The 56,261-nt window shown below is 66.5% G+C and carries 57 protein-coding genes, 1 tRNA gene and 1 rRNA gene (1 of these 59 running past the window's edge); 13 read left to right on the top strand and 46 right to left on the bottom strand.

Annotated features, from left to right (window positions below; genetic code table 11):
• Both BR47_RS0100005 and murA read right to left on the bottom strand, forming a co-directional pair.
• Window positions 1-659 (bottom strand): 16S ribosomal RNA (locus BR47_RS0100005); the annotation flags it as partial.
• A 389-nt stretch (window positions 660-1,048) separates the two neighbouring features.
• A complete protein-coding gene (gene murA, locus BR47_RS0100010) occupies window positions 1,049-2,302 on the bottom strand; it encodes a UDP-N-acetylglucosamine 1-carboxyvinyltransferase (RefSeq protein WP_020104139.1) in 1,254 nt (417 codons plus the stop codon).
• Window positions 2,303-2,374: 72 nt separating this feature from the next.
• Between murA and BR47_RS0100015 the strand changes: the two genes are divergently transcribed.
• Complete coding sequence (locus BR47_RS0100015) at window positions 2,375-2,974, top strand: cob(I)yrinic acid a,c-diamide adenosyltransferase (RefSeq protein WP_020104138.1); 600 nt, start codon at window positions 2,375-2,377, stop codon at window positions 2,972-2,974.
• Between the two features lie 6 nt (window positions 2,975-2,980).
• Here the strand turns inward: BR47_RS0100015 and BR47_RS0100020 are convergent, their stop codons facing one another.
• From BR47_RS0100020 to fadD1, 18 genes are all read right to left on the bottom strand, one after another.
• The gene (locus BR47_RS0100020) at window positions 2,981-3,427 is read right to left on the bottom strand and encodes a DUF2550 domain-containing protein (protein WP_020104137.1); all 447 of its coding nucleotides are present in this window, start codon (window positions 3,425-3,427) and stop codon (window positions 2,981-2,983) included.
• A 7-nt stretch (window positions 3,428-3,434) separates the two neighbouring features.
• Window positions 3,435-3,800 (bottom strand): F0F1 ATP synthase subunit epsilon, encoded by a 366-nt coding sequence (locus BR47_RS0100025; RefSeq protein WP_020104136.1) that lies wholly within the window; start codon window positions 3,798-3,800, stop codon window positions 3,435-3,437.
• 36 nt (window positions 3,801-3,836) lie between these two features.
• Complete coding sequence (gene atpD, locus BR47_RS0100030) at window positions 3,837-5,267, bottom strand: F0F1 ATP synthase subunit beta (RefSeq protein WP_029105840.1); 1,431 nt, start codon at window positions 5,265-5,267, stop codon at window positions 3,837-3,839.
• Window positions 5,268-5,291: 24 nt separating this feature from the next.
• Window positions 5,292-6,212: a F0F1 ATP synthase subunit gamma gene (locus BR47_RS0100035; RefSeq protein ID WP_020104134.1), complete on the bottom strand. Its 921-nt coding sequence runs from the start codon at window positions 6,210-6,212 to the stop codon at window positions 5,292-5,294.
• Between the two features lie 7 nt (window positions 6,213-6,219).
• The gene (gene atpA / locus BR47_RS0100040; protein ID WP_029118210.1) at window positions 6,220-7,869 is read right to left on the bottom strand and encodes a F0F1 ATP synthase subunit alpha; all 1,650 of its coding nucleotides are present in this window, start codon (window positions 7,867-7,869) and stop codon (window positions 6,220-6,222) included.
• Between the two features lie 35 nt (window positions 7,870-7,904).
• The gene (locus BR47_RS0100045) at window positions 7,905-9,245 is read right to left on the bottom strand and encodes a F0F1 ATP synthase subunit B/delta (protein ID WP_029118211.1); all 1,341 of its coding nucleotides are present in this window, start codon (window positions 9,243-9,245) and stop codon (window positions 7,905-7,907) included.
• Window positions 9,246-9,770: a F0F1 ATP synthase subunit B gene (locus tag BR47_RS0100050; RefSeq protein ID WP_020104131.1), complete on the bottom strand. Its 525-nt coding sequence runs from the start codon at window positions 9,768-9,770 to the stop codon at window positions 9,246-9,248.
• A gap of 9 nt (window positions 9,771-9,779) precedes the next feature.
• Entirely contained in the window at window positions 9,780-10,043 is a 264-nt protein-coding gene (locus tag BR47_RS0100055) for a F0F1 ATP synthase subunit C (RefSeq protein WP_020104130.1), read from the bottom strand.
• A 76-nt stretch (window positions 10,044-10,119) separates the two neighbouring features.
• Entirely contained in the window at window positions 10,120-10,872 is a 753-nt protein-coding gene (gene atpB, locus BR47_RS0100060) for a F0F1 ATP synthase subunit A (RefSeq protein ID WP_029118212.1), read from the bottom strand.
• 8 nt (window positions 10,873-10,880) lie between these two features.
• A complete protein-coding gene (locus BR47_RS0100065; protein ID WP_029105839.1) occupies window positions 10,881-11,354 on the bottom strand; it encodes a hypothetical protein in 474 nt (157 codons plus the stop codon).
• A 259-nt stretch (window positions 11,355-11,613) separates the two neighbouring features.
• Window positions 11,614-12,810 (bottom strand): glycosyltransferase family 4 protein, encoded by a 1,197-nt coding sequence (locus BR47_RS0100075; protein ID WP_020104126.1) that lies wholly within the window; start codon window positions 12,808-12,810, stop codon window positions 11,614-11,616.
• On the bottom strand, window positions 12,807-13,466 hold the full coding sequence (locus tag BR47_RS0100080; protein ID WP_029118213.1) for an L-threonylcarbamoyladenylate synthase: 660 nt from the start codon (window positions 13,464-13,466) through the stop codon (window positions 12,807-12,809). Before BR47_RS0100080 ends, BR47_RS0100075 begins: the two co-directional genes overlap by 4 nt.
• Window positions 13,467-13,511: 45 nt before the next feature.
• Complete coding sequence (gene prmC, locus BR47_RS0100085) at window positions 13,512-14,345, bottom strand: peptide chain release factor N(5)-glutamine methyltransferase (protein WP_029118214.1); 834 nt, start codon at window positions 14,343-14,345, stop codon at window positions 13,512-13,514.
• A complete protein-coding gene (gene prfA / locus BR47_RS0100090; protein ID WP_020104123.1) occupies window positions 14,338-15,420 on the bottom strand; it encodes a peptide chain release factor 1 in 1,083 nt (360 codons plus the stop codon). Before prfA ends, prmC begins: the two co-directional genes overlap by 8 nt.
• A gap of 99 nt (window positions 15,421-15,519) precedes the next feature.
• Window positions 15,520-15,756 (bottom strand): 50S ribosomal protein L31, encoded by a 237-nt coding sequence (rpmE, locus tag BR47_RS0100095; protein WP_029118215.1) that lies wholly within the window; start codon window positions 15,754-15,756, stop codon window positions 15,520-15,522.
• Between the two features lie 143 nt (window positions 15,757-15,899).
• On the bottom strand, window positions 15,900-17,075 hold the full coding sequence (locus BR47_RS0100100; RefSeq protein ID WP_502685810.1) for an RNA polymerase sigma factor: 1,176 nt from the start codon (window positions 17,073-17,075) through the stop codon (window positions 15,900-15,902).
• Entirely contained in the window at window positions 17,075-17,422 is a 348-nt protein-coding gene (locus BR47_RS0100105) for a YciI family protein (protein ID WP_020104120.1), read from the bottom strand. Before BR47_RS0100105 ends, BR47_RS0100100 begins: the two co-directional genes overlap by 1 nt.
• Before the next feature lie 77 nt (window positions 17,423-17,499).
• Window positions 17,500-19,062: a fatty-acid--CoA ligase FadD1 gene (fadD1, locus tag BR47_RS0100110; RefSeq protein ID WP_029118217.1), complete on the bottom strand. Its 1,563-nt coding sequence runs from the start codon at window positions 19,060-19,062 to the stop codon at window positions 17,500-17,502.
• 175 nt (window positions 19,063-19,237) lie between these two features.
• Between fadD1 and BR47_RS0100115 the strand changes: the two genes are divergently transcribed.
• A complete protein-coding gene (locus BR47_RS0100115) occupies window positions 19,238-19,810 on the top strand; it encodes a TetR/AcrR family transcriptional regulator (RefSeq protein ID WP_263863805.1) in 573 nt (190 codons plus the stop codon).
• Between the two features lie 65 nt (window positions 19,811-19,875).
• Here BR47_RS0100115 and rho read toward each other — a convergent pair whose 3' ends face one another.
• The 6 genes from rho to argS form a co-directional block, all read right to left on the bottom strand.
• The gene (gene rho, locus BR47_RS0100120; protein ID WP_029118219.1) at window positions 19,876-21,861 is read right to left on the bottom strand and encodes a transcription termination factor Rho; all 1,986 of its coding nucleotides are present in this window, start codon (window positions 21,859-21,861) and stop codon (window positions 19,876-19,878) included.
• A gap of 291 nt (window positions 21,862-22,152) precedes the next feature.
• Window positions 22,153-23,082 (bottom strand): homoserine kinase, encoded by a 930-nt coding sequence (thrB, locus tag BR47_RS0100125; protein WP_029118220.1) that lies wholly within the window; start codon window positions 23,080-23,082, stop codon window positions 22,153-22,155.
• 4 nt (window positions 23,083-23,086) lie between these two features.
• Entirely contained in the window at window positions 23,087-24,154 is a 1,068-nt protein-coding gene (gene thrC / locus BR47_RS0100130) for a threonine synthase (RefSeq protein ID WP_020104115.1), read from the bottom strand.
• Window positions 24,154-25,473: a homoserine dehydrogenase gene (locus BR47_RS0100135; RefSeq protein ID WP_020104114.1), complete on the bottom strand. Its 1,320-nt coding sequence runs from the start codon at window positions 25,471-25,473 to the stop codon at window positions 24,154-24,156. The genes thrC and BR47_RS0100135 overlap by 1 nt, the downstream gene beginning before the upstream one ends.
• Entirely contained in the window at window positions 25,470-26,840 is a 1,371-nt protein-coding gene (lysA, locus tag BR47_RS0100140; protein WP_177127432.1) for a diaminopimelate decarboxylase, read from the bottom strand. Before lysA ends, BR47_RS0100135 begins: the two co-directional genes overlap by 4 nt.
• A 23-nt stretch (window positions 26,841-26,863) precedes the next feature.
• Window positions 26,864-28,516, bottom strand: coding sequence for an arginine--tRNA ligase (gene argS / locus BR47_RS0100145; RefSeq protein ID WP_029118221.1), 1,653 nt, complete (start codon window positions 28,514-28,516; stop codon window positions 26,864-26,866).
• Between the two features lie 168 nt (window positions 28,517-28,684).
• Here argS and BR47_RS0100150 point away from each other — a divergent pair.
• A tRNA-Arg gene (locus BR47_RS0100150) sits at window positions 28,685-28,760 on the top strand.
• 106 nt (window positions 28,761-28,866) lie between these two features.
• Here the strand turns inward: BR47_RS0100150 and BR47_RS0100155 are convergent.
• Window positions 28,867-29,685 (bottom strand): restriction endonuclease, encoded by an 819-nt coding sequence (locus BR47_RS0100155; RefSeq protein ID WP_051634534.1) that lies wholly within the window; start codon window positions 29,683-29,685, stop codon window positions 28,867-28,869.
• The gene (locus BR47_RS0100160; protein WP_029118223.1) at window positions 29,682-30,521 is read right to left on the bottom strand and encodes a hypothetical protein; all 840 of its coding nucleotides are present in this window, start codon (window positions 30,519-30,521) and stop codon (window positions 29,682-29,684) included. Before BR47_RS0100160 ends, BR47_RS0100155 begins: the two co-directional genes overlap by 4 nt.
• A gap of 120 nt (window positions 30,522-30,641) precedes the next feature.
• Between BR47_RS0100160 and BR47_RS32905 the strand changes: the two genes are divergently transcribed.
• Window positions 30,642-32,036, top strand: coding sequence for a PIN-like domain-containing protein (locus tag BR47_RS32905; RefSeq protein ID WP_141772310.1), 1,395 nt, complete (start codon window positions 30,642-30,644; stop codon window positions 32,034-32,036).
• A 310-nt stretch (window positions 32,037-32,346) separates the two neighbouring features.
• On the opposite strand, the gene BR47_RS0100180 is transcribed toward BR47_RS32905, so the two are convergent.
• From BR47_RS0100180 to BR47_RS0100190, 3 genes are all read right to left on the bottom strand, one after another.
• Window positions 32,347-32,583, bottom strand: a complete 237-nt coding sequence (locus BR47_RS0100180; protein WP_029118225.1) for a hypothetical protein — start codon at window positions 32,581-32,583, stop codon at window positions 32,347-32,349.
• Between the two features lie 4 nt (window positions 32,584-32,587).
• On the bottom strand, window positions 32,588-32,743 hold the full coding sequence (locus BR47_RS32910; RefSeq protein ID WP_155987054.1) for a hypothetical protein: 156 nt from the start codon (window positions 32,741-32,743) through the stop codon (window positions 32,588-32,590).
• A gap of 672 nt (window positions 32,744-33,415) precedes the next feature.
• A complete protein-coding gene (locus BR47_RS0100190) occupies window positions 33,416-34,057 on the bottom strand; it encodes a DUF1942 domain-containing protein (protein ID WP_020104111.1) in 642 nt (213 codons plus the stop codon).
• 179 nt (window positions 34,058-34,236) lie between these two features.
• Between BR47_RS0100190 and BR47_RS0100195 the strand changes: the two genes are divergently transcribed.
• Complete coding sequence (locus tag BR47_RS0100195; RefSeq protein ID WP_020104110.1) at window positions 34,237-34,728, top strand: hypothetical protein; 492 nt, start codon at window positions 34,237-34,239, stop codon at window positions 34,726-34,728.
• Here BR47_RS0100195 and BR47_RS0100200 read toward each other — a convergent pair.
• Window positions 34,668-35,915, bottom strand: coding sequence for an amidohydrolase (locus BR47_RS0100200; RefSeq protein WP_020104109.1), 1,248 nt, complete (start codon window positions 35,913-35,915; stop codon window positions 34,668-34,670). The genes BR47_RS0100195 and BR47_RS0100200 overlap by 61 nt on opposite strands.
• The gene (locus BR47_RS0100205) at window positions 35,912-36,808 is read right to left on the bottom strand and encodes an LLM class flavin-dependent oxidoreductase (protein WP_029105835.1); all 897 of its coding nucleotides are present in this window, start codon (window positions 36,806-36,808) and stop codon (window positions 35,912-35,914) included. Before BR47_RS0100205 ends, BR47_RS0100200 begins: the two co-directional genes overlap by 4 nt.
• 184 nt (window positions 36,809-36,992) lie before the next feature.
• On the opposite strand from BR47_RS0100205, the gene BR47_RS0100210 reads away from it, so the two are divergent.
• The 3 genes from BR47_RS0100210 to BR47_RS0100220 are packed head-to-tail and all read left to right on the top strand — an operon-like array spanning window position 36,993 to window position 39,840.
• Entirely contained in the window at window positions 36,993-38,306 is a 1,314-nt protein-coding gene (locus BR47_RS0100210; protein WP_029118227.1) for a sensor histidine kinase, read from the top strand.
• On the top strand, window positions 38,294-38,938 hold the full coding sequence (locus BR47_RS0100215; protein WP_029105833.1) for a response regulator transcription factor: 645 nt from the start codon (window positions 38,294-38,296) through the stop codon (window positions 38,936-38,938). Before BR47_RS0100210 ends, BR47_RS0100215 begins: the two co-directional genes overlap by 13 nt.
• A gap of 20 nt (window positions 38,939-38,958) precedes the next feature.
• Window positions 38,959-39,840 (top strand): DUF4097 family beta strand repeat-containing protein, encoded by an 882-nt coding sequence (locus BR47_RS0100220; RefSeq protein ID WP_029118228.1) that lies wholly within the window; start codon window positions 38,959-38,961, stop codon window positions 39,838-39,840.
• Here BR47_RS0100220 and BR47_RS31825 read toward each other — a convergent pair.
• Window positions 39,827-40,324, bottom strand: coding sequence for a DUF4232 domain-containing protein (locus BR47_RS31825; RefSeq protein WP_081831156.1), 498 nt, complete (start codon window positions 40,322-40,324; stop codon window positions 39,827-39,829). The two genes, BR47_RS0100220 and BR47_RS31825, sit on opposite strands and share 14 nt — an antisense overlap.
• 20 nt (window positions 40,325-40,344) lie before the next feature.
• The gene (locus tag BR47_RS0100230; protein ID WP_029118229.1) at window positions 40,345-41,358 is read right to left on the bottom strand and encodes a nitronate monooxygenase; all 1,014 of its coding nucleotides are present in this window, start codon (window positions 41,356-41,358) and stop codon (window positions 40,345-40,347) included.
• A gap of 75 nt (window positions 41,359-41,433) precedes the next feature.
• Here BR47_RS0100230 and BR47_RS0100235 point away from each other — a divergent pair, with 75 nt between their 5' ends.
• Window positions 41,434-41,823, top strand: coding sequence for a VOC family protein (locus BR47_RS0100235; protein WP_029118230.1), 390 nt, complete (start codon window positions 41,434-41,436; stop codon window positions 41,821-41,823).
• Window positions 41,824-41,928: 105 nt separating this feature from the next.
• Here BR47_RS0100235 and BR47_RS0100240 read toward each other — a convergent pair whose 3' ends face one another.
• Both BR47_RS0100240 and BR47_RS0100245 read right to left on the bottom strand, forming a co-directional pair.
• Window positions 41,929-42,396, bottom strand: coding sequence for an Rrf2 family transcriptional regulator (locus BR47_RS0100240; RefSeq protein ID WP_020104101.1), 468 nt, complete (start codon window positions 42,394-42,396; stop codon window positions 41,929-41,931).
• A gap of 27 nt (window positions 42,397-42,423) precedes the next feature.
• Window positions 42,424-43,020, bottom strand: coding sequence for a cysteine hydrolase family protein (locus BR47_RS0100245; protein ID WP_020104100.1), 597 nt, complete (start codon window positions 43,018-43,020; stop codon window positions 42,424-42,426).
• A 42-nt stretch (window positions 43,021-43,062) separates the two neighbouring features.
• Between BR47_RS0100245 and BR47_RS0100250 the strand changes: the two genes are divergently transcribed.
• Entirely contained in the window at window positions 43,063-43,563 is a 501-nt protein-coding gene (locus tag BR47_RS0100250) for a hypothetical protein (RefSeq protein WP_029118231.1), read from the top strand.
• 38 nt (window positions 43,564-43,601) lie between these two features.
• Here the strand turns inward: BR47_RS0100250 and BR47_RS0100255 are convergent, their stop codons facing one another.
• Together BR47_RS0100255 and BR47_RS0100260 are read right to left on the bottom strand one after the other, a co-directional pair.
• The gene (locus BR47_RS0100255) at window positions 43,602-43,880 is read right to left on the bottom strand and encodes a hypothetical protein (protein WP_029118232.1); all 279 of its coding nucleotides are present in this window, start codon (window positions 43,878-43,880) and stop codon (window positions 43,602-43,604) included.
• Window positions 43,881-43,925: 45 nt separating this feature from the next.
• Window positions 43,926-44,540 carry a TetR/AcrR family transcriptional regulator gene (locus BR47_RS0100260; RefSeq protein WP_029118233.1) on the bottom strand — a complete coding sequence of 205 codons (615 nt, stop codon included), beginning with the start codon at window positions 44,538-44,540 and terminating at the stop codon, window positions 43,926-43,928.
• Window positions 44,541-44,649: 109 nt separating this feature from the next.
• Here BR47_RS0100260 and BR47_RS0100265 point away from each other — a divergent pair, with 109 nt between their 5' ends.
• Window positions 44,650-45,576, top strand: coding sequence for a metal-dependent hydrolase (locus tag BR47_RS0100265; protein WP_029118234.1), 927 nt, complete (start codon window positions 44,650-44,652; stop codon window positions 45,574-45,576).
• Window positions 45,569-46,723, top strand: coding sequence for a DUF7802 domain-containing protein (locus BR47_RS0100270; RefSeq protein ID WP_029118235.1), 1,155 nt, complete (start codon window positions 45,569-45,571; stop codon window positions 46,721-46,723). Before BR47_RS0100265 ends, BR47_RS0100270 begins: the two co-directional genes overlap by 8 nt.
• Window positions 46,724-46,960: 237 nt before the next feature.
• Here the strand turns inward: BR47_RS0100270 and BR47_RS0100275 are convergent, their stop codons facing one another.
• From BR47_RS0100275 to BR47_RS29350, 4 genes are all read right to left on the bottom strand, one after another.
• A complete protein-coding gene (locus tag BR47_RS0100275) occupies window positions 46,961-47,707 on the bottom strand; it encodes a 3'(2'),5'-bisphosphate nucleotidase CysQ (protein WP_029118236.1) in 747 nt (248 codons plus the stop codon).
• The gene (gene cysN, locus BR47_RS0100280; RefSeq protein ID WP_020104093.1) at window positions 47,704-49,551 is read right to left on the bottom strand and encodes a sulfate adenylyltransferase subunit CysN; all 1,848 of its coding nucleotides are present in this window, start codon (window positions 49,549-49,551) and stop codon (window positions 47,704-47,706) included. Before cysN ends, BR47_RS0100275 begins: the two co-directional genes overlap by 4 nt.
• A gap of 1 nt (window position 49,552) precedes the next feature.
• The gene (gene cysD / locus BR47_RS0100285; protein WP_020104092.1) at window positions 49,553-50,503 is read right to left on the bottom strand and encodes a sulfate adenylyltransferase subunit CysD; all 951 of its coding nucleotides are present in this window, start codon (window positions 50,501-50,503) and stop codon (window positions 49,553-49,555) included.
• A gap of 94 nt (window positions 50,504-50,597) precedes the next feature.
• Complete coding sequence (locus BR47_RS29350) at window positions 50,598-51,962, bottom strand: MFS transporter (RefSeq protein WP_051634577.1); 1,365 nt, start codon at window positions 51,960-51,962, stop codon at window positions 50,598-50,600.
• A gap of 100 nt (window positions 51,963-52,062) precedes the next feature.
• On the opposite strand from BR47_RS29350, the gene BR47_RS0100295 reads away from it, so the two are divergent.
• On the top strand, window positions 52,063-52,482 hold the full coding sequence (locus tag BR47_RS0100295) for a PaaI family thioesterase (protein ID WP_020104090.1): 420 nt from the start codon (window positions 52,063-52,065) through the stop codon (window positions 52,480-52,482).
• Between the two features lie 63 nt (window positions 52,483-52,545).
• Here the strand turns inward: BR47_RS0100295 and BR47_RS0100300 are convergent, their stop codons facing one another.
• The 3 genes from BR47_RS0100300 to BR47_RS0100310 all read right to left on the bottom strand — a co-directional run.
• Window positions 52,546-54,435 (bottom strand): ArnT family glycosyltransferase, encoded by a 1,890-nt coding sequence (locus BR47_RS0100300; protein ID WP_029118237.1) that lies wholly within the window; start codon window positions 54,433-54,435, stop codon window positions 52,546-52,548.
• 60 nt (window positions 54,436-54,495) lie between these two features.
• Window positions 54,496-55,764: a bifunctional glycosyltransferase family 2/GtrA family protein gene (locus BR47_RS0100305; RefSeq protein WP_029118238.1), complete on the bottom strand. Its 1,269-nt coding sequence runs from the start codon at window positions 55,762-55,764 to the stop codon at window positions 54,496-54,498.
• A 131-nt stretch (window positions 55,765-55,895) separates the two neighbouring features.
• A protein-coding gene (locus tag BR47_RS0100310; protein ID WP_029118239.1) for a glycosyltransferase family 39 protein crosses the window boundary here: on the bottom strand, window positions 55,896-56,261 show its 3' end. Its footprint extends 1,533 nt past the window's final position; 366 of the gene's 1,899 nt are visible here — the last part of the coding sequence; its start codon lies off the right edge, out of view; its stop codon occupies window positions 55,896-55,898.

The following is a 56,261-nucleotide window of genomic DNA, read 5'->3' on the forward strand; positions in this document are numbered from 1 at the left end:
TACACCAGGAATTCCAGTCTCCCCTGCAGTACTCTAGTCTGCCCGTATCGCCCGCACGCCCACAGTTAAGCTGTGAGTTTTCACGAACAACGCGACAAACCACCTACGAGCTCTTTACGCCCAGTAATTCCGGACAACGCTCGCACCCTACGTATTACCGCGGCTGCTGGCACGTAGTTGGCCGGTGCTTCTTCTCCAGGTACCGTCACTTACGCTTCGTCCCTGGTGAAAGAGGTTTACAACCCGAAGGCCGTCATCCCTCACGCGGCGTCGCTGCATCAGGCTTGCGCCCATTGTGCAATATTCCCCACTGCTGCCTCCCGTAGGAGTCTGGGCCGTATCTCAGTCCCAGTGTGGCCGGTCACCCTCTCAGGCCGGCTACCCGTCGTCGCCTTGGTAGGCCATTACCCCACCAACAAGCTGATAGGCCGCGGGCCCATCCCACACCGCAAAAGCTTTCCACCACACACCATGAAGCGCGTGGTCCTATTCGGTATTAGACCCAGTTTCCCAGGCTTATCCCAAAGTGCAGGGCAGATCACCCACGTGTTACTCACCCGTTCGCCACTCGAGTACCCCGAAGGGCCTTTCCGTTCGACTTGCATGTGTTAAGCACGCCGCCAGCGTTCGTCCTGAGCCAGGATCAAACTCTCCAAACAAAAACTCCCCATCCAAAGACAGGGCAGAATCCAGTTCAGAACAATCTGACCTAAACAAAAGACACCAAAAACTGGCATCAAAAAAACAACCACACCCCACAAACGGGAAAACACGAGGTGCAGTCAAAAAACAACAAACAAAAACCACCAAACACACTATTGAGTTCTCAAACAACACGCCGTTTTCGGGCAACCCCACCAACCTACTACCTCTTGGTCGGGCTGTCAAGCTCTTGCTCTGGGCTTTTTCGGCCCCGCTCGCTGCTGACTTGGAATACATTAGCGGGCCGATCTTGATTTTACAAAACGCCTGCATATGGGCGGTTTTTCGGCGAATACGCGTTGCACAGCCGTCCGAACGAACCGTCAGCGCGACACGCCAATGCCCATCAACTGACCCGTTCGACCTCCGCGCCCAGACTCACGAGGTTCTCCACGAACAACGGGTACCCGCGATCGATGTGGAAAACGTCGTGAACCTCGGTGTCGCCATCGGCGACCAACCCCGCCAACACCAAGCCGGCGCCGGCACGAATATCCGATGCCCACACCGGAGCACTCGACAACTGCGGAATTCCGCGCACCACTGCGTGATGCCCGTCGGTCCGGGCGTCGGCGCCCAGGCGAATCATCTCTTCGACGAACCGGAACCGTGCTTCGAACACGTTCTCGGTGATCATCGACGTGCCCTCGGCGATGCACGCCAGGCCGATGGCCATCGGTTGCAGGTCGGTCGGGAATCCGGGATACGGCAGCGTCGCGACGTTGACGGCCTTGGGCCGCTCGTACTGCACGACGCGGAAACCGTTGTCGTGCTGCGTCACGGTCGCGCCGGCATCGTGAAGTTTGTGCAGCACCAGCTGCAGGTGTTGCGGGTCCACCCCCGTCACAGCGACATCGCCGCGCGTCATCGCTGCGGCAATTCCCCAGGTCGCGGCCACAATCCGGTCACCGATCACCCGGTGCTCGGTCGGATGCAGCTTGTCCACGCCGGTGATGGTCAGGGTCGAGGTCCCTCCCCCACTGACCTTGGCACCCATCTGGTTCAACATGTCGCAGATGTCGACGATGTCCGGCTCACGCGCCGCGTTGTGGATGACCGTCACACCCTCGGCGAGCACGGCCGCCATCAGGATGTTCTCGGTCGCACCCACCGACGGGAACTCGAGCTGGATCTCCGCGCCGCGCAGGTGATCCGCCTCGGCGACCACGCAGCCGTGCTCGATATTGCATCGCGCACCGAGCTGCCGCAGACCGGATTGGTGCATGTCGAGCGGCCGCGAACCGATCGCGTCACCACCGGGCAGTGCCACTTTCGCCTTCTTGCAGCGCCCCACCAACGGGCCGAGCACACACACCGACGCGCGGAACTGCCGGACCGCGGCGAAGTCGGCGTCGTACTTCGGCTCGTCGGGAGAGGTGATGCGGGCCACATCGCCGTCGAGCTCGACGGTCGCCCCGAGACCGCGGAGGACCTCCGCCATCAACGGCACATCCAGGATGTCCGGGCAGTTGGTGATCGTGGTCGTGCCCTCGGCCAACAACGCCGCGGCCATCAGCTTGAGCACGCTGTTCTTCGCGCCCCCCACGGCAACTTCGCCGGACAACCGGCTACCCCCGGTCACCACGAAACGCTCGCTCACGCGGCTAAGTGTAAACAGCGGCGAGGGCCGGCGTCAGACAACGAACAGGTCACCGCGAGTACGGTTTCACCCATGGCCGTGCACCTGACCCGCATCTATACCCGGACCGGTGACGATGGGTCGACCGGGCTCAGCGATTTCAGCCGGGTGTCGAAGAACGACGCGCGCCTGGCCGCATACGCGGACTGTGACGAAGCCAACGCCGCGATCGGCGTCGCGGTCGCCGCGGGCGCGCCCGACGAGCGAATCCGGTTGGTACTGCTGCAGATTCAGAACGATCTCTTCGACGCCGGCGCGGATCTGTCGACGCCGGTGGTCGAGAATCCCGAATACCCGCCGCTGCGGATCACCCAGCCGTACATCGACCGGCTGGAAGCCTGGTGTGACGAATTCAACGAGCCGCTGTCGAAGCTCACGTCGTTCATCCTGCCCGGCGGCACTCCCCTGTCGGCCTACCTGCACGTCGCGCGCACCGTGGTCCGGCGCGCGGAGCGGGCGGCCTGGCAGGCGATCGATGAACACGGCGATTCGGTCAGCGTCCTGCCGGCCAAATATCTGAATCGACTGTCGGATCTGCTGTTCATCCTGTCGCGGGTCGCGAACCCGGATGGCGATGTGCTGTGGCAGCCCGGCGGTGGGACGCCGCAATCCGACAACACCGGAACTCAGTAGGGGAATTCAGACTGCGCGGCGGCGCGAGCGCGGCGACGGCCGGGCCTCGAGCCACGACGTGAAAGCTGTCAAAGCTCCACGGTCCAAGGCGATTTCGTAACCGCTGCGCCGTTCGGGACTGTTGTCGCGCAGCTCGAGAATGACCGTTTCGATGGTCATGATGTCGAATTCGTCGCCCCGTGGGGCGCGGCGCCCGACCACTTCCAGGCCGCGACGGGACAGTCTCCGGTCCGGCCACCAGCGCAGGCTCGACAAACGATAAAAGCCGGCCTCACCACCGCGGTAGCGCATGACTCCATGCCGCCACCCGTGGCCGCCGGCAGCTGGGTAGTCGCGCAGGATGGCGGCAGTGCCGCCAACCTGTCGCAACTTCCACAGCCGATAACTCAGTGCGGCAACAGCCAGCACCAACACGCCGACGAGCGCGACCATCACCAACATGGACGCGCTCATCGGGGTATCAGTCGAGCTGGCCTACGGCGCGCAGACGCGCCCGGCCCCACGCAGCGGTCGCCTCGTCGTCCGACGCGGCATCGGCCTTGGCCGCATGCGCATCGATCTCCGACTCCAGCGCCGCATCTTCAACCAGAATCCGCACGGTGTCCTCGGTTACCGAGAGGAACCCACCGGACACGGCGATCCGCAGATCATCCTCGCCCTCGCGCTCGACCCGGACCATCGCGTCCTCGACCAGCTGGCCGACCAACGGGATGTGCCGGGGCAGGATGCCGATCTCGCCGGCGGTGGTGCGAGTGAAGACGAATGTGGCCTTACCTGTCCACAGCGCGCGCTCGACGGCGACGATCTCGACGTCCATTTCGGCCATGTCACACCACCTTTCGTGCTCGAGTAACTACAGCGATCACAGCTTGGCGCCGAGGCTTTCGGCCTTCTTCGCCAGGTCGTCGAGACCACCGATGAGGAAGAACGCCTGCTCCGGCAGGTGGTCGAAGTCGCCCTTGGCGAGACGGTCGAACGCCTCGATGGTCTCCTTCAGCGGCACCGTCGAACCCGGCTGGCCGGTGAACTGCTCGGCGGCCATCATGTTCTGGCTCAGGAAGCGCTCGATCTTACGGGCGCGGTACACCAGCACCTTGTCCTCTTCCGACAGTTCGTCGATACCGAGGATGGCGATGATGTCCTGAAGGTCCTTGTAGCGCTGCAGGATACGGATGACTTCCTGAGCAACCCGGTAGTGCTCGTCGCCGACGATGCTGGGGTGCAGGATCGTCGAGGACGACGCCAGCGGGTCCACGGCCGGGAAGATGCCCTTGGAGAACACCGCACGAGAAAGCTCGGTGGTGGCGTCCAGGTGGGCGAACGTCGTGGCCGGGGCCGGGTCGGTGTAGTCGTCGGCGGGCACGTACACGGCCTGCATCGAGGTGATGGAACGACCACGGGTCGAGGTGATGCGCTCCTGGAGCTCACCCATCTCGTCGGCCAGCGTCGGCTGGTAACCCACGGCCGAAGGCATACGACCCAGCAGGGTCGAGACCTCGGAACCGGCCTGGGTGAACCGGAAGATGTTGTCGATGAAGAGCAGCACGTCCTGGTTCTGCTCGTCGCGGAAGTACTCGGCCATGGTCAGGGCCGAGAGAGCAACGCGCATACGGGTGCCTGGCGGCTCGTCCATCTGGCCGAACACGAGGGCGGTGTCCTTGAGCACGTTCGCGTCCGCGAGCTCGACCCACAGGTCGTTGCCCTCACGGGTGCGCTCACCGACGCCGGCGAACACCGAGGTACCGCCGAAGTTGCGGGCAATACGGTTGATCATCTCCTGGATCAGAACCGTCTTACCGACACCGGCACCACCGAACAGGGCGATCTTGCCACCACGCACGTACGGCGTGAGCAGGTCGACGACCTTCAGACCGGTCTCCAGCATCTCGGTGCGGGGCTCCAGGTCGGCGAAGGCCGGCGGCTTGCGGTGGATGGACCAGTGCTCGAACTCCTTGCCGTAACCCGGCTCGTCGAGGCAGTCACCCAGGGCGTTGAACACGTGGCCCTTGACGCCGTCGCCGACGGGCACCGAGATGGAGGCGCCGGTGTCGCGGACGTCGGTGCCACGCACCAGACCGTCGGTCGGCTGCATCGAGATGCAGCGCACCAGGTTGTCACCGAGGTGCTGAGCAACCTCGAGGGTCAGGGTCTTGGCCAGCGCACCGAAGGTGATGTCGGCGTGCAGAGCGTTGAACAGCTCGGGCACAGAGCCACGCGGGAACTCGATGTCCACCACCGGGCCGGTGATGCGAACCACGCGACCAGTGGTCTTGGTCTCTACGGCAGAAGTCATATCTCTCTTCGCTTCCTACGGGGCCTATTTCGCGTCGGCCAGCGCGTTGGCGCCACCGACGATTTCGCTGATTTCCTGGGTGATCTGGGCCTGGCGCTCGCGGTTCGCGGCGAGGGTCAGGGCCTTGATCAGGTCGTCGGCGTTGTCCGTTGCCGACTTCATGGCGCGTCGACGCGAAGCCGACTCCGAGGCCGCGGCCTCAAGCAGTGCCGCGTAGACACGGGTCGCTATGTAGCGAGGGAGCAACGCGTCGAACAGAACGTCCGCACTCGGCTCGAACGAGTACAGGGTGTGGACCTCGGTCGGCTCCCCCGTGTACTCGACGGCCAGCGGGGCGATCCGCACGGCTTCGGCGGTCTGCGACAGCATCGACTTGAACTCGGTCGACACGATGTGCAGTTCGTCGACGCCCAAGATGCCGTCGGCACCCGGTTCGTCACCCTCGTCGTCCGCACCCGCCATGAACGCCGTCACCAGGGTGTCGGCGATCTCCTTGGCGTTGGCGTACTCCGGACGCTCCGAGAAGCCGGTCCAGGACTCGGCGACGGGGCGCTGACGGAAGCTGTAGTAGCCCAAGGCCTTTCGGCCGACGACATACAGCACCGGCTCCTTGCCCTCGTTGCGGAGCAACGTGAACAGTTCCTCGGCCCGACGCAGGACGTTGGCGTTGTAACCGCCGCACAGGCCGCGGTCGGACGACACCACCAGGACCCCGGCACGGCGCGGGTTCGCCCGCTCCACGAGCAGCGGGTGGTCCAGCGCGCTGGCCCCCGCAAGCTCGGTGAGCATGTTGGTGATCTCGGTGGCGTAAGGCCGGGCTGCATCAACCCGGGCCTGCGCCTTGGCGATTCGCGACGTGGCGATCAGCTCCTGCGCCTTCGTGATCTTCTTGATCGACGAGGCGGATTTGATACGTCCGCGTAGCTCGCGCAGTGTGGCTGCCATTGGTTACCTAGGCCTTCTTCGGTGCCGGCTTGTTGACCTTGACCGACTCCTGGCCGAGCTCAGCAGGATCCAGGGCCTCGGCCTCTGCTTCCTTGACGACGACCGAGCTACCGTCGGTGGCGGCGAAGCCCTTCTTGAACTCGTTGATCACCGAGACCAGCTTCTCCTCGTTCTCCTCGGAGAGCTTCTTGGTCTCCTTGATCCCGGTGAGGATGTCGGCGTGGCTGGCCTTCACGTGCTCGAGCAGCTCGGACGAGAAGCGCGAAACGTCTTCGGCCGGAACCGAATCCAGGTGGCCCTGGGTACCGAGGAAGATCTCGATGACCTGGTCCTCGACGGCCAGCGGGCTGTACTGCGGCTGCTTCAGCAGCTCGACCAGGCGCACACCGCGGTCCAGCTGAGCCTTCGAAGCGGCGTCCAGGTCCGAGGCGAAGGCCGCGAAGGCCTCCAGCTCGCGGTACTGCGACAGGTCCAGACGCAGCGAGCCGGCAACTTCCTTCATCGCCTTGATCTGCGCGGCACCACCGACGCGGGACACCGACACACCGACGTTGACGGCGGGGCGGACACCCTGGTTGAACAGGTCGGACTCCAGGAAGCACTGACCGTCGGTGATCGAGATGACGTTGGTCGGGATGAACGCCGAGATGTCGTTGGCCTTGGTCTCGATGACCGGCAGACCCGTCATCGAACCGCCACCGAGCTCGTCGGACAGCTTCGCGCAACGCTCCAGCAGACGCGAGTGCAGGTAGAAGACGTCACCCGGGAACGCCTCGCGGCCCGGCGGGCGACGCAGCAGCAGCGAGATGGCGCGGTAGGCGTCGGCCTGCTTCGACAGGTCGTCGAACACGATCAGGACGTGCTTGCCGTTGTACATCCAGTGCTGGCCGATGGCCGAGCCGGTGTACGGGGCCAGCCACTTGAAGCCGGCTGGGTCAGAGGCGGGAGCCGCGACGATGGTCGTGTACTCCATGGCGCCGCCCTCTTCCAGCGCGCGCTTCACGCTGGCGATGGTGGTGCCCTTCTGGCCGATCGCGACGTAGACGCAACGCACCTGCTGCTTCGGGTCGCCGGTCTCCCAGGCCTCGCGCTGGTTCAGGATGGTGTCGACGCAGACGGCGGTCTTGCCGGTCTTGCGGTCACCGATGATCAGCTGACGCTGGCCGCGGCCGATCGGGGTCATGGCGTCGATGGCCTTGATACCGGTCTGCAGCGGCTCGCTGACGCTCTGGCGCTGAACCACGGTCGGGGCCTGCAGCTCGAGGGCACGACGGGTCTCGGCCTTGATCTCGCCCTGGCCGTCGATCGGCTCACCCAGCGGGTTGATGACGCGGCCCAGGAACTCGTCGCCGACCGGCACCGAGAGCACCTCGCCGGTGCGCTTGACCTGCTGGCCCTCTTCGATTTTCTCGAACTCACCCAGGATGACCGTACCCACGCTGTGCTCGTCGAGGTTCAGGGCCACGCCCAGAACACCGCCGGGGAACTCGAGGAGTTCCTGGGTCATGACCGAGGGCAGACCCTCGACGTGTGCGATGCCGTCACCGGCGTCGACGACAGTGCCGATCTCTTCACGATCGGTCGAGGCCGAGAACGTCGTTACGTAGTTCTCGATGGCACCTTCGATATCAGCAGCCGAGATTGTCAACTCTGCCATGGTTTTTGGTCTTCCTAGTCTTGGGTGTTTCGGAGTTAGTCGGGCAGCCGGTTGGAGGCGGCAGCCAGTCGTGACGAGATGGAGCCGTCGATCACCTCGTCGCCGACGGTGATGGTCAGACCACCGAGGAGGCTCGGATCGACATGCAGCTGGACGGACACCGGGTGGCCGTAGATGCGGGTCAGAACCGACGTGAGTCGGGTCCGCTGTGCATCCGACAGGGCCGCGGCCGCTTCGACGTGAGCGACCACCTCGCCGCGGCGGGCGACTGCCAGCTCGGCCAGATCAAGGACGGCCTGGTCGGCGCGCTCACCGCGCAGCAGGCTGACGGTCTGCGTCAGCAGCGCCTTGACGGTGCTGTTGGCCGAGCCGTTGGCACCGGTAAGGACCTTGTCCAGCAAGGCAACTCGGCCGTCGACCGGGGTGCCGTAGTCACCGAGCAGCGTCGAGAGGCGCGGCTGCGCGTCCAGCACACGGCTGAACCGGAACAGCTGATCCTCGACCTCGGCGACGTCACCGCTGACCTCGGCCCGCTTGATCAGTGCCAGGCGAGCGACGTGCTCGATGGCGTCGACCAGGTCGGACTGCTCCGACCACCGCGAAGACACCGCGGCACGCAGCAGTTCCAGTGCGTTGGCGCCGATCTTGCCGGACAGCACCGCGTCCAGCAGAGCGACCTTGGGGGCGGGGTTGTCGGCGGGCTCGGCCAGGTGCCGTCCGAGGTTGACCTCGGTCAGCAGCAGCCGGGCGACGGCGGCCAGATCATCGGCCAGCGCGGTCAGCGCGGCCGCGTCCAGGCCGTTGGCGGTCGCGTCGAACTTCTGGACCAGCGCGGTCAGTGATTCCCGGCTCGCGGCCCGCAGCTTCGCCTCGGCGTGGGTGCCGACCTCAGCCGAGGACGGCGCCATCTGCTCGAGATCGTCCAGGAAACGGTCGACGGTGCCGGCCTGCGCGCCGGGCTCGGCGACGTAGCGCCGCACCAGCTCGTCGGCCTTGGCGACGGACTCCGCGCCCAGCTCCTGACGGAGCTGACGGATGACGCCCTGGCGCATCAGCTCGACGTGCTGGCCGCCCTGCGCCTTGATCCGCTCGGCGTCGATGGCGGCCTGCTCGGTGAGTTGCTCGACGATGCGCTGCGAGTCGTGCCGCGCCTCGTCGGTCACCTTGGTCGACTCCGCCTTCGCGTCGGCAAGAGCCTTGGCGTGCATCTTGTCGGCGTCCGCGAGTTTCTGTGCGGCTTCGGCACTTTCGGCCAGCGCGACGCGAACGGCCTCCTGCTGCTTGGCCATCATGCCCTTCACCGGAGGTACCACGTACTTCCAGATGATGGCCACGATGACGGCAAAGCCGATCAGCTGCCCGATGAAGATTTCCATCTACTGGCTCCCGCCTGATTTCACGTCAGCCGCCAACTCGACGCCGAGAATGCGGCTCGCCAGCGTCTGGGACAGGTTGTCGACCGACGACTGCAGTTCGGTCTGTGTGGACTGTCGCTGTGCGGACAGTGCCTGGTCGGCACCCTTGAGGGTTTCGGCCACCTCACCACTCGCCGCTGCACGCGCCTGGTCGACGACCTTGCGGCCCTCGTTGCGGGCCTCGTCACGGATGGCCGAGGCCTCCGTGCGAGCACCCGCCATCGCCGCGTTGTAGTCCGCCTCTGCGGCGGCCACCTGCTCAGCCGACTTCCGGTTGTCAGCAGCGGTCTTGGCGAGCATTTCCTCGCGTTCGACCAAGACCTTGCTGACAGGTGGCACAACCCACTTGCCGATCACGCCGAGCACGATCAGGAAGATGATCAGCACGACGAAGAAGGTCGCGTTGGGGATCAGGAAGTTCTGACCCCCGCCGCCTTCCGCTGCTGCCTGGCCCGAGGCCAGGATGGTTGCGCTCAATTCACCCATGTCGACGGATTACGACAGGCCCGGGGTGGCGAACACGAAGAGCGCCATGAAGGCCAGGTTGATGAAGTACGCGGCTTCCACCAGACCGACGGTGATGAAGAACGGGGTGAACAGGCGGCCCTGGGCCTCCGGCTGACGGGCGATGCCCGAGATCAGCGCGTTACCGGCGATACCGTCACCGATACCGGCACCGATGGCGCCACCGGCCATGATCAAGCCACCGCCGATGAGGGCGCCCTGGATGATAGTGGCGTTCGTTGCTGCGTCGGCCATTCTCTTTTTCCTCCTTGGTAACTGGTAGCTGCGCTACCAGGGTCTTATTTGTGGTTCCTACAGGTCTTGCGGGTACTTAGTGGTGCTCGTCGAGTTCCATCGACTGGCTGAAGTACAGGATCGTCAGCAGCGCGAAGATGAACGCCTGGATCAGGCCGACGAACAGGTCGAAGGTCTTCCAGATGGCGTTCGGCGCCCACTGCACGTACCAGGGGAACATCGCGATCAGCGCGACCAGGATGCCGCCGGCGAACATGTTGCCGAAGAGTCGCAGAGACAGCGAAACCGGCTTGGCGATCTCCTCGACGATGTTGATCGGCGCGAGGACCGCGACGTGGCCCTTCAACAGCTTCTTGAAGTGACCGAAGACGCCACGGCGCCAGATGCCCGCTGCGTGGTAGCAGAGGAACACGAAGAGCGCGAGCGCCAGCACGTAGTTGATGTCCGAGGCCGGCGGGGCAAGCAGTTCCTTCGCGCCACCGTCTTCTCCACCGAACTGCACCGGCAGGACCGAGAGCCAGTTGGAGATCAGGATGAAGGTGAAGATCGTAACGGCCAGCGGCAGCACGAACGGCGCGATCTTCATACCGATCGCGGTCTCGATCTGCTGGCGCATCTGGATGGTGACGGCTTCGAAGAACAGCTGCACACCGCCGGGCACTCCGGTCGAGGTCACCTTGGCCTTCACGATGAAGGCCAACGCGATGACGATGACCGCGGCCACGCTGGTGGCGATGATCGTGTCGACGTTGAAGGTGTAGCCCCACAGCTCGTGCTGCTCGTGGTGGCCGACCTCGATGGCGGCCTCGGCGGTGAATTGTTGAATCACTTGGGTCGTCAGTCCTTTGCTTCTGATCCGTCGTGTGCTTCTGGTTGGTCGCCGCCGCCACCGTTACGTTGGCCGGCACGGACCTTCTTCATCACCGGCAATGCGGTGCTCATGACAAGAATCGCCTGGAACAATGCCACCCCGAACAACACGCCGATACCGGTTGGCTTGAAGAACCACGTGATCAGCAGGGCGATCACCGAGATGGCGACCAGCCGCATCGCGGAGTTGGCGGCCATCTGCATCTTCAGGGGGTGGTCCTTGGCGGTGACCTTGGCAACCGCGCGACGGACCATCATGGCGTTGGCCAGACCGAGCGCCATCCCCAGACCGAAGAAGGCGCCGAATTTCAGATTGCCGCTCACTGCGTATCCGCCACCGAGCGCGATGGCTGTCACGAGGAGCGAGATAGCAAACAAACGCACGGGCTGAAAAGCCACTGCCGGCAACACCAAAGGCGCGTCCTGCGCTGGTGTCGTCATGGTGTTCACCTCAATCCCGCGGTCACGAGTGCCGTCCCCATATACCTGGCAATCCTGTGTGCGTGCCCACAGAGCGTATCGAAGGTCACATCGAGCGCGTCGGGCACACTGGAATCACCCAAGGGGAAGCTCCCTTTGTCGGTCGTCATTCGGCGCCGATCGGCTTGTGTGAACCGATGGGCCGGGCCGGCAACCCGCGAGGTTTTTCGGGTTCTGCCAGAACCGTACCACATGGTGAGCACCCGAAAACGGGCACCTACTACTTTTTGTCGTACTCGCCTTCTGGCAGGTCATCGCGCCGCCGCAGCAGCGGAATCAGGGTGAAGATGGCGGCCAGCAGGATGGCCCCGAGCATCACCGCGCCGGTGTACCGGGGGTCGAAGAAAATGGTGCTCGCGGCTCCCAGTGCCACGATGCCCACCCATAGGTAGATCAACAGCACGACGCGTCGGTGCGAGTGACCGATCTGCAGCAGCCGGTGGTGCAGATGCATCTTGTCGGGACTGAACGGGCTGAGTCCGGCACGGGTGCGGCGCACGATGGCCAGCAGCATGTCGAGGGCCGGTACGAACATCACCGCAACGACCAACAGGAATGGCGACAGCAAAGCAAAAACGTCGCGCGCGCCGTAGGCGTTCTGCGAGATCGGGCCCGCCGCCGTCGTCGACGCCGCCGCCAGCATCAGGCCGATGAGCATGGACCCGGAGTCCCCCATGAAGATGCGGGCCGGATGGAAGTTGTGCGGCAGGAAGCCCAGGCAGGCGCCGGCGAGCACCACCGAGATGACGGCCGGCGGGTAGAACAGCACGTCACCGCCGTGGTCGCGCAGCAGCCCGACCGAGAAGATGCAGATGGCCGACGCGGTGATGAGCCCGAGGCCGGCGGCCAGGCCGTCGAGGCCGTCGACGAAGTTCATCGCGTTGACGATCGACACCGTCAGCGCCAGGGTCAGCAGGATCGACGACGCCTGGTCCAGCACGATGGTGCCGACGCCGCCGATCGGGATGTACAGCACACTCCACGCGACGCCCATGGTGACCAGGACACTGGCCGCGGTGATCTGGCCGGCGAACTTCGTGAGGGCGTCCAGGCCCCAGCGGTCGTCGATCAGGCCGATCAGCATGATCAGGCCGCCCGCCACCACCACCGCCGGCATACCGGACGAATAGACGAAACCTCGGGTGAGTGCGGGCAATTGGGACGCCAGCAAGACGGCGGCGGCCACCCCGACGTACATGGCCAGCCCGCCCATGCGCGGGACCGGCTGGACGTGGACGTCGCGTTCGCGCGGGTAGGCGACGGCACCGAAACGAAACGCCAGCGCCCGCACCCAGCCCGTGGCGAAGTAGGTGATGATCGCCGCGGTGAGCCCGACGAGCACGAGCTCCCGGAGCGGAACCCCGGTGCCCCGATCGATCTGCGCGAGCAGCCGGCCTGCGTCGGCAACTACGGTCACGACACCTCGCCGGTCAGGGACTCCGCTTCGACGCTGAGCACTTCGGCGATCTGCGCGAGGGAGATCGGCCCTTCCCGCAGCACCCGCGGCGTCGCGCCGGTGAGGTCGACGATGGTGGACGCGGACTGCTTGGTCGCCGGTCCGGCGTCCAGGTACACCTCGACCTTGTCGCCCAGCTGCGCCCGCGCCTCGTCGGCGTTGACCGCTGGCGGCTGACCCGAGATGTTGGCGCTGGACACGGCCATGGGGCCGACCTCGCGCAGCAGCTCGATCGCCACCGGATGCAGGGGCATGCGCAGCATCACGCTGCCGTTGGTGTCACCGAGATCCCACGACAGTGACGGGGCCTGCCGCACGACAAGGCTCAGCGCGCCGGGCCAGAACGCCTCGATCAGGTCCCGGGCGGCCGGGGGCACGGCGTAGACGAGCCCGTCGATGGTGCGCCAGGAGCCGACGAGAACCGGGACCGGCATGTTGCGGCCCCTCCCCTTCGCGGCCAGCAGCGCCGCGACGGCCTCGCTGTTGAAGGCGTCGGCGCCCAGGCCGTAGACGGTGTCGGTGGGCAGCACCACCAGGCGGCCGCCCTTGAGCGCACTGATAGCCGAGGCGATCCCGGTGGCGCGCTTGGCCGCATCACCGCAGTCGAACGTCTCCATGCATCACTCCTCACGCAAGCGTTTCGTCGGTTGCCATGACCCGTTTTACCGTCGGGTCGCGGTGACGAACCGGGGCCGCCCGGTCAGATCGCGCCGCGCGGTGATGTCACCGAACGTACCGTCGCGGTCCAAGGCGGCCACCACCTGATCGGCTGTGGTGTCGTCGTGTTCGATCCCCAACTTGCCGCCGGGACGCAGCAGCCGGGCCGCCAGCGCGATGATCGGCACGATGACGGACATGCCGTCGGGCCCGCCGAACAGGGCGCCGGCCGGGTCGTGGTCGATGACTTCGGGGTCGAGGTCGGCGCCGTCGGGGATGTACGGCGGGTTGGACACCAGCAGGTCCACTGTGCCGGTCCTGTCTGACAGCAGGCTGGGAACGGTGACATCGCCTTCCAGCACCTCGACCGCGCCGCCGGCGCAGTTGCGGCGGGCGTAGACCAACGCCTCCGGGGACTTCTCGACGGCCACGACCTGCGCCTGTGGCCAGGTGTGCGCGAGGGCCAGGGCCAGCGCTCCCGAGCCCGTGCACAGGTCCACGATCACCGGGCTCGACGGCAGCTGCTGCTTCATGGCCCACTCCAGCAGGGCCTCGGTCTCGGGCCGCGGAATGAACACGCCCGGACCGACGTGCACTTCCACCGGTCCGAATGCCGCGGTTCCGATCAAGTGCTGCAAGGGAATTCGCTGTGCGCGACGCGCGACGACGTCGCTGTAGCCCGCGAAGAACGTCGCGTCGGGCTCGACGAACAGCAGCCGGGCCCGATCGACTCCGGCGATGTGCGCCGCCAGGTACTCGGCGTCGACGCGGGCGGAATCGATGCCCGCCGCAGCCAACGTCGTGGTGGCCTCGTCGAGCGCCTGCCGGATGCTATTCACCCTCGGCGAGCCGGGCCTGCTTGTCCGCGGCCGCGAGGGCGTCGAGCAGCGCGTCCATGTCGCCGTCGAGCACCTGGTCGAGGTTGTGGGCCTTGAAGTTGATGCGGTGGTCGGCGATCCGGTTCTCGGGGAAGTTGTAGGTCCGGATGCGCTCGCTGCGGTCGACGGTGCGGATCTGGCTGGCGCGGTCCGCGGAGGCGTCCGCGGACGCCTGCTCCTCGGCCAGCGCCTGCAGGCGCGCGGCGAGCACCACCATGGCGCGGGCCTTGTTCTGCAGCTGCGAGCGCTCGTTCTGGCAGGTGACGACGATGCCGGTGGGCAGGTGCGTGATGCGCACCGCCGAGTCGGTGGTGTTGACGCCCTGACCGCCCTTGCCAGACGAGCGGTAGACGTCGATCCGCAGGTCGGATTCGTCGATCTGTACCTGCTCGACGTCTTCGGGCTCCGGGTAGACCAGGACGCCTGCGGCCGAGGTGTGCACGCGGCCCTGCGATTCGGTGACGGGCACGCGCTGCACGCGGTGCACGCCGCCCTCGAACTTCATGCGCGACCACACGCCGTCGGCGGAATCGCCCTTGCTGGCGATGGTGATGGTGGCGTCCTTGTAGCCGCCGAGATCCGACCAGGTCTCGTCGAGCACGGTGACGGTCCAGCCGTGGCGCTCGGCATACCGGATGTACATGCGCGCGAGGTCGGACGCGAACAGCGCCGATTCCTCGCCGCCCTCACCGGACTTCACCTCGAGGACGACGTCGTCGGCGTCGTGCGGATCGCGCGGGGCCAGCAGGTCGGTCAGCTTGGCATCGAGCTCGGCGACGCGGGCCTCCAGCTCAGGCACCTCCGCGGCGAACGCGGCGTCCTCGGCGGCCAGCTCACGCGCCGCTTCGAGGTCACCCTGGGCGGCCTCGAGCTTGCGGTAGGTGACGACGATCGGCGACACCTGCGCGAAGCGGCGACCGACCTTGCGGGCGGCGCCGGCGTCGGCGTGCAGGTTCGGGTCCCCCAGCTGCCGCTCGAGATCGGCGTGCTCGGCCAGCAGTGCCTCGATGCGGGGCGCGGTATCGGTCTGTGCCACTTTCGGACTCCTGCGGTTGATCTGGGGTGCCGGATGCTGGATACGAAAACGGCGCCCGGACCTGACGCGAATGCGACAGATCGGGCGCCGTTGACGAAGCTAGCTCTCGGACGCGGCCTTCGAGCCGGCGTTGCGCTTGCCGTACCGCTTCTCGAAGCGGGCCACGCGGCCGCCGGTGTCGAGAAGCTTCTGCTTGCCCGTGTAGAACGGGTGGCACTGCGAGCACACCTCGACAACGATGTTGCCGCTTTCCTTGGTGCTACGAGTCTGGAAGCTGTTGCCGCAACCGCAGACCACAGTGGTCTCGACGTATGCGGGGTGAATACCCGATTTCATTTCATGGTCCTCTGTGTTCGATGGCGCCGGGTCGCCCGAGAATTCGGACGTGAACCGGAACCGAGGGGGTTCGGCGGTCGATTATGCCAGGTCAGCCGCCAAGGTCCTAAACGCCTGCGGGCCGGTGACTATTCCTCGGCACCTCACTGCCCCAGCTCGGCCAGGCGACGCTCCAGAAATCGTCGCTCCGGCTCGGTCGTCGCCAACGCCAGGGCGCGCTCGAACGCGCTCCGCGCCTCATCGGTCCGGCCCAAGCGGCGCAGCAGCTCCGCGCGAGTCGACGGCAGATAGCGGTAATCGCCCAGGTCAAGGGCATCGATGAGCTCCAGCGCCCGGACGGGATCGCCGGCCTCGGCGACGGCCACCGCACGATTGAGCGCCACGACGGGCGATCCGGTGAGCGCCTCGAGCCGCTCGTACAGGACCACGACCTCGTGCCAGTCGATTTCCTCGTCGGCCTGCAGCGAAGCGATGGCGGCCTGCAGAACGTATGGCCCGGCGGCCAGCCGCAGGGCCAGCGCGCGGTCCAGCGCGGCCCGTCCAGCGTCGACCTTGGCCTGGTCGTACCGGGTCCGGTCCTGTTCGGCGAGGGGCACCACCCGGCCGTCGACGACGCGGGCCGAGCGCCGCGAATCGTGTAGCAGCATCAAGGCCAGCAGCCCGTAGGCCTCGGGCTCGTCGACCAAGAGGTCGGCCAGGAGTCGGCCGAGGCGGATCGCTTCGGCGGCGAGGTCGTCCCGCTCGGTGAAGCCCTGGTTGAAGATCAGGTAGATCACCGCGAGCACCGCCGCCACGCGGTCGGGCAGCAGCCGGTCGGCCGGCAGGGCGAACGGGATGTTCGTCGCCTTGATCTTGGTCTTGGCGCGGGACAGGCGGCGCTTCATGGTGTCCTCGGAAACCAGGAACGCCCGCCCGATCTCGGCCGTGGTCAGCCCGCCGAGAGCCCGCAGCGTCAGTGCCACCTGGGCCTCACGCGCCAGGGCCGGATGGCAGCACATGAAGATCAGCTGCAGGCGCTCGTCGCCGATGGTGCTGTCATCGAGGTCGATGTCATCCATGGTGGTTGCCTGTTGATCCGCTTGGAGCAGCCGGGTTTTGGCGCGCAGCGTCTGCTCGCGGCGCAAGCGGTCGATCGCGAGATTGCGACCGGTGCGCACCAGCCAGGCCACCGGCGCGTCGGGCACACCGTCGCGGGCCCACCGTTCGGCCGCGCGGACGAACGCCTCCTGCGCGGCATCCTCGGCGAGCTCGAAGTCGCCGAGGATGCCGATGAGCGCGGCCAGGACCCGGCCCCACTCGCGCTGGAAGATCGCGTCGATCAGTGGGCACCCTCAAATGGGGTCTCGAAGAGCGGCCGCACCTCGACGCCGCCACCGAGTCGCACGGCCGGGATCCGCTGGGCGAATTTGAGGGCCTCGTCGAGATTCTCGGCGTCGATGACGAAATAGCCGGCGAACACCTCTTTGGTGTCGGCGAAGGGACCGTCGGTGATCAGGTCGGCCCGAACCGATGTCGCGGTTTCGACGGGCTGCAGGTGGCCGCCACCGACGCACTGCGGGTCCTGACGAAGCGCCGCGTACTCGGCCGTCAGGGCCGCGTGCTCTTCCTCGGTGATGTCGGTGTCGTGGCTGCCCGGCTTGATGTAGATCAGCGTTGCGTATTTCATCGTTGTCTCCTTCTGGGTTGATCGTCCAACAGCAATGAGACGAACGGGGACCCCTTGAGGGGACACAACCGCCGAAATCAGTTTTCGGCGAGAGTCGCGTACTCCGTGCCGTCGCGTTTCCACACCACCCGGCCCGCCGGATCGGTGCCCAGCGCAACCAGTTCTCGCTTGAGGATTTTGTTGGTCGCGGTGCTGGGCAGGTCGTCGGCGAGCCAGACGTACCGCGGCCACGACTTCGGCGACATGTCCGGCTGCGTGGCGAGGAATTCCGCGAACGACTTCGGGTCGAGGGTCTGGCCGTCGCGCAGCACCATGGCGGCCATCACCTGGTCGCCGACGAACTCGTCGGGTACCGGGTAGACCGCGACACGGCTGATCACGGGGTGCCGCAACAGGATTCGTTCGATGGGCGCCGCCGTGATGTTCTCTCCGTCCACGCGCATCCAGTCGGCGGTGCGGCCCGCGAGGTAGATCCAGCCGTCGGCGTCGCGGTAGGCCAGGTCGCCCGACCAGTACATGCCGTGCCGCAGCCGTTCATCCGTCGCGCCCTGGTCGTTGTGGTAGCCGCGGAACATGCCGCTGCCGTTGGTGTTCACCAGCTCGCCGGTGGCCGCCTCGGCATTGATCAGGGCGCCGGTGTCGTCGAAGCGCGCCACCTCGCACTCCTGGACCGTCTCGGGATCGTAGACGGCGACGCCGGGGAAACCCTTGCCGACGCTGCCGGCCGGGGTGCCCTCGGAGCGGGTGATGATGATCGCAAGCTCGGTCGAGCCGAAGCCGTCCCACACGCTGCAGCCGAAGCGGCGGCTGAATTCGTCGATGTCGCGGTCGGCGGCCTCGTTGCCGAACGCCACGCGCAGCGGGTTGTCGTGGTCGTCGGGCTGCTCGGCGGTGGCCAGGATGTAGGCCAGCGGCTTGCCGACGTAGTTCATGTAGGTCGCGCCGTAGCGGCGGATATCCGGGAGGAACCCCGACGCGGAGAACTGCGCGGGCGCCATCGCCGCACCGGCACCGACTGCGACTCCCCAGCCGGCGTAGACGCCGTTGGAGTGGAACAGCGGCATCGCCAGATAACAGGTGTCGTTGGCGGTCAGCTCGTAGCGCTGCACGAGCGCCACCGCGGAGAACAGCACGATGGAGTGCGCCACCTCGACGGCCTTGGGCTCACCGCTGGTGCCGGAGGTGAAGATCATCATGAAGGTGTCGTCGGGCCCGACTTCACGATGCGGGGTCAGGTCCTGCTGCGGCCACTCGGTCGCGGTGACGTCGACGACGGTGACGCCGGGCAGGCTGAGACCGTCGAGCAGGTCGCGGTGTTGGGCGTCGACGAGGACGATCTGGCATTCGACGCGGGCGATGTCGCGGGCAAGCGCCGCACCGCGACGGGTGTTGTTGATGCCGCACAACACGTAGCCGCCCAGGGCCGCGGCGGCGAGCGCCGTGAGCATGTCGGGGGTGTTGCCCAGCAGCGTGCCCACGTGCAGCGGCCGCAGCGGGTCGGCCTCGCTGATCAGGGCGGCGGCCTGCGCCTGTGCTCCGGCGACGTACTCTCGCCAGGTCCAGGTCGCCTCGCCGTACTTGACGGCGACGGTGTCCTGGTCGGCGCGTTCGCGAAGCAACTGCTGAAGGGTGTCCGCCATGTGGGCTCCCGGTGCGTGGGCGATCACGAGTACCGCCCGGAGTAAACAGATTCTTGAAAGTGTCTACCATGGCTGACGGGTAGCGCAACAGGGTCAGCACCCTGGCAGAATCGTCGTTCGCCCGGTTGACATGTGAGGAGACATCCCGGTGGCAAGTCCAGAATCCCCGAGAAGCGTGCGTGATCGGTTGATCGATGCCGCTGAAGAGTGCATGCGCGCCAAGGGAATTCGCGCCACGACGGTATCCGAGGTCGCCGAGGCTGCCGGCGTCTCCCGCGGCTGGCTGTACCGGCATTTCCCCGACAAGGTGACGCTGCTGGGTGCCGCGATCGTCCGGCTCAACAACGCCTACTGGACCGACGCGCACGCCATGCTGGCGTCGATCGAAGGCCTGGACAACCAGATCATCACCGGAATCCAGCACGGCCGCACCGCGTATGACGATCCCGGCGCCCTGCTCATGAAACTGCGCGTCGAGGAGCCCGACGAGTTCGCCGCCTGCGCCGGCGCGGGCGTGCAGGGCCTGGTGCCCGACCTCGCCGATTTCTGGTCCCGGTACCTCGTCGCGGCCCGCGACAACGGCGAAATCCATCCCGACACCGATATCGACGACGCCGCCGAGTGGATCGCGCGCGTCATCCTGTCACTGGCGACGATGCCCGGACAGCGGCTGGACGCCAACAACGCCGACGAACTGCTGGCGCACGTGCGCCGCTACGTGATGCCGGGCCTCAAGGCCCAGCCGTAGCCTGACGGACAACGCAAAAGCCCCCAGAATCTGGTGATTCCGGGGGCTTTTGCGTGGGCTGAGGCCTAGTCGTTGTCCATGTTGCCCGGTGCGGTCTTGGAGACCTGGACCAGGAACTCGTAGTTGGTCTTGGTCTTGCGCAGCTGGCTCATCAGCAGGTCGATGGCCTGGTGCGGGTCCAGACCCGACAGCACCCGGCGCAGCTTGTGCACGACCGCGAACTCGTCCGGGCCGAGCAGCAGCTCGTCCTTACGGGTACCGGACGGGTTGACGTCGACGGCCGGGAACACGCGGCGCTCGGCGATCTTGCGGTCGAGCTTGAGCTCGGCGTTACCCGTGCCCTTGAACTCCTCGAAGATGACGGTGTCACCGGTGGAGCCGGTCTCGACCATCGCGGTCGCGATGATGGTCAGCGAGCCGCCGTTCTCGATGTTGCGCGCAGCACCGAGGAAGCGCTTCGGCGGGTACAGCGCGGTGGAGTCGACACCACCGGACAGGATGCGGCCCGACGCCGGCGACGCGTTGTTGTACGCGCGGCCCAGGCGGGTGATCGAGTCCAGCAGCACGACGACGTCCTTGCCCTGCTCGACCAGGCGCTTGGCCCGCTCGATGGCCAGCTCGGCGGCCTGGGTGTGGTCTGACGGCGGCCGGTCGAAGGTCGAGGCGATGACCTCACCCTTCACCGAGCGCTGCATGTCGGTGACCTCTTCCGGACGCTCGTCGACGAGCACCACCATGAGGTGGCATTCCGGGTTGTTCTTGGTGATCGCGTTGGCGATGTCCTGCATGATCGTCGTCTTACCGGCCTTCGGCGGGGACACGATCAGCGCACGCTGGCCCTTACCGATCGGCATGATCAGGTCGATCACACGCGTGGTCAGCCGCTCCGGAGTGGTCTCCAGGCGCAGTCGCTGGTTCGGGTACAGCGGGGTCAGCTTGGTGAAGTCGGGCCGGTTGCGCGCGGCCTCGACCGGACCACCGTTGACGCTGTCCAGACGCACCAGCGGGTTGAACTTCTGGCGCGGGTTGTTCCCACTCTGCGCGCCGCCGCCTTCGCCCTCGCGTGGGACCCGCACGGCGCCGGTCACGGCGTCGCCGCGGCGCAGGCCGTTCTTGCGGACCATGTTCATCGAGACGTACACGTCGTTCGGTCCGGCCAGGTAGCCCGAGGTGCGGACGAACGCGTAGTTGTCCAGCACGTCGAGGATGCCGGCGACCGGCTGCAGGACGTCGTCCTCGCGCAGTTCGGTCTCGGCGTTGCCGCCCTGGTTGTCGCCGCGCTCGCCACGACGACGACGGTCGCGGTCGCGGAATCGACGGCCACGACGGCCCTGGCGGCTGTCGTCGTCGTCATTGTTGTTGGAGTTGTCGCCCTGGTCGCGGTTACCGCCCTGATCGCGGTTGCCGCCCTGGTTGCGGTTGCCGCCGCCCTGGTTGTCACCACCGCGGTCGCGGTTGCCACCCTGGTCGCGGTTGCCGCCCTGGTTACCTTCGGCCTTGTTGCCGCCCTGGTTGCTGTTGTCGGCGTTCCGCTCGCGGTTGCGCTCCTCGCGCGGGGCGTCAGCGTTGTCCGCGTTCTCGGCCTTGTCGGCCTTGTCGGCAGGCTTGTCACCGGCATCGCCGGCTTCACCGTCGACGGGCGCACCGGCCCGGCGCGACGCGCCACGGCGCTCGCGGCGCGGGGTCTGCTCGCCGGCGGAGGCGGCAGCGTCGGTGTCGTTGTTCGCGGCCGGGGCCTGGGCTTCCTTGGCCTCGGTGGGGGCGTCGGTGCCGTTCACGGCCTCGGCGGCCTTGGTCTCGGTCTTGGCTTCAGCCTTGGCGGCCTTGGCTTCGGCCTTGGCGCCGTTGGCCTCGCCACGGTGTTCCCGGATGGCGGCGATCAGTTCGCTCTTGCGCATGCCGGAGGTGCCCTTGACGCCGGCCTCGGCGGCGAGCGCACGCAGGTCGGGGAGCAGAAGACTGGTCAGCGATCCGGAGCGTCCGGCCGCCGGCGCTTCAGTTGCCGGGGCATCAGTGTTGCCGTCGGCGGTGAAGAGGTCCGTATCAGTCACGGATTTCCTTTCTGTGCCCTCGCGCAGTTGATCAGGCGAGGGTTTGGTTCGCAGTCGGACGGCTTCCCCGAACCGCATTCGTCAAATGCCGGGTCGGCTGAGGCAGTGCAACAGCCAAGCACCAGGATTTGCCGCCGTGCGGCGAACCATCAGTCCACGAGTTGAACATCTAAGAGAAGAGTGGTCGTCCTACCGTAGGCGCAGGTACTAGAGCCTGCGATTGCTGGACGCTGCGAGAATATCTCTCATCCGACAATGAAGCAAGAATTGCCACTCGGCGTGTGCTCTCCGCTAAACGCCGGCACCGACGGTCCAGCGAACCCCTTGGCCCACCGCCATCTTCTCGACGGCGAAACCGTTGGCCGCACCGAATTCGAGGACTTCGGCCGGTAGTTCGGGTTCGGTACTGAATGCGATAACCGCAGGTCCAGCACCGGAAAGCACTGCTGCCACGCCAGAACGCCGGAGCATCGCCAGATATTCCGCCGAGGCCGGCATCGCCGCCGCGCGCTGCGGCTGGTGCATCACGTCCTCGGTGGCTGCCATGAGCAAATCCGGACGCTGCGTGAGCGCCACCACCAGGAGCGCGGCGCGGCTCACGTTGAACGTGGCGTCCTTGTGCGCGATCTGCTCGGGAAGCACCGCGCGGGTCTCCGCGGTCGACGACCGCACCTGCGGAATCGCCGGGAAGAGGTGGATGTCGGGATGCAGCGTCAGCTGCGCGGCCGCGTACACCGGGCCCGGCTCGGTGTACGACACCACCGCACCGCCCAGCACGGCGGCCGAGGCGTTGTCCGGATGTCCCTCGAACTCCGACGACAGCTGGACCAGCTGCTCGAGCGTCAGCGGCTGCGAACCGGATTGGGCGATAAGGCCATTGGCGACGGCCAGCCCGCCGACCACCGCGGCCGCCGACGAGCCGAGGCCGCGCGAATGTGGAATGACGTTGCGGCACTTGATGTTCAGCCCGGAAGTCGAAACGCCGCCGGCCTCGAGACCACGCCGGATGGCCCGCACCACCAGATGGGACTCATCCTCCGGAACCTGCCCGGCCCCCTCCCCCGTCACCTCGATGACGAGGCCGGAATCGGTTGTCTCAGCCTGAATTTCGTCGTACAGACTCAACGCCAGACCCAGGCTGTCGAAACCGGGGCCGAGATTGGCGCTCGAGGCGGGGACGACGGCGGTGGCGAGCAGGCCGGCGGGCAGGTTTTCGGTCACTGCGTCAGACCAGTCCGAGCTGTTCGACCACGGCGGTCGGGTCGACCGGGATGGCCTTGACCTCGGGCATGCCCTTGAGGGCATTGTCGGGATCCTTGAGGCCGTTGCCGGTGACGGTGCAGACCACGGTCGAGCCGGGCTTGACCCAGCCGTCCTCGATGGACTTGAGCAGACCCGCGATGCTGGCCGCCGAGGCCGGCTCGACGAACACGCCTTCAGCCTTGGCGACCAGGTGGTACGCAGCCAGGATCTCTTCGTCGGTGGCGGCGAGGAAGCGGCCGTCCGACTGCTCCTTGGCCGCCACGGCGCCGTCCCACGAAGCCGGAGAACCGATTCGGATCGCGGTCGCGATGGTCTCCGGGTTCTTGACGGGCTCGCCGAGCACCAGCGGCGCCGCGCCGGCCGCCTGCGTGCCGAGCATGCGGGGCAGCCGGTCGGACACGCCGTCACGGTGGTATTCGCTGTAACCGCGCCAGTAGGCGGTGATGTTGCCGGCGTTGCCGACGGGCAGCGAGTGCACGTCGGGGGCGGTGCCGAGCGCGTCGACGATCTCGAAAGCCGCGGTCTTCTGACCCTCGATGCGGACCGGGTTGACGGAGTTGACCAGGGCGATGGTCGGGTAGTCGGCGGTCAGCTTGCGGGCCAGCTCCAGACAGTCGTCAAAGTTGCCGTCGACCTGAATGATCTTGGCGCCGTGCATGACTGCCTGCGCCAGCTTGCCCATGGCGATCTTGCCCTGCGGGATCAGCACCGCGCAGGTGATGCCGGCACGCGCGGCGTAGGCCGCCGCCGACGCCGAGGTGTTGCCGGTGGACGCGCACAGCACGGCCTTCTGGCCGCGGGCGACGGCGTCGCTCACGGCCATGGTCATGCCGCGGTCCTTGAACGAACCGGTGGGGTTGAGCCCCTCGACCTTCAAATGCACTGTGCAGCCGGTCTGTTCACTGAGCCGCTTGGCGTGGATCAGCGGAGTGCCACCCTCGAGCAGGGTGACCGGCGTCCAGTTCTCGGTGCCGGGCAGACGGTCCCGGTAGGCCTCGATCAGGCCGGGCCACGGCTTGTGCACGCTCATTACTTACTGGTTCCTTCCATGCGCAGCACACTGTTGATGCTCTGCACTGCTTCGTGATCGGCAAGGGCCGCAACGGTTTCCGACAGCGCTTCGTCGGTGGCCCGGTGGGTGACGACGACGATGCGGGCGCCGCTGCGCTCGCCGGACTCGTCCTCCATGCCCTCCTGGCGGACCTCGGCGATGCTGACCTCACGCTTGCCGAATTCGGCTGCGACAGAAGACAACACACCGGGCTTGTCCGCCACGTTCATGCTCACGTAGTAGCGGGTCTCGATGGCGCCGATCGAGGCGATCGGCAGCTTGGCGTACTTGGACTCCCGCGGACCGCGGCCACCCTGCACGCGGTTGCGCGCGGCCATGACGACGTCACCCATGACGGCCGACGCGGTCGGTGCCCCACCGGCGCCGCGGCCGTAGAACATCAGCTCGCCGGCGGCCTCGGCCTCCACGAAGACCGCGTTGAACGCGCCGTTGACCGAGGCCAGCGGGTGGTCCAGCGGCACCAGCGCCGGGTAGACGCGGGCCGAAACCCGTTGCTTGCCTTTACCAGTGGTCAGCCGCTCGCAGATGGCGAGCAACTTGATGGTGCAGCCCAGCGCCTTGGCGGACTCGAAGTCGGCGGCGCTGACCTTCGTCATGCCCTCGCGGTAGACGTCGTCGGCGGTGACCCGGGTGTGGAACGCGATGGACGCCAGGATCGCGGCCTTGGCGGCCGCGTCGTAGCCCTCGACGTCGGCGGTCGGATCGGCCTCGGCGTAGCCCAGCACGCCGGCTTCGGCGAGCGCGTCGGCGTAGTCGGCGCCGGTCTCGCTCATCGCCGACAGGATGTAGTTGGTGGTGCCGTTGACGATGCCCGCCACCCGGCACACGACGTCACCGGCCAGCGACTGGGTGAGCGGACGGATCACCGGGATCGCGCCGGCCACGGCCGCCTCGAAATACAGGTCCACGCGTGCTTTTTCGGCCGCCTGGGCGAGTTCACCGGTGGACTGCGCCATCAGCGCCTTGTTGGCGGTGACCACCGACTTGCCCTGCTCCAGCGCGGCCATGATGGCCTTGCGGGCCGGCTCGACCGGACCCATGAGCTCGATGACGATGTCGACGTCGTCGCGCGAGACCAGAGCCTCGATGTCGTCGGTGAGCATGTCGACGGGCACGCCGCGGCCCTTGGCGACCTTGCGGACACCGACGCCGCGCAGCTCCAGTGGCGCACCGATGCGAGCGGCCAGGTCGTCAGCGCTGTTCTCGATGATCCGGACCACCTCGGTCCCGACGTTCCCGAGTCCGAGAACTGCTACGCCGATTGGCTTTTCACTCATTGACCACTCACCTCCAGGCTCAACAGGTCTTCAACGGTCTCCCGACGCAAGATCAGGCGTGCGTTGCCGTCCTTCACCGCGACGACGGCGGGACGGGTCAGCAGGTTGTACCGGCTCGACATCGAATAGCAGTAGGCGCCGGTGGCGGCAACCGCGATCAGGTCGCCAGGACCAACATCACTGGACACCCACGTGTCCCGGACGATGATGTCGCCGGTCTCGCAATGCTTTCCGACGATCCGGGCCAGCGTCGCGGGGGCGTCGCTGGCGCGCGACACCAGCCGGGCGTCGTACTGGGCGTCGTACAGCGACGGCCGGATGTTGTCGCTCATGCCGCCGTCGACGCTGACGTAGCGCCGGTACTTGTCGGCCGACACGGCAACGTCTTTCACGGTGCCGACCTCGTACAGCGTGATGGTGCCGGGGCCGGCGATGGCGCGGCCGGGCTCGACGACGAGCTTGGGAGTCGGCAGGCCCACGGCCTCCGATTCGGCCTTCACGATGGCCTTGAGCTTGTCGGCCAGCTCCTTCATGGGCGGCGGGTCGTCGCTGGGCAGGTACGAGATACCCAGTCCCCCACCGAGATCCATGACGGACATCTGCGCGGTCTTCTCGACACCGAATTCGGCGACGACGTCGCGCAGCAGGCCGATGACGCGGTGAGCCGCGATCTCGAACCCTGCGACGTCGAAGATCTGCGAGCCGACGTGGCAGTGCAGGCCGACCAGCCGCAGGTTGTCGGTGGCGAAGACCTTGCGCACCGCATCCATCGCCGCACCACTGGCCAGCGAGAGGCCGAACTTCTGGTCCTCGTGCGCGGTGGAGATGAACTCGTGGGTGTGCGCCTCGACGCCCGGGGTCACACGGACCAGGACGTCCTGCACCACGCCGGCCGCGCCGGCGATGGCCTCCAGGCGTTCGATCTCGATCTCGGAGTCCAGCACGATGTGCCCGACGCCGGCCGCGACCGCGGCCGTCAGCTCAGGGACCGATTTATTGTTGCCGTGCACCGTGATTCGCTCGGCCGGGAATTCGGCGTGCAGGGCCACGGCCAGCTCGCCGCCGGTGGCGACGTCGAGGCACAGACCCTCCTGCGCAACCCAGCGGGCAATCTCGGCGCACAGGAACGCCTTGCCGGCGTAGTGCACGTGCTCGCCGCCACCGAACGAGTCGGCGATCTCGCGGCATCGCGACCGGAAGTCGTCCTCGTCGATGACGAACAGCGGTGTGCCGAACTGCTCGGCCAACGCGCCGACCGTCACACCGGCGACGCTGACCTGCCCGTCGGCGCCCCGAACCAGGTTGCGCGGCCAGACGTTCGGCGCCAACAGGTTGACCTCGTCGGGCGTCCGCGGCTTCTCCGGCACCACGTTGCCGGTCGGCTGTCCGCTCACATCCGCTCCGGTGCACTCACGCCGAGGATATGCAGACCGTTGGCGATGACCTGGCGGGTCGCCGCGCACAGCGCGAGCCGCGCCCGGTGCAGGTCGCTGTGCTCTTCGTCGCCCATCGGGAGTACCCGGCAGGAGTCGTAGAACCGGTGGTAGTCACCGGCCAGGTCTTCCAGGTACCGGCACACGCGGTGCGGTTCCCGAAGGGCCGCAGCGGTTTTGAGCACCCGCGGGAACTCGCCGATGGTGCGCATCAGCGTGGCTTCGCGATCGTGGCTCAGCAGATCGAGGTGACCGAGGTCCGACTGCAGGCCGAGGTCGGCGGCATTGCGCGCCAGGGCCGACAACCGCGCGTGCGCGTATTGCACGTAGTAGACCGGGTTTTCGTTGGACGCGCTGGCCCACAGCCCCAGGTCGATGTCGATGGGGCTGTTCACCGACGACCGGATCAGCACGTAGCGGGCCGCGTCCACGCCGATGGCGTCGACCAGGTCCTCCAGGGTGATCACGGTGCCGGCGCGCTTGCTCATGCGCATCGGCTGGCCGTCCTTGACCAGGTTGACCATCTGGCCGATCAGCACCTCGACGGTGTCGGGGTCCTCGCCGAGCGCGGCGGCGACGGCCTTCAGACGGCCGATGTAGCCGTGGTGGTCGGCGCCGAGCATGTAGATGCACAGGTCGAACCCGCGCTGGCGCTTGTCCAGGTAGTACGCGATATCGCCGGCGACGTACGCCGGGTTGCCGTCGCTCTTGATGACGACGCGGTCCTTGTCGTCACCGAAGTCGGTGGTGCGCAACCAGATTGCGCCGTCCTGCTCGTAGATCGAGCCGTTCTCGCGCAGCTTCTCGATGGCCTGCTCCACCCGGCCCGAGGTGTGCATCGAGTCTTCGTGTGTGTAGACGTCGAAGTCGGTGCCGAAGTCGTGCAGCGACTGCTTGATCTGGCCGAACATCAGGTCCACGCCGAGCTCGCGGAAGACTTCCTGACACTCGTCGGCCGGCAGGCTCAGGGCGTCGGGTCGCTTGGCCACGACGTCAGCGGCGATGTCCTTGATGTAGTCGCCGCCGTAGCCGTCCTCGGGGGCCGGCTCGCCCTTGGCGGCCGCGACCAGCGAGCGGGCGAAACGGTCGATCTGCCCGCCGTGGTCGTTGAAGTAGTACTCGCGGACGACGGTGGCGTCCTGCGTGGCCAGCAGGCGGCCCAGCGCGTCACCGACGGCGGCCCAGCGGGTGCCGCCGATGTGGATGGGGCCGGTCGGGTTCGCCGAGACGAACTCCAGGTTGATGTGGCGGCCCTTGAGCTCCTCGGAGGTGCCGTAACGGTCCCCGGCACCCAAGACGTTGAGAACGACGACGCTCTGCGCGGACGCCTCGATGCGCAGGTTCACGAAGCCCGGACCGGCAACCGTGGCGTCGGCGATACCGTCGGCGTCGTTCAGCCGCTCTGCCAGCCATTCGGCCAGGTCACGCGGGTTGACGCCGACCTTCTTGCCCAGCTGCAGCGCCAGGTTGGTGGCGTAGTCGCCGTGCTCGGGGTTGCGGGGACGCTCGATGGCCACTGTTTCGGGCAGCGCAGCGATGTCCAGGTCGTGTTCGACCAGGACCACGGCGGCGGTGTTCTTGAGCAGTTCAGCCAGATCGGCGGGGGTCACGGGGGTCCATCCTATGGGCTGAGCTGCTCAGGCTTGTCATCGGTCACCTGCTGGTCGGTAGCAGGCGGCCAGCAGAATTACTGCGCCTAAGGTCCGATTCATGCCGTTAGGCTCGAATGCGTTACTCTGTGAACGCCCAACGGCGCCGCTGGCTCGCCAGCATCAAGCGCCCCCGTAGCTCAGGGGATAGAGCGTCTGCCTCCGGAGCAGAAGGCCGCAGGTTCGAATCCTGCCGGGGGCACCACTACAAAACCACCGCTCACCAGCGGATAAAGGTTGATTTGGCCGACTCTCCGGCAAGTCCCAACGATGATCCAACCATTAATATCTTCGCTGGTAGCTCGACTTCGTTAGCTGTCGAGATTGCCCCACTCATCGCCCAGCACCCACCGAACCGCCGAAATCGACCCACTGAGGAATCCCCAGTCCCAGTCGGTTGCAACGTCTTGGTCGAGTACCTCGCGCGGTATCTGTTCCTCCACCCGACGCTTGCCCCGTTCCGCCCCGGCCTTGATGTCGGCGGGTACACCGTCCCAACTTGGATGATCAAACGGCATTTTTCGGCCGTACCAGAGCCGGTCGAAAAGCTCGTTCTCCTTTGTGATGATGTCGGACACTCTGCGCAGTGTCGACAGTCCAACATCGTGCTGCCATGCAACGTCTTGGTGCTGTGCGATGAGGTTTCGCAACTGCGGACGTTCCCAGGTTCTGATGCGAAACGGCGGGTTGTTGTTGCGCCGGTAATCATCGATCCAGTTCTTTGCACCGTTGCTCAGGAATCCCGAAACCATATAGAGCAGTACGGCTGGCCTTTCAGCGTTTGCCCAAGCAGCGGCGTTGGTGAGAGCGTCGGGTGGGACTGCGTTGCCATGGTGCTTGCAGTCGATAAACCAGGTCTCGGTGTAGGCGTGGCCGTCGATGTCAGTGCGTGCGTACTCCGCAACTATGTCGCGGCCCTGATCGGATGGCGAACCTGACTTTGGCGTGCCTTTACGCCAGTCGACGTTCGTGAAACCAGCAGCAATCAGCAAATCGAAGCAGAATTCTTCGAAATCGGTTGGTGACAAGTTGCTGAAGCTAACGGCGCCGAGCAGGTCACCAGAGTCAGAGTCAGCCGCACTGTCATCGCGCGTAACCTCCGCCAGTTCGTCTGAAGCGTCGTCAGTCATGTCCTGCCTTCGGGCGATTCGCGGATCTGGCGCGGTTGGGTGCTATCCGAACGTTCCCACCGATAGCCCGCTTCGTCTTCGAACTCGACCACGATTTGTAGCCGGTAGTCCGCGCTGGACGCTTTGAACGCCATTACCGATTGCTGATTCGGCGTGAGTGTCTTAGTCCACTCCGTCGCCATTTCGCCGATCATCGCTTCGCGTAACTTGTCGCCGAAGTCAGGGCCAAGCCGCTGAGCGATGTAACGGTCCATCTGCTGGCTGGTCAGGTTTCCAAGATTCGGCGACCTTGCGCCGACGCGCTGCACACCGGGCAGGAGTCCGCCGCCGCCACCCACCATGCCCATCATCTGGTTTAGCGCTTGCATCGGATCGCTTTGCATCGCGCCCGACACCGCGCCACGTAGCCCTTCGGCGATCATGCGTTCGATCCCCTGGCCGATCTCCACTTCGTTGTTGGCCTGGCGACACCCATCGGGAACATCGTTGCCGTCAGCGTCCACGGCGATGACGCGCACGGCGAGCAGGCTCACCGCGCCGTTGCTCAAGTTGTTGACGCGCGCTGTCCATAGGTTCTCGCCGAACATGTCGGCGCGATTGATCGACGGAACGATCTTGCGAGCTTGCGCCTTGATTCGGTCGTCTTCGGCGCGCTGCATCACGGCCATCTGGTCGTTGTAGCGGTTGCGATCCTCAATCGCTTGCGTCTCGCGGTCCTCACGTTCGCGGCGCGCCTTGCGCGGTTCGCGCCACACCGCGACGTAGAGCGCGATGAGGACGCCGACGGTTGTCGAGACCGACGTAGTGATCTGTAGCCAAGCCGGAATCAGATTCACGGTTAACTCCCCTAGGTTCGTTCGAACCTTCCGGTTCAAATAATAGGGACGCAGTACGACAGTTTCGACCAGCGCACCGGTAGCATCGTTCGACCAACCGGAGGGAACGCAGGGGGGCACGTGCAACATACGTTTGCGGAGTGGTACGAACCGGACGACCCGACGCTCAGGCTTGTTTTCGAAACCGGCACCGTCGCGCTCGACTCTAACGTTCTTCTCGATCTCTATCGGACAGGTAGCGATCAACGGGCGCAGATCCTCGGTGTGTTCGAGCAATCCGACATTCGTCCGCGAGTCTGGATTCCGTACCAAGTAGGACTCGAATATCAGCGAAACCGTCTAGAGGTCGCACGACAACATCAACCGCAGTACGAAAAAGTTCGCGTAGACGTCGCCAAACTCGGCGATTCGCTCGATGGCGCTATCTCGGGTATCCGTGACACCGAAATTCAGAAGTCTATAAAGGGAATTGTAACGCGGAGGCTCGAAACTGCTACTAAAGCGATTCTTGAACACATTAACTCTCTGGAACAAAGGCACGTAATCGCGTATGACGAGATCCGCACCAACGATCCGTTGAGAGTGCGCATTGATGGGATTTTGCGCGACTCGACACAGGTCGGGCCAAAGCCAGATTCCAAAACGCTGGAAGATCGAAAAAAATCCGCCGAAGAACGTTACCAAAACGATGTCCCACCGGGCTATCTAGATGCAGGTAAATCCGAAAATCCAGAGGGAGACGCACTCATCTGGTTCGAGATCCTAGATCATGCCGAGAAAGCGGATCGCCCGGTACTGTTCATTACTTCGGATGTCAAACCTGATTGGTATCGTCGCGAAGGTGGTCACACGCTAGGCCCTCGGACCGAACTGAGATCTGAATTTTCCACGCGTTCAAAGCACCACTACCACCAAGTTCGATTAGCGACATTTCTGCATCTCGCGAACAAATACCTGAACGCTGGCGTCAGCGGAGAAACTATCGACAGTGTAGTGGCACTGGACGAAGAGAGGCGCATCGCCCGCGAAGAGGCACGCGAAAAGATGCGCTTGGAACGGTTCAGACGACCAGTAACCCATCGGGAACTAAGCTTGGCCCTCAGTCATTTTGAGCCCGGAACGCGCCAGTACAAGAACATCCAAGACGGCCTCGACATTCTCACCGGAGAACGTGAGTATGACCGATTAATGGTAAATCGAGCTTTAACGACTCTCGATCGAGCAGCGGCGGAGCTACGACAAGAGTCTTTGGTTGCGGACAAGCCCGCAACGCGTGAGCACATGCGGAGAAGAATCCGCGAACTCATGACGGCAATCGGTCCTCTCGACGACGAAGAGCGGGCAATCATAAACGACGTTGCGCGGACGATGGAATATAAACAACTTGTCGAGTTCTTGGATGCGTATCGGAAATTACGTAAACACAGCGACGGATTTCAGTTGAGCTTTACCGAGAGGCAAAAACCGCAAATCGATGAACTTGATCATGAAGCCGAAGATCCAACCCATATTTAGCATGGAATCGCAAACGCCCACCGAAATAGTACGTCCAAAAACGCAGGTATAGGTCAGTACGACACCCGCCGACCAGCGCTGAAGCCGACGTACTCGCCGCCAGGGCCGACCCGACCGGCGCTGACCTTGCGTGACACGACTTTGGTGGGCACGGCGCGTTGCACCCGCGACGACCGGCGGGCGGGCGGCGCGAATCTCCCTCGGCGGTCGCGCTCGTAAACTCGTCGCTTCGCCATCGCATTACTTTTTCTTGAAGCGGCCAGACTTGGCCGTGGCCGGCGCTTGTCCTTTGCCCTACTTGGCAGCCATGTCATCGTTCCTTTCGATGGTCAGGTGCGGCGGTCGACGCGGACATCCGGCCCAAGGTCAGCCGGATCGCGGATGATGCCGTCACGGTGGCGACGGTCGACCAGCGGCGCGACATCGGCGCGGTTACGGCTTCGTCCCGGCCCGTACTCGGTGCGCCTCCCCGGTCACGACGGCCACGCTTGGCATCGGCCATCGTGTCGAGAACGTCTTGCGGGACGTTGGCCGAAAAGAGACCCATCGCGCTAAACCGGGACCTGGTCGGCGGTCGGCTTGGCGTAGGTGGTGCCGGTGCCGATCTGGATTGCGACCGCCGCGCCGCGCTGGCGCACACCGACGACGAACGAACGGATGTAGGTCGCATCGGTGATCGGGTAACCGGTGTTGCCGGGGACGGCCAACAGTCCGCGATACGACTCGATGGGGTGTTCGCGCCGTCGTCCCCATTACAGACGCCCGTCAGTCGCACGGCCCGGAACCCGGCGTTGCCACTTCGGCCGACACTGTTTATCCGCGTCAGAAGGCGTTGTGCCACTTGATAAGACGTCATCCCAACGGGCGGATCATCGATGCCCCGGGCCGTCAGATAGAGGGCGTCCTTGTCGTCGTCACGAACAACGCGTGTGTCACCGCTAGACAAAAGCGCGGCCAGGCGGGTCGCCTTCGAGCCACACCTTCATCACCACAGATTGGGACTGTTAATGGCCGCGGGCAAATTATCAAACGACTGGGCTCGCAGAGTTGACTGCCGTCCCAAGAACCCTCCGATCCCTCCGTCGCAGTCTGCCCTCACTAACCACAGCGCTGGGACGGACTGGATCATCGTCCGACGCATCGCAGCATTCCCAGCCCCGCGTCGGCCACCTGCAGCATGGCACCGGCGGCTCCCGCCCACGCGGGCCGCCCACTGCCACCGCACACGTGGCACCCGGGCGACAACATGACCTACTCCCCTACGACATGAAGAGCGACCCGGGCAATAGGCCGTATCAGGGCCACCTACTTAGCGGCGCATGGGACAGCGAGAACCCGCCGAACGTCCGTCAGGAATCGTTCGACTTCTGTTCGTGAGATCAGCGGCGGCCACCCTCGTTGTATCCCGGCGACGCCACCTCGGCTTCGGTCAGCTCGAAGGGCGGCGGCGCGACGACTTCAGGGGCGAAGAAATTGCCGCCTGTCGGCGTCCCCTCGGCGGGCGGTGTGCTCTCGGCGGCCGGTGCGGTGATGATCTCGCTGGTCCCGACGACGTCGTCGTCGGCGTCGGCAGCAGCTACGACACTCGCGGAAGGGCGAGGCACCCACACCATCAGGTCCTGGAATCCGTCGTTGTAGACGACGCTGTTCGGCGCCTCACCGACGACGTCGAAGTAGAGCTTGCCGGTCGTCGTCCCACCAGGCGGCGCCGACGGCACGCCCCCACCGATGACCCGGTAGTTCGCGCCGCTCTCGGCGCGGGCGTTGAAGAACCCGACGATCGGGTTGGCCCAGCCGCCGACCCCTTCGACCGTGACGGTCGCCGAGTAGAGCCGGCCGTTATGCGGCACGGGGTCCGAACTCGGCTTCAAGCCCTTGACCGTATAGCCGATCTCGTTCAGCGTCTCCTGCTGACCGAAGGGCTTGATGTTGTTGGCGGCCGAGGCGGAGCCCGCCGTCATGCCGGCCATACCCAGCGCGATCGCGGCGATGCCCACGGGCGCCACAAGTTTGATCTTCACCGTTACTCCCGTCCCACACCGAGGCAGTGTCCAACGCGGAGGTTACCCGTCGAAGTGCTGGTCAAACGCGGTTTTGCCGGATCTTTCCGTCAGGCACTGTCCGGCTGCCGGGAAGCCGCGATCCGCGGCGCGCCCAACCGAGATATCAACGACCCGAATCTCGCGATCGAAAGGATGTCATGGGCAAGCAATTTGGGTGGAGACGCTTCTTGGTGATCGCGGTGCCGGTGTCGATCCTGACGTTCATCCTCGACGTCGTCTTCCACAAGACGGCGGGACCGGCGCTGTTCGGCAACAGCTACCCGGCGGCCGACTACCCGCAGCGCCCGCTGGCCGAAATCATGGACCTGTTCCCGTTTCTCGGGTTCACATACGTCCTGCAGCTGACGATGCTGTGCTTCCTGTTCCTGCGGCTGTACCCCGGCCGTGGGCTGGGAAAGGCCGCCTGGTGGGGCATCTGGGGCGGCCTGTTCGTCGTCATCCCCAACATGCAGTTCTTCGTCGCCGTCTCCCACACCACGTGGACGATGCTGATCATCCAGATGATCGAAGCGATCGCACTCTGCGTGCTGGCGGCGTGCGTCTTCGAGATCGCCTACCGCCCAAAGGACTACAACCAGGACAGCGCGGCCACCACGAGTGCCTCGGTGCCGGTGTCGAGCGTCGGCTGAATCACCGGGCCGAACGTCGGCGAGTGGTTCACCGGGATGTCCTGGCTGATCCGGCCGGCTTCGGCGGCGCGGGTGAATTCCGCGGCATCGATGCCACCGAACATCCAGTAGGTGTACGGCACACCGAGCGCCCGGGGGATGTCGCTGAAATCCTCACTCGCGGAGGCCTGCGGGATGGCCAGCACGCGGTCGCCGAACTGTTCGACGAAGGCGTCGTGCACACGGGCGGTGGCGGCTTCGTCGTTGTCGGTGACCGGAAACTGGTCGTAGAACTCGAATTCCGGCTCTTTCGGTGAATCCGACGCCTGGCACTCTGCGATGACGATGCGCTTCACGGCCGCGATGACCGCGGTGCGCACGGCGTCGTCGTAGGTGCGCAGGTTCAGTTCCAGCACGGCGTGGTCACCGATGATGTTGCTCTTGGTGCCCGAATTGATGCTGCCGACGGTGAGCACGACGGTCTCGGTCGGCGCGACTTCACGCGACACGATGGTCTGCAGCCGGATCACGATCATCGCGGCCAGCACGACGGGATCGATGGTGGCGTTGGGCATGGAGCCGTGGCCGCCGCGCCCGTACACCGTCACGCGGATGCTGTCGGCCGCGGCCATGACCGGCCCGCTGCGGGTGCCGACGAATCCGGCCGGCGCCGGCGCGACATGCTGTCCCAGCGCCACGTCGACCTTGCCGACGACGTCCGCCAGCCCGTCGGCGACCATGCCGGCGGCACCGCCACCAACCTCTTCGGCGGGCTGGAACAGCGCAATCGCGGTGCCCTGCCAGTGATCTCGCCCATCGGCCAGCAGCGCGGCCGCGCCGAGCAGACAGGTGACATGGGTGTCGTGGCCGCATGCGTGCATGACGGGCACGTCCTTGCCGGCGCCGTCGGTGCCGCGCACGGTGCTCGCGTAGGGCAGCCCGGTGGCCTCGGCAACGGGCAGCGCGTCCATGTCGGCCCGCATCAGCACCGACGCGCCGTCCCCGTTGCGCAGGATGCCCACGACGCCGGTGCCGCCGATGCCGGCGGTCACCTCATAACCGAGCTCGGTCAGCTTGTCCGACACCAGCTTTGCGGTGCGATGTTCCTGGTGTGACAGCTCCGGGTGCTCGTGCAGATCGCGGTACAGGTCCTCCTGCCACACCCGCACCTCGGGCAAGCCGGCCAGCACGTCCGTCGCACGACTCATAGCGCCGCCTCTCCGGTGAAATCCTTGACCACGTCGGCCACCCGACGCAGCTGGTCGATGTCCGAGCTGGTGGGGATGAGATGCACCTCGTCGGTGCCGATGTCGTCGAACTTCTGCAGCACGTCGAGCAATTCGTCTTCGGTGCCGGCCCAGCCCGTGGTCGGCGCCATCGCGTCGACGTACTCCTCCGGAATCCAGTTCATGTACCGGCGCAGGTGCCGGTGCACCTGGCTGCGCGCCTCGTCTTTCTCACCGAGGGCGAACCAGAACGACGTGGCCAAGTGCGGCTTGGGTTTTCCCGCCTCGGCCCAGGCCTCCCGGGCGACGTCGAACAGTTCGCTCTCGCGCTCCACGTTGAGGTCCAGCGTGGTACCCGCCATGCCGTCCGCCCAATTGGCCGCGCTGCGTACGGTTTTCGGACCGATGGTGCCAACCAGCAATCGCGGGCCGCCCGGCTGAACAGTCTCGGGCCCGACGGGCAGCACGGATTCGGTGAGCTTCTCCCCCGCCCACACGCGCTTCATCAGCGCGACACGTTCGGCCATGCCGCGCATGGTCTGGGTCTTCGGGTCGGCGCCGACGGCGTTGTAGTCTTCGTGCCGGCCCCCGACGCCGAGGCCGACCGTCAGCCGTCCACCGCTGAGCATGTCGCCGGTGGCAAGCGCTTTCGCCAGCATCACCGGATCATGCAATTGCGGGACGATCACCGTGGTGACCAGCCGGACCCGGTCGGTCCAGGCCGCCAGCGCGCCGAGCAGCGTCAGCGAATCGGGATTGTCGAACGCGATGCGCTCACCCCAGCACAGGGACGAGAAGGGCCCGCCGTCGATCACTCTGGCCCACGCCGTCAGCGTTGCCGCATCGAGGTTGGGCTCCATCACTGGCATCGTCATCCCGATCTGCACACAGCCGATTCTGGCATGCGCGTCCAGCGCGAGGGTTCGGGTTGACCGGTCAGGCTCTGGTCACGGGTGGGCCGGCAGGGCCGGTACAGGGCGAACCGGTGGGGGTTTACCCCCAGAGATGTCGTGGGAAAACGCCGTGTCCCCGGACTCCGCCGGTGCCTAAGTTGGAGGCATGGTCGCAACAGCTACAGACCCCGCGTCGGTCGAGCCGACACATCCGACAACGACACCGGCCGTGCAGCGCGCATCCGATCTCGGTGTCGTGCCCACGTCGTCGATGATCGTCGGCGCCGTCACCGGCATGATCTGGTTCTGGATACCGCTGTCCCTGCTCATCCTCGCCGTCACCTCGATCCCCTCGGTGATCGGGACGGTGTTCGGCGGGCTGGTGTTCGTCTACGCCGTCCGCGCCACCGACCGGGTGGAGCGGGTGCGCAGTGAGGCGGTGTTCGGCTTCGGCATCGCCGTCCCGTACCGAAAGCTGACGCCCTACAGCGGTTTTCAGGGCTGGGCGCATCAGCTGTGGTTGGACGTCAGCAGCGGCCGGTTCTGGAAGGTGTTGGCGCACAGCTACCTGCGCATGGTCTTCGACATCTTCGCGGTCGGACTGGCGTTCACCCTCCTCGCTTTCGCGTTGCTCGGTCCTGCCGCGGCGACCGCGATCCACAACAGTGATCCCGCTGCCGGTCTGAGCTTCATCTCCCCGCCGCTGTCCTGGCTGCTGGCCGCCATCGCGCTGGCCGCCGCCGCGGGCATCCTGGTGTTCGGGCCCCGAGTGGACGCCGCCATCGACCGGTGGCTCCTGCCGGCATCGCCGACGGCGGCACTGCAGCATGAGGTCAGTGCCCTGCACCAGGCTCGCCGCGGCGCGGTGTCGTCGGCGTCCACCGAACGGCATCGCATCGAACGCGATCTGCACGACAGTGTGCAGCCCCGGCTCGTGTCGTTGGCCATGACGATCGGGCTGGCGCAGACCAAGCTCGACTCGGACCTGCCCGAGGCCCGCAAGCTGATCGCCGAGGCACATGACGACGCCAAGGCCGCTCTCCTCGAACTGCGAAATGTGGTGCGCGGCATCGCGCCGACGATCCTGGCCGACCGTGGCCTGGATGCCGCGCTGTCGGCGGTGGTGCAGCGCACCGAGACCGCCGGCGTGCCGGTGACGCTGGAACTGCAACTGCCGAAACGCTTTTCCGATGAGGTCGAGTCGTGCGCGTACTTCGTCGTCGCCGAGTCGTTGACCAACATCGCCAAGCACGCCCAGGCCACCCACGCCGTCGTCACGGTGCGCTACCACGAGCCCACCGACCAACTGCACATCTCGGTGTTCGACGACGGCATCGGCGGGGCCCAGACCACCGGCGATGACACGACGGGCCTGCGTGGACTCGGTGAGCGGGTGCGCGCGGCGCGGGGCACCTTCGCCGTCTCGAGCCCCGAAACCGGAACGACGACCGTGACGGCGGTACTGCCATGCGCATTGTGATCGCCGAAGATTCGGCCCTGCTGCGCGCGGGTATCGAGCGCATCCTGATCGACGCCGGCCACGACGTGCTCGCCGGGGTGCCCGATGCCACCGAACTGCTGCGTGCCGTCAACCAGCACAACCCCGACCTCGTCATCGTCGATGTCCGGATGCCGCCGACCTTCACCGACGAGGGCATCCGCGCCGCCGCGCTGCTGCGCAGCCAGAATCCCGAGTCACCGGTGCTGGTGCTGTCGCACTATGTCGAAGAACGGTACGCGGCCGACCTGATCGCCTCGGACACAAGGGGTTTCGGCTACCTGCTGAAGGACCGGGTCGCCGACGTCCCGGCGTTCCTGGACGCCGTCACCACGGTGGGCACCGGTGGCACCGTCCTGGACCCCGAAGTGGTGTCCCAAATCCTGGTACGCACGCACCGGCGCTCCACCCTGGCCGTACTCACCCCGCGTGAGCAGGAGGTGATGCAGCTGATGGCGGAAGGCAAGACAAACTCGGCCATCGCCGCGCTGCTGCACGTGTCGATCGGCTCCGCCGAAAAACACATCGCGTCGATCTTCACGAAGCTGGACCTGACCCCCGACGACAGCGAGAACCGGCGTGTCCTCGCCGTCTTGCGCTATCTCGAATCCTGAAGAGAGAAAAGGACTTTCCCATGACTTCGAATCTGGATACCGCACCACTGTCCGATGCCGCCACACCGCCCGCGCTGACCCCGGGTGGTCGGTCGGCAATGCGCTCGCTGCTGGTGGTGACCGCCGTCGTCGTGACGCTGTCGGCGGCCGCGGGAATCGGCGGATTGGCCTGGGGCATCAGCTCGGTGCGCGTCGCCGCCGAAACCGAGACCCTGCCGGCCGACTTCAGCTCTCTGACGATCGACACCGGCAACATGCCGACCGCCATCAGGATCACCAGCGACCGCAACGTGAACGAGCCACGCGTCCGGATGCGGTTGCTCAACACCGCAAAAGACGACCACCAGGCCTTGAAGGTCACCCGCAATGGCGGCGCCGTCAGCCTCACGGTGACCGGTGAACCGTCCCCGCTGTTCGACTTCGGCCCGCCCGGGGAGATCATGGTGACGCTGCCGCCCGATGTGGCGCACCGGCTTTCGGTCACCACCAAACAACAGGTCGGCGTGATGCTGAGCCAGACCGACCTGGATCAGCTGACGGTGCACAACACCGACGGCGCCGTCGTGCTCGGCGGCAACGCCCGCCGGATCGAGATCCATACGCAGAGCGGCGATATCCAGACCCGCGACCCGATCGTGGTCACCGATGCGTTCGTCGCCGAGTCCACTGACGGTCACATCGGCGTGGACCTCAAAGAGGTCGCCCCGCGCACCGTCGAAGTCACCAACCGGGACTCGGACATCGACCTCACCGTGCCGACCGGTGGGCCGTACCTGGTGCGGGCACAGGCGGGCGACCACGCGCAGGTGCGGGTGCCGCAGACCGAGGACCCGGCCCGTGCCGTCTCGCAGATCACCGCACGGACCGATGACGGCAGCATCACCATCACTACGCGCCGGTGAACGGCCCCACCCGCAGCGTTGGGTAAGCCGTACTGGCACAAGCGGTATCAGCGTGGCCGATGATGATCGGCGCGGTATCCCCCGGCAGGTTGACCTGCAAGCCGCTGACCGGCACGGCATCACAGTCGGCCGGGAAGTTGCCCGCGTTGACGATGCCCAGGTTCGCCGCGGTGGACTGGCCTGGTTCGATCACCACGACACCGATGACGGTTTCCGCGTCCTGATTGGCGGCCACGCCGACCACATGATTGTCGGAGCCCGCGATGAAGGACACTGACGGATAACCCGACATGCTGCACGGGGCGTCGCCGGAGTTCTTGAGGATCACCGGATAGAACGTCGTCCCGGCAGCACCGTCGGGCGGGCCCAGGCTCGGTGTCAATTGCGCAGTGGCACAACGCGGTAACTGGACGGGGTCGGCATGAGCGACGGTGATCGGCCAGGCGCAGGCCACCGCCAATGGGATCGCGACAACGGTTCGCATGCCTGCTCCTTTCACGACGCTCACACGAGCCCGGCCATGATGTCGGCGACCGGACCTGACCGGATCTTCCGGAATCCGGTGCCCGCCCAGACGTTCGTCCCATCCGGATCCCCGGCCGCCACTGCAGCCTTGCGCAGCGGGCTGGTGAGGTAGTGGACCTCGGGATAGCCCAGCGGCGCCTGCGCGTCGTGTTCGTCGATGAACCGGTTGCGCAGCCCGCGGGCGTAGCGCCCCGAGAAAGCTTTCGTGACAACGGTTTCGGTGAACCGCGGATCGACGAGCGCGGCGCGGTGCACGGGACTGGAGCCCGACTCGTCGGCGAGCAGAAACGCCGTGCCGAGTTGTGCGGCCACCGCACCGGCGGCGATGACGGCGGCGACGTCGTCGGCGGTCATCAGGCCGCCGGCCGCGACGACGGGCAGTTCCGTCGCGGCGAGCACGTCGGCCAGCAGTTCGGTGAGTGGCTGCGTGGCGGGCGCGGCCAGCGGGTCGTAGGTGCCGCGGTGGCCGCCGGCGTCGGGGCCCTGCACGGCGAGGGCGTCGACACCCGTGGCTACGGCCTGCGCGGCTTCGTTCGCGGTGGTGACGGTTGCGACCGTGGTGATACCGGCCTGCCGCAACCGCGCGCACTCGTCGGCGGTGGGCCCGCCGAAGGTGAAGGACACGACGTCGGGCCGCAGGTCGGCGACGACGTCGAGCTTGGCCGCCCAGTCGTCATCGTTGAATGTCGGATCGCCGAGCGCGGCCCCGTAGCGGGTGGCTTCACCGGCGAGTTCAGTCGCGTACCGCTCGATCTCTCGCGCCTCGACGGTACTGGGCTGCGAGGCAAAGAGATTCACGCCCAGCGGGCCGGTGGTCAGCGCGCGTGCGGCGGTGATGCGGTCGGCAAGCGTCTGGGCCGTCAGGTAGCCGGCCGCCACGAATCCCAAGCCACCGGCCGCCGAGCCCGCCGCGGCCAGCTCGGGCGTCGACGGCCCACCGGCCATCGGCGCGACGATCACCGGAACTGCCAGCTCACGCAGGTCGAACGCCATACCTAGATCATGACAGGCAGGGGCCGCCCACACCGGCAGTGACGCGACGCACGTGAACGGGTAGAACAGAGGGATATGGCCATCACCTTCAACCACACCATCGTCCACTCGACCGACCGCTCGGCCGCGGCCACTTTTTTCACCGAGCTCTTCGGTTTGCCTCCCGCCCAAGAAGGCGGGCCATTCCTCGCCGTCGAACTGAACCACGGCGTCAGCCTCGATTTCGCCCAGGTCCCGGAGGGCACCAAGGTCGTCCCCCAGCACTATGCCTTCCTGGTGTCGGAGGAGGAATTCACCGCGATCTACGACCGGATTCGTGAACGCGGACTGCAACATTGGGCCGATCCGCGCGGTCAGCATCCCGGCGAGATCAATCGCAACGACGGTGGCCGGGGCGTCTACTTCCAGGATCCCAGCGGGCATTACCTGGAGATCATCACCCGGCCGTACGGCTCAGGCGGCTGAGCACGGGCGAGCATTCAGCGGCCGCTCATCCGCCGCGAGCGCGACGAAATTGCACACGAATCACGGTGTGTCGGCGTACAAACACGGCCGCTCGCGGGAAAGAAGTTAGTGGCCGCGGCGGGCTTCCTGGGTGCGGTAGTCCCCCGCCAGTGTGCTGACGTGGTCGGGCAACTTGCCGGTGGCCACGTCGGCGAGGCTGGTCTGTTCGAGCACCGAGCGCATGCTGGCGCGCAGGGCGCGCCACACATCGGTGAGCGACGCCGTCGGCCCCGAGTACGGCAGGTCGCCGAGACCGATGTCGCGCACGCTCGCCAGCGGACCGTCGATGCAGCGCAGGACGTCGGCGATGCTGATGTCCGCGGCCGGCCGGGCCAGCTCGTAGCCGCCGTCGCGGCCACGGTGGCTGCGCACCAGACGGTCGGTGCGGAGGTTGGTCAGGATGTCGACCAGGAACTGCGCGGGGATGCCCTGCGCCTTGGCCAGGTCGTCGGTCTTGACCAGCACACCCGCGTCGGCGGCGGCCAGTTCGACCATGGCGCGGACGGCGTACTCCGCCTTGGCTGACATCCGCATCAGCCAATCATGCCATTCCGGGCCGGATTAGTCCGGAATAGCTGCGACGTTGGGGGCCACCACCGCCACCAGATCGGCCAGGCCCGCGAGGCTCGCCGCCTGCAGCGCCGCGGCCGGTACCGCCTGACCGTCGGGCCCGGCCAGGGTGCGCGTCGCCGTCGCGGCGGCCACGACCGTCGGCGCGTAGCCGAGACTGAACGCGCCGCGGGCGGTGGAGTTCACGCACATGTGCGTCATGAAGCCGGCGAGCACCAGGTTCGAGGCGCCCAATGCCTTGAGCCGCTCGTCGAGATCGGTCTGCACGAACGAGTTCGGGTACTGCTTGACGATCACCGGCTCGTCGCCGCGCGGCGCCACCCGGTCGACGATCGCGCCGGACTCGCCCCCGATGTCGTACAGCGAGCCCGGCCCGTCGTCGTGCTGGATGTGGATGACGGGGATGCCGGCCGTGCGGGCACGGTCGAGCAGTGCGGCGGTCTCATCGAGCGCGTCCTGCACGCCCTCGAGCTCCATCACCCCTTGCGTGTAGGTGTTCTGGCAGTCGATCAGAACCAGGGCCGAGTCCGCGAGGCGAACCGGTTCGACAGGCAGGCTGGACAATTCACGCAGAGTGGGGCGAGTCATGTTGTGAGCCTAGTGGCGTGCGGCGGCGGTTAGGCTGAATTGGTGGGGCTACCGGACTGGTCGAGGCCGAAGATCCTGCTGGCGCTGCTGGCTGTCGCCGCGCCGATCTTGCTTCTCATCGCCATCAACAAAGCGGACAGTTCGAGTGACCCGCCGCAGCAAGAGGCCAGCGCCGACTGCCGGCAGGTCGACCAAGCAGTGCGGCATTGGGCAGAGGCGGTGCCCGCCATTCAGTTCGGACTGACCCGCTCCGCCGATGCCGCCGCCATTGTCCGTGACTCCACCACCGCGGCGGCCGCGGTGCGCAGTGACGCGGCCTCGATCACCGATATGTCATTGCGCGACAAGGTAACCGCACTGGCAGACAAACTCGACATGGTCAGCCGAGGCAAGCCGAGTGCCCCACCGGACTGGCGTCCCGATCAGACCTTCATGGATGGATACCATCCGATGATGACGCTCGTGCACCAGCTCAAAGTCGCGTGCCCGAACGTCGGCAACGATCCAGCACCGGCCGGCCCGCCCACCCCGCCGACGAATTAACCTCGGCAGGAATCGCTTTCGACAGCCCGCGCCCGACTCTAGTTGTTGCCGTTGAGGCCCGGATGCAGACCCGGTGCCACAGTCGGCGCGCCCGGCGCGGTGACGCCCGGACTGAACAGGTTGCCGCCGGTGGGGCTGATGCTCTTCTCCGTCGGCGTCGCCGATGGAGACGGCGACGAGGTCGTCGTCGTCGTGGTGGTGGTCGACGGCGACTGCCCGCCGTTGTTGCTACAACCCGCGGTGAGCACGCCCATCGCAAGGAGGGCGGCGCCGCCGGCAGCGGCCATCAAACGACGAGTGGACAGATAAGTGCGCATACGAACACAAACTAGCCCTGACCGGCTGTTATCGCCACCGATCGATCAGCGGGCAGGTTGTTGCCCCAGGATCGCCGAGCCCAGCCACCGCCGGATGAAGGACCGCAACTCGTCGGGAGTGCGCCCGTCCCCCGCCGGCGCGAGGAAGTAGGACAGCATGATGCGCAGCGTGAACTCGACCAGTTCGCGCAGCGCCGCATCGTCGTATCCGTAACTGGCCCAGTCGACATCGAACCGGGTGATCATCTGCATGCCGAAGTCCTGCGCCTCGGCAGACGCCATGTCACTGCTGTGCGCGCTGACGTACGGCGCCGACATCAGGATGCCCAGGTGGGGCGTCCGGGCCACCGCGTCGAGTGTGTAGAGGACGCCTTCGGTCATCGCGTCGGCGGGATCGTGAATCCCCCGCACGTGCTCGCTGAGCTGATCCAAAAAGCCTGCGACCGAGGCGATGGCTGCGGCGCGCATGAGTTCGTCGGCCGTCGGGAAGTACCGGTACACCGTCTGCCGGATGACGCCGAGCGATTCGGCCACATCGGCAATGGTGATCGCGGTGCCCGTGGTGGACAGCAGCTCGACGGCCGCGGCAACGATGCGGCGCGTCGCCTCGTCGTCATCGGCGGGCGGCTCCCCACCCCAACCGCGACGTTTGCGTGCCATTCGCCGGACGGTACACGGCCGACATCGACCCGGGCATTGACGGATGTTGGTCAACACTGTAACCATACACAAGCGACATAGTTTGTATGATTACTGATCGAGGTGCCCAGTGACCGACCTCCAGGTCCGCAAGATGCGGTTCGCTTTCGCGGACCACCCCGTGCCGTTCCTCTGGAACGAGACCAACCCCGCGTTCTCGGCAATGGCAAATGCCGTGTCCTTCTTGGCGATTGCGTTCGAGAAGATGATCGTCAGCACCATGGCCGAGGCCAAGCCACTGCTGACCGACCCGGTGATCGCCGAAGAGGCCGACGCCTTCGTCCGGCAGGAGGGGCAGCATTCGATGGCCCACCGGGCCCATGCGCGCGGCCTCATCAAGGCCCACCCAGAGCTCAAGGAGACGCTCGACGAGGTGATCGCCGCGTTCGACGACCTCGTCGCCAACAAGCCCCTCAAATATCGGCTGGCCTACACCGCCGACCTGGAGGCGACGTTCACGCCGGTCTTCAAATTGATGCTCGACCACGACGACACGTTGTTCGCACCGGGCGACGACCGCGTCGCGTCACTGTTCTTGTGGCACTTCGTCGAAGAGGTCGAACACCGGAGCTCGGCACTCATCATCTACAACGGCCTGGTCGACGATCCGTGGTACCGCATGCGGGTGGCGCCCTCGATCTTCAAGCACGTGATGGATTGCGTGCGGATGGCGTGCAACGGGTTCAACAAGCATCTGCCGCTGGAGGTCCGCAAGGTCGACGCGCTGTCGGCGTTCGCGCTCGAGCGCCGCAAGAACACGATCCTGAAGCGGCTGGGACGAATCCCGGACTTCGGGCCGTTCACGAGCGCGTTCCACGATCTGCCGGTCCGTGAGCAGTTGGTGGCGCTGTCGGGCATCGTCCGCAGCCAGATCCCGGGCCACAACCCGGAGAACGAGAAGCTGCCCGCCCTCGCGGCCGAATGGTTCGAACGCTACGACGCCGGCTACGACGTCACCCACTGGTACACCGCCGGAAAGCAGAGTGCCCATGTCTGACCTGTGTTCCCCGACGTTCGCCGATCTTGCCGGGCGCCTTGGCTTTTCCTGCGACACGGCCGGCGGCCTGCTCGAGGTCCGCAATCCCCTACAGCTCGAGAACTGGACCCTGCCGGTCCTCGAGCTGACGGTCATCACCGGCGCGGTGCTGACCCTGGTCTACGCGATCATCCGGCTGCGTCGCCACGGTGACGCCACCAACATCGCACTGTGGTTCGGCGCGGTGGCCTACCTACTGATCATCGAGCCGCCGCTGTACTTCCCGGCGGCCTTCGGCATCGCCGACCGCGTCGACACCATGTTCGCGCACAACGTGTTCACGGTGGACTTCCTGTGGGGCAGACTGCCGCTGTACATCGTCGCGATCTATCCGATGATGGCGACCGTCGCGTTCGAAATCGTCCGCAGCCTAGGGGTTTTCCGGCGATACGGCACGCTGGTCGGCGCCGTCTGCGTCGGGTTCGTCCACCACGCGTTCTACGAGATCTTCGACCACCTCGGCCCGCAGCTGCGGTGGTGGGAATGGTCGGTGCAGAACCCGATGAACCAGCCGATGTTCGACTCCGTGCCGCTGCCCAGCGTGGTGGTCTTCGCCGCGCTGTGGCCGATGTCGCTGGCGCTGTGCGTGCAGTTCTTCGTGGGCCGGCACGCCGACCGGGGCCGCCGATTCACCGGTTTCGAAATCCTCTGGCGCACGGTGGTGGCCGGGGTGTTGGCTTCGCTGGGCACCGCGATCTTGCCGCTGCCCGCAACAGTCATCGGCGGTGTCACCGGTAGCAGCACCGCAGGCGGCATCGCCTACGCGGCCGAACTGGTGGCGGTGTGCGCCGTGGCGATCTGGGCGCTGGTCACCCAGTGGCGCCGGCTGCGCGGCACGGTGACCAGCCCGACCGAACCGCGCTACGTCAGCCCGCCGTGGTTGATCGGCTACGCCGTCGCCTACCTCGTCGTCATGGCGGGGCTCTGGATCAGCGCGCTGCCCGCGTACTTCGGCGCGGCCAACGGCGTTACCGCGCACCGGGATCCGATCGGCAGCCTGTGGTACACGGTGCTGTGCTTTGCCATCGCGATCGGGTGCCTCGTCGCGGTTCGTACCGTCGCACCGGCGAAAGTCGATGCGCCGCTGCCGGTTACCGCGTCGGCGTAGCTCGATAGGGCCCCAAGTTAAATCCGTAGCTTCAATCACGACGCATTCTCGACTGTGGTTTTTGAAGCCAGGTACCTTTTCGGGCCGTCAGAAGTCCCTGGCTTGAATAACCATCGGCAGATCGGCACTTCGACTGCACTCAGGGACTTTTGCATGGATGGCAGACGCGGTCGTCCGAGATACGCGAAATGGCTGTGGGAACATGCGTTTCCACAGCCATTTCGTCGATCTCAAGAACTACTGCGTCGCGGTGATCGCCAGTACGCGCTCGGCCAGTTCCGGCCGGCACACCACCAGGTCGGGCAGTTTCGGGTCCTCGCGGTTGTAGACCAGCGGCGAGCCGTCGATGCGCGAGGTGTGCAGCCCGGCGGCACGGGCCACCGCGACCGGCGCGGCGGAATCCCACTCGAACTGACCACCGGCGTGGACGTAGATATCGGCCCGGCCCTGGATCACAGCCGCGACTTTGGCGCCGGCCGAACCCATTTCGACCAGAACGCCGTCAAGGGCGTCACGCACCGCGAGGGCGACGGCCGGCGGCCGGGTGCGGGACACCACGATGCGCGGCGGACCGTCGACCGCGAGCGGCGCGGCCACCTCCGGCGTGTGCAGCGTGGTGTTCTGCGCGGGCAGCGCCACGGCGCCGGCCACCAGCTCACCGGATTCCCACAGCGCCACGTGCACGGCCCAGTCGTCACGGTCCAGCTCGGAGAACTCGCGGGTGCCGTCGAGCGGGTCGACGATCCACACCCGGTCCGAGGTCAGGCGGGCGCTGTTGGCCCGCTCCTCCTCCGTCGCCTCCTCGGAGAGCACCGCGTCGTTGGGACGCAAGCGCGCGAGCTCCGTCATCAAGAACTCGTGAGCGCGCTTGTCCCCCGCGGCTTTCCGCTCGGAGGCGTCGGCCGTGGCGAACTCGGCCCGTACGTCCAGCAGCAGGTCACCCGCGCGGGTGGCCAGCCGCTCGGCGACTTCGTGATCGTTCATCGCGGCGCCACCAGCATGTCGACGACGCGCTGCGCCTGGGCATCCAGGTCGCCCGGCACGAGGGCCAGGTTCGGGTTCTTCGGCCGCTGGTACGGGCTGTCGATACCGGTGAAGTGCGTGATCTCACCGGCACGCGCCTTGGCGTACAGACCCTTGGGGTCGCGGGCCTCGCAGTCGGCCAGCGGGGTGTCCATGAACACCTCGAAGAACTCGAATCCCTGGTCGGTGTGGACCTTTCGCGCCAACTCGCGGTGCTCTTCCAGCGGGCTGATCGCCGGCACCAGCACGATCTGGCCGGAGTCGGCCAGCAGCGTGGCAATGTGGGCCAAGCGACGCAGGTTCTCCGAGCGGTCGGCCATCGAGAAGCCCAGGTCCGAGTTCAGCCCGTGGCGCAGGTTGTCGCCGTCGAGAACGTATGCGGGACGGCCCAATTCGAGCAGCTTGCGCTCGACCAGCATGGCGACCGACGACTTGCCCGAGCCCGACAGGCCGGTGAACCACACCGTGCTGCCCTTCGACAGCCGGTCCTCGGCGGTGACGAGGTTGGCGTGCCGCACCGCGTTCGGGCTGGCCGAACGGCTGGCAGCCGGGGTGGTGTCACGCACCATGCCCGCGGCGACGGTGCCGTTGGTGTCCGGGTCGATCAGGATGAACGAGCCCGTCACCGAGTTGCGCGAGTACTCGTCGAGCAGCAGCGGCTGCTGCGTGCGCAGCGTGACGCGGCCGAGTTCGTTGAGCTTCAACGCCGTTGCGCTCTTGTCGCGGTGCAGGGTGTTGACGTCCAGCCGGTAGTCGAGGTCCGTAACCCGGACCCGCGTGGTGCGGGTGGTGTGCTTGATGATGTAGTCCCGACCCGGCTCGAGGCTCGCGTCGTCGGACATCCAGCACACGGTGGCGTCGAATTCCTGCGTGGTGTGCGGCTGGTTGTGCACCCGGGCGATCATGTCGCCGCGCGAGATGTCGATGTCGTCGGCAAGGCTGACCGACACCGCCATGGGCGCGAAGGCCTCCTCGAGCGGACCGGTGGGTCCGTCGATCGCGGTGATGGTGCTGGTCTTTCCCGCTGGGAGAACGACGATTTCGTCGCCGGGACGCATGACGCCACTGGCGACGGTGCCCGCGTAGCTGCGGTGGTCGGCGTGCTCGTGGGTCTGCGGCCGGATGACGTACTGCACCGGGAAGCGGACGTCCATGAGGTTGCGGTCACCGGCGATGTACACCTCTTCGAGGTGGCTCAGCAGCGACGGACCCTCGTACCACGGCGTCTTGTCCGACTTGGTCACTACGTTGTCGCCGGCCAGCGCCGACAGCGGGATGGTGGTGACGTCCTGGATATCCAGGCGGGCCACGAACTCATGAAAATCATCCCGTATCGTCTCGAACTTCGTTCGGTCCCAATCGATCAGGTCCATCTTGTTGACCGCCAGCACGATGTGCTGGATGCCGAGCAGCGACGCCAGGAAGGCGTGCCGGCGCGACTGCTCGAGCAGCCCATGGCGGGCGTCGACGAGCACGATGGCCAGCTGCGCCGTCGAGGTGCCGGTGACCATGTTGCGGGTGTACTGGATGTGCCCCGGGGTGTCGGCGATGATGAATTTCCGCTTGGCCGTGGCGAAGTAGCGGTACGCGACATCGATGGTGATGCCCTGTTCCCGCTCGGCGCGCAGGCCGTCGGTGACCAGTGCGAGGTCGGTGTAGCCGTGGCCACGTTCCTTGGAGGTGCGCTCGACGGCGGCCAGCTGGTCCTCCATGACGGCCTTGCTGTCATAGAGCAGCCGGCCGATCAGCGTGGACTTGCCGTCATCGACGGAGCCAGCAGTGGCGATACGAAGCAACGTTGCCATATCAGAAGTAGCCTTCCCGCTTACGGTCTTCCATGCCGGCCTCAGAAATCCGGTCGTCTGCGCGGGTCGCGCCGCGCTCGGTCAGTCGGGACACCGCGGTCTCGGCGATGACTTCTTCGACGGTCGACGCCTCCGACTCGACGCAGCCGGTGCAGGTGACGTCGCCGACGGTGCGGAACCGGACGGACTTGGTGATCACCGGTTCGTCCGCGTTCGGCTGCAGGTACTCGTGCACCGCGAGCAGCATGCCGTCGCGCTCGAAGACCTGGCGCTCGTGCGCGTAGTAGATGGCCGGCAGCGCGATCTCCTCGGCGCCGATGTAGGCCCAGATGTCGTACTCGGTCCAGTTCGACAGCGGGAAGACGCGGATGTGCTCGCCCTTGCGGTGGCGGCCGTTGTAGAGGTTCCACAGCTCGGGGCGCTGGTTCTTGGGGTCCCACTGGCCGAACTCGTCTCGGAAGCTGTAGACGCGCTCCTTGGCGCGGGCCTTCTCCTCGTCGCGCCGGGCGCCACCGAAGGCGGCGTCGAACTTGTTCTCGCGGATGCCGCGCAGCAGCGACACCGTCTGCAGCGGGTTGCGCGATGGACCGTTGTCGACGACGCGGCCCGCGTCGATGTCCTCCTGCACGCTGGCCACGACCAGGCGCAGGTTGTACTTCTCGACCAGGGCGTCGCGGGTCGCGATCACCTCTTCGAAGTTGTGGCCGGTGTCGACGTGCATGACGGGGAACGGCAGGCGGCCCGGCGCGAACGCCTTGATGGCCAGGTGCAGCATCACGATCGAGTCCTTGCCACCGGAGAACAGCAGCACCGGCCGCTCGAACTCCGCGGCGACCTCGCGGATGATGTGGATGGCCTCGGCCTCCAGCGATCGCAGATGGCTCAATTCGTATTTGGCGGCCCGCTGGTCCACCTTGGACGCCTCGGCGGCGTCGGGAGTCACGGTCATCATTTCCCCGTAAAGTTGGTAGAACTGGTCAAGTTAAGAACCATGGTCGGAATTTACGTGTCCGGTGGCGCAGTGTCAACGGTTGTAACCACCGAGATCAGCTAGCACAACGCGCTGCTGTGCCCGCCTGCTTCCCGGCGCCGCTGACGTGGGCTCCAGCCGAGCGCGGCAGCCGCCATGACTCCACGATCGTCAGCGCCATCACCGCCCCGAGCGCCACATAGGTCCACGGGTATGAGCCGATCCGACTGAGCAACAGTGCCCCGACCGCGACGCCGAGGCCGGCGGCCAACTCCTGAATGGCGGCGTTGAGGGTGTTGGCGTGGGTGAGGTCGTCGCCGTCGACGTCGGAGAACGCCAGGTTGTTGTCAGCGGTGAAGCCGATGGACCGCAGCGCACCGCTCACGTACAGGATCACGGCGGTCACCGCCAGCGGCAGCGCAGGCCGCAGGGTCGCCAGCAAGCCGAAGCACGCCACCGAGGCGACGCCGTTGATCAGCAGCACGTTGCGAATCCCGAACCGACGCATCAGCGGCGTGGTCGCCGGCTTGATGGTCAGATTGCCGGCGAACAGCGCCGCCACCATGACACCCGCCGCGAGCGGGTTCCAGCCGAAATCCAACTGGAACTGCAGCGTCAGCAGGAACGGCACCGCGACGATGACCAACCGGTACAGCGAGCCGGCGCTGACGGTGATCCGCAGGGTCTGCACCCGCAGCACCGGCAGGTCGACCAGGGGCGAATCGGTCCGCAGCAGATGCCACACCGCGGCCACCAGCAGCACAGTGGCCGCCGCGCCGCAGCTGCCGACAAAGGACCAATCCGTGCCCGCCACGCGGATGTGCTCCAGTGCAATCAGCGCGGCGCCGATCCCACCGCCCAGCGCCAACACACCCCGCCAGTCCAGCGGTCGCGTCGACGGTTCCGGTCCGCCACGAACGAGCCTCAGCGCCAAGACAATTCCCAGCACGCCGAGTGGGATGTTGACCACGAAGATCCAGCGCCACGACCCCAGCATCACGATGGCCCCGCCGAGCATCGGGGCCAGCACCGGAGCGGCCATGGCAGGCCAGGTCAGCACCGCGATCGCGCGCACCAGATGCGCCTTGTCGCTGTCGCGCAACACCGCGAGCCGGCCGACCGGCACCATCATGGCGCCGCCCACGCCCTGCGCGATCCGCATCGCGACCAACATCGGCAACGAGGAGCTCAGTGCGCAGCCGATGGAGGCCAGGGTGAACACCACGATCGCCGAGATGAACACCCGCCGGATGCCGTAGCGGTCAGCCAGCCAGCCCGTGACGGGTATCAGTACCGCCACGGTGACGAGATAGGCCGATATCGCCACGTTGACGTCGATCGGCGTCACGCGCAACGACGAAGCGATCAGCGGAATGGCCGGTGTGATGATGGTCCCGTCGAGGACCTCCATGAAGTACGCACTGGCCACCAGCAGTGCCAGGCCTCTCGGGAACGGCGGACTCTGATCGGGCGCCACGGCGGCAATGTAACCCGCCTACCTGAAAGGTAATTGAATTGGCGCCGCGCCGCCCGCAGACTCCATGGACATGAGCCCGAGTACCGGCGCCGAGGTCATGGCGCAGTTCATCCCGCAGTCACCGCTCGTCGCCAAGCTGGGCATCGTCGCCGAAGCGCTCGACGCCCCGGAGGTCCGGTTGCGGATGCCGTGGGACCCGACCAACACCACGCTCGCCGACATGGTGCACGGCGGCGCCATCGCCGCACTGGCCGATGTGACCGTCATGGCCGCGGCGTGGTCGACCGAACGCGAGCCGGAATCGCTTCGCGGGGTGACGATCTCGATGTCGGTCCAATACCTCGCGCCCGCCCGGTCGACCGACCTGATCGGTGTCGGGCGCGTGCTGCACCGCGGAAAGTCCTTGGTGCACTGCGAGGTAGAGATCGAGACCCCGGGCGGCGACCCGGTGGCCAAGGCCGTCGGCACGTACAAGATCGGCTGAGCGAGGCCAAGAAGACGCAAGTCACCTGCTGACTGCAATCCGAGGCATAGACGCATGCTCCGATCAGTGGGGCGCCTCGAGGTCGTAGACGGTCGCGCCGCCGACGTCGAGCTTGGCGAAATGCCCCGTCACCCATGCGGTGATCTCCGCGGCACTCCCGCGGTCACGCCGAGGCCCGCCGGGTCCCTTGTGGTCGCCGGCGATGAAGTAGTGGATCTGGCCGTCTTCCACGTACTGCTGGAACTGCGTCAGGGTCGGCGCGTTGTCGCCGCCGGAGAATCCGCCGATCGCCATCAACGACTTGCCGGTGCTCAACTCCAGATCGCCGGCCTGGAAGGACCCGACCGTCGCTGCGGCCCAACGGTTGTTGGTGCCACGGATCAGGTTCTCGAGTTCGGCGTTGGGGCCGTCACGGTGGGGGCCACCCGGGCCACCACCCGGCCAGGCGTCGCCGCCCGGCCGCGGCGGACCGGACATCGAGCCGGGGCCACTGCTGTGGACCGCCGCCACGTTGTAGATCGTGAACGACGCCGACCCGGCCAGTGCCGCGGCGATCGCGACGCCGGCGACCACGGCCGTGAGCCGTCCGGAGCGCGCACCGACCACCACGACGGCCACCGCCGCCAGGACTGCCACCACCGCGATGGTCCACCGCAGGGCGGGCATCCAGTCCGGCGTGCGCGACAATAGCGCGAATGCCCAGCCGGCCGAGATGACCAGGACCAGCGCGAGCAGCAGGCGTGCCGACAATGTCTCCCGGCGCTGCCACAGCTGCGCGACCACCATGCCGGTCAACGCGGCGACCGCAGGGGCGAGCGCGACGTTGTAATAGGGGTGCACGGTGCCGTCCATGAAGCTGAACACCGCGCCGGTCACCAGAAGCCAACCGCCCCAGAGCAATACACCGGCGCGTGCCAAGTCGGTCCGCGCGGCGCGGCGACTCGTCCACAGCAGCAGCACCAGGCCGATCAACGCCGCGGGCAGCAACCACGACACCTCGACGCCCATCGACGGGCCGAACAGCCGGGTGATGCCGGCGTGCCCGCCGAAGAACAGGTTGTCGCGCATGCCGCCGCCGGGTCCGGGGCCGGGACGGTCGCCGCCGGTGATCCGCTCGATACCGTTGTAGCCCAACGCCAACTGCAGCAGGCTGTTGTCGGTCGACCCGGCGATGTACGGGCGGGCGTCGGCGGGCCACAGGCTGACCAGCGCGATGTACCACCCGGCCGAGATCACCACGGCCACACCGGACATCAGCAGCGCGCCGATCCGTCGTCCCACGCTGAACGGTGCGGCGACCAGGAATGCCAGCGCCAGCCCCGGCACCGGCAGGAAGGCCTGCAGCATCTTGGTCAGGAAGGCGAAGCCGACGATGACGCCGGTCAGCGTCATCCACCGGGCGGACACGGAGAATTCGGTGGACTGGATGGCCCGCACCGTGCAGTAAGCCGCGCTGATCAGCAGCAGCACGAGCAGCGCGTCGGGGTTGTTGAACCGGAACATCAGGGCCGCAACGGGAGTCACCGCCAGCACCAGGCCGGCCAGTAGCCCGGCGACCGCACCACTGGTGCGACGGACCGTCGCGTACAGCATCCCGACCGACGCCACACCCATGAGGGCCTGCGGCAGCAGCATGCTGAACGCGCTGAATCCGAACAGCCGGCCCGACAGGCCCATCAACCACAGGGCGGCCGGCGGCTTGTCGACCGTGATCGCGTTGCCGGCGTCGAACGAGCCGAACAACAGCGCTTCCCAGTTCTGGGTGCCGGCCTGGGCCGCGGCGGCGTAGTACGAGTTGGCCCAGCCCGACGAGCCGACCGCCCACAGGTACAGCACCGCCGTCCCGGCCAGCAGTGCCAGCAGCGCGGATCGTTCCCATGCGGGGCGGGCCCAGCCTGCCGGGCCGCGGCGGGCCTTCGGCAGATGAGCGACGGTGGGCGCGGTGGCGATCACGGGTAAGTCCCCTCTGAAGTGGTTGGTAGGCAGGTCAATTCGTGCACTGGGCGGGACACCCTAGTTCTGGCGCCGGGGATGGAAGACCCAACCGCGCAGCAGCACGAACCGGACCGCGGTTGCGACCAGATTGGCCGCCACCAGCACGCTCAACTCGAGCAGATGGTGGGCGTGCGGCGCGAACATGTGCAGCCCGGCCAGCGCGCCGCTGGTGATGGTCAGCGCGATACCGAAGACGATCAAACCCTCGAACTGGTGCCGGGTCGCGCTCGCCGCTCCCCCGCCGCGGACGCCGAACGTGAAGCGCCGGTTGGCGGCGGTGTTGACGATCGCGGTGAGCAGCAGGGCCACCAGGTTGGCGGTCTGCGCGCCGAGCGCGGTGTGCATCATCATGAACAGCAACAGGTAGGCCAGTGTCGAGGCGACGCCGATGGTCCCGAACCGGACGACCTGACGCAGCAGCGAGCCGGGCGCAGCCGCCTTGGTCGACGAACCCAGCTGGGCGGCAATGGTGTTCACCGGGATACTGCCGTTGGCGAAGCCGCGCAGCAGGCGCCCGACGCCCTTGAGGTCGGCGGCCGCGGTGGCGATGATGTCCACGCGGCTGTCGGGGTCGTCGACCCAGTCGACCGGGACCTCATGGATGCGCAGGCCCGTGCGCTCGGCGAGCACCAGCAGCTCGGTGTCGAAGAACCAGCCGGTGTCCTCGACGAGCGGCAGCAGCGCGTGGGCCACGTCGGCCCGGATGGCCTTGAATCCGCACTGCGCGTCGGAGAACTTGGCCGACAGCGCCCCGCGCAGGATCAGGTTGTAGCAGCGAGAGATGAACTCCCGCTTCGGTCCCCGCACGACGCGGGAGGACCGGGCAAGCCGGGTGCCGATGGCCAGGTCCGAGTGGCCCGAGATCAGCGGGGCCACCAGCGGGCCGAGGGCGGCCAGGTCGGTGGAGAGGTCGACGTCCATGTAGACCAGCACCGGCGACGGCGAGTGCGACCACACCTCGTGCAGCGCCCGCCCGCGGCCCTTGAGCTCCAACCGCACGACGCGGACGTTGTCGAACTCGAGGGCCAGCTCGGCGGCCACCTGTGGGGTGGCGTCGATGCTGGCGTTGTCGGCGATGGTGATCTGCACCGGGTACGGGAAGTGCTCTTCCAGGTGGCGGTGCAGGCGGCGGATGCAGCCGGGCAGCGCGACCTGCTCGTTGTAGACGGGGACCACCACGTCCAGCACCGGCACGCCCGCCGCCTGCGCGGCAACCGCGGCATTCTGGCGGGTGGTGAAGCGTTGCTCAGAACCGAACTCCGCGGCGCTCTCGATGAGGTTCGTCATGACATCGATCTTCAGCCGGTACCTTTAGGCCGCCATGGGCTGAAGCTATGGGCCAGCTATGTGTTTGGAGCTGCTGTTGACTCCGCGGCCTGGGCGCAAGAGTACGAGGACCCCGCACCCCCATCGCAAGGTCAACGAGGCCGGGTCAGGTCGTAGACGACGGTGTTGTCCACCGTCGTGGCGGTGTAGTGCTCGCCGACCCAGACGGCGATCTGCTGAGATTCCTGCTTGGCGTCGTCCTGACTGTGGCGTCCCCAGCCCATCTTGACGTCGCCTTCGATGAAGTAGTGGATCTGGCCGGCGGCGACGTACTGCTGGAACTGCGCGAGCGTGGGCGCGGGATCGGTGCCGTTGAAGCCGCCGATCGCCATGACCGGGACACGGGCCGCCAGCTGGTAGCCGGCGGCGTTGTTGGAGCCGATGACGGCGGCCGCCCAGCGGTACTTCGCGGCGTCGGTGCTCAACAGTATGTTCACCGCAGCGCTGGGCTCGGGAGA

Origin of the sequence: Mycobacterium sp. UNC410CL29Cvi84 (assembly GCF_000686745.1) — a bacterium.
In the GTDB taxonomy this organism is placed as follows: Bacteria; Actinomycetota; Actinomycetes; order Mycobacteriales; family Mycobacteriaceae; genus Mycobacterium; species Mycobacterium mucogenicum_B.

What these genes read in the sequence shown, in the direction of transcription:
- BR47_RS0100015 (WP_020104138.1), top strand. Translation starts at nt 2,375, where the DNA reads ATGGCCGTGCACCTGACCCGCATCTATACCCGGACCGGTGACGATGGG.
- BR47_RS0100020 (WP_020104137.1), bottom strand. Translation starts at nt 3,427, where the DNA reads ATGAGCGCGTCCATGTTGGTGATGGTCGCGCTCGTCGGCGTGTTGGTG.
- BR47_RS0100025 (WP_020104136.1), bottom strand. Translation starts at nt 3,800, where the DNA reads ATGGCCGAAATGGACGTCGAGATCGTCGCCGTCGAGCGCGCGCTGTGG.
- atpD (WP_029105840.1), bottom strand. Translation starts at nt 5,267, where the DNA reads ATGACTTCTGCCGTAGAGACCAAGACCACTGGTCGCGTGGTTCGCATC.
- BR47_RS0100035 (WP_020104134.1), bottom strand. Translation starts at nt 6,212, where the DNA reads ATGGCAGCCACACTGCGCGAGCTACGCGGACGTATCAAATCCGCCTCG.
- atpA (WP_029118210.1), bottom strand. Translation starts at nt 7,869, where the DNA reads ATGGCAGAGTTGACAATCTCGGCTGCTGATATCGAAGGTGCCATCGAG.
- BR47_RS0100045 (WP_029118211.1), bottom strand. Translation starts at nt 9,245, where the DNA reads ATGGAAATCTTCATCGGGCAGCTGATCGGCTTTGCCGTCATCGTGGCC.
- BR47_RS0100050 (WP_020104131.1), bottom strand. Translation starts at nt 9,770, where the DNA reads ATGGGTGAATTGAGCGCAACCATCCTGGCCTCGGGCCAGGCAGCAGCG.
- BR47_RS0100055 (WP_020104130.1), bottom strand. Translation starts at nt 10,043, where the DNA reads ATGGCCGACGCAGCAACGAACGCCACTATCATCCAGGGCGCCCTCATC.
- BR47_RS0100065 (WP_029105839.1), bottom strand. Translation starts at nt 11,354, where the DNA reads ATGACGACACCAGCGCAGGACGCGCCTTTGGTGTTGCCGGCAGTGGCT.
- BR47_RS0100080 (WP_029118213.1), bottom strand. Translation starts at nt 13,466, where the DNA reads ATGGAGACGTTCGACTGCGGTGATGCGGCCAAGCGCGCCACCGGGATC.
- rpmE (WP_029118215.1), bottom strand. Translation starts at nt 15,756, where the DNA reads ATGAAATCGGGTATTCACCCCGCATACGTCGAGACCACTGTGGTCTGC.
- BR47_RS0100105 (WP_020104120.1), bottom strand. Translation starts at nt 17,422, where the DNA reads ATGAAATACGCAACGCTGATCTACATCAAGCCGGGCAGCCACGACACC.
- fadD1 (WP_029118217.1), bottom strand. Translation starts at nt 19,062, where the DNA reads ATGGCGGACACCCTTCAGCAGTTGCTTCGCGAACGCGCCGACCAGGAC.
- thrC (WP_020104115.1), bottom strand. Translation starts at nt 24,154, where the DNA reads ATGAGCGTGCACAAGCCGTGGCCCGGCCTGATCGAGGCCTACCGGGAC.
- BR47_RS0100135 (WP_020104114.1), bottom strand. Translation starts at nt 25,473, where the DNA reads ATGAGTGAAAAGCCAATCGGCGTAGCAGTTCTCGGACTCGGGAACGTC.
- BR47_RS0100155 (WP_051634534.1), bottom strand. Translation starts at nt 29,685, where the DNA reads ATGACTGACGACGCTTCAGACGAACTGGCGGAGGTTACGCGCGATGAC.
- BR47_RS0100180 (WP_029118225.1), bottom strand. Translation starts at nt 32,583, where the DNA reads ATGGGTCTCTTTTCGGCCAACGTCCCGCAAGACGTTCTCGACACGATG.
- BR47_RS0100195 (WP_020104110.1), top strand. Translation starts at nt 34,237, where the DNA reads ATGGGCAAGCAATTTGGGTGGAGACGCTTCTTGGTGATCGCGGTGCCG.
- BR47_RS0100200 (WP_020104109.1), bottom strand. Translation starts at nt 35,915, where the DNA reads ATGAGTCGTGCGACGGACGTGCTGGCCGGCTTGCCCGAGGTGCGGGTG.
- BR47_RS0100205 (WP_029105835.1), bottom strand. Translation starts at nt 36,808, where the DNA reads ATGACGATGCCAGTGATGGAGCCCAACCTCGATGCGGCAACGCTGACG.
- BR47_RS0100210 (WP_029118227.1), top strand. Translation starts at nt 36,993, where the DNA reads ATGGTCGCAACAGCTACAGACCCCGCGTCGGTCGAGCCGACACATCCG.
- BR47_RS0100215 (WP_029105833.1), top strand. Translation starts at nt 38,294, where the DNA reads ATGCGCATTGTGATCGCCGAAGATTCGGCCCTGCTGCGCGCGGGTATC.
- BR47_RS0100220 (WP_029118228.1), top strand. Translation starts at nt 38,959, where the DNA reads ATGACTTCGAATCTGGATACCGCACCACTGTCCGATGCCGCCACACCG.
- BR47_RS31825 (WP_081831156.1), bottom strand. Translation starts at nt 40,324, where the DNA reads ATGCGAACCGTTGTCGCGATCCCATTGGCGGTGGCCTGCGCCTGGCCG.
- BR47_RS0100230 (WP_029118229.1), bottom strand. Translation starts at nt 41,358, where the DNA reads ATGGCGTTCGACCTGCGTGAGCTGGCAGTTCCGGTGATCGTCGCGCCG.
- BR47_RS0100235 (WP_029118230.1), top strand. Translation starts at nt 41,434, where the DNA reads ATGGCCATCACCTTCAACCACACCATCGTCCACTCGACCGACCGCTCG.
- BR47_RS0100240 (WP_020104101.1), bottom strand. Translation starts at nt 42,396, where the DNA reads ATGCGGATGTCAGCCAAGGCGGAGTACGCCGTCCGCGCCATGGTCGAA.
- BR47_RS0100245 (WP_020104100.1), bottom strand. Translation starts at nt 43,020, where the DNA reads ATGACTCGCCCCACTCTGCGTGAATTGTCCAGCCTGCCTGTCGAACCG.
- BR47_RS0100255 (WP_029118232.1), bottom strand. Translation starts at nt 43,880, where the DNA reads ATGCGCACTTATCTGTCCACTCGTCGTTTGATGGCCGCTGCCGGCGGC.
- BR47_RS0100260 (WP_029118233.1), bottom strand. Translation starts at nt 44,540, where the DNA reads ATGGCACGCAAACGTCGCGGTTGGGGTGGGGAGCCGCCCGCCGATGAC.
- BR47_RS0100270 (WP_029118235.1), top strand. Translation starts at nt 45,569, where the DNA reads ATGTCTGACCTGTGTTCCCCGACGTTCGCCGATCTTGCCGGGCGCCTT.
- BR47_RS0100275 (WP_029118236.1), bottom strand. Translation starts at nt 47,707, where the DNA reads ATGAACGATCACGAAGTCGCCGAGCGGCTGGCCACCCGCGCGGGTGAC.
- cysN (WP_020104093.1), bottom strand. Translation starts at nt 49,551, where the DNA reads ATGGCAACGTTGCTTCGTATCGCCACTGCTGGCTCCGTCGATGACGGC.
- cysD (WP_020104092.1), bottom strand. Translation starts at nt 50,503, where the DNA reads ATGATGACCGTGACTCCCGACGCCGCCGAGGCGTCCAAGGTGGACCAG.
- BR47_RS0100295 (WP_020104090.1), top strand. Translation starts at nt 52,063, where the DNA reads ATGGACATGAGCCCGAGTACCGGCGCCGAGGTCATGGCGCAGTTCATC.
- BR47_RS0100305 (WP_029118238.1), bottom strand. Translation starts at nt 55,764, where the DNA reads ATGACGAACCTCATCGAGAGCGCCGCGGAGTTCGGTTCTGAGCAACGC.